The sequence below is a fragment of the Azospirillum sp. A1-3 genome (assembly GCF_023806445.1).
Classification (GTDB): domain Bacteria; phylum Pseudomonadota; class Alphaproteobacteria; order Azospirillales; family Azospirillaceae; genus Azospirillum.
In genome coordinates, this window is the sequence record NZ_JAMSLU010000007.1 from 115344 (window position 1) to 173014 (window position 57671).

At 64.3% G+C, this 57671-nt stretch carries 43 protein-coding genes and 1 tRNA gene (2 of these 44 cut by a window edge); 9 read left to right on the forward strand and 35 right to left on the reverse strand.

What is annotated here, in order from left to right; all coding sequences use genetic code 11:
* The 3 genes from M5E06_RS31160 to M5E06_RS31170 form a co-directional block, all read right to left on the reverse strand.
* Positions 1–13, reverse strand: a tRNA-OTHER gene (locus M5E06_RS31160); it reaches 71 nt to the left of the window's first position.
* A 134-nt stretch (positions 14–147) separates the two neighbouring features.
* Entirely contained in the window at positions 148–342 is a 195-nt protein-coding gene (locus M5E06_RS31165; RefSeq protein ID WP_252141562.1) for a hypothetical protein, read from the reverse strand.
* A gap of 188 nt (positions 343–530) precedes the next feature.
* Positions 531–1730 carry an IS256 family transposase gene (locus M5E06_RS31170; protein WP_252136941.1) on the reverse strand — a complete coding sequence of 400 codons (1200 nt, stop codon included), beginning with the start codon at positions 1728–1730 and terminating at the stop codon, positions 531–533.
* A 314-nt stretch (positions 1731–2044) separates the two neighbouring features.
* Between M5E06_RS31170 and M5E06_RS31175 the strand changes: the two genes are divergently transcribed.
* Both M5E06_RS31175 and M5E06_RS31180 read left to right on the forward strand, forming a co-directional pair.
* Complete coding sequence (locus M5E06_RS31175; RefSeq protein WP_252141563.1) at positions 2045–2221, forward strand: hypothetical protein; 177 nt, start codon at positions 2045–2047, stop codon at positions 2219–2221.
* A 106-nt stretch (positions 2222–2327) separates the two neighbouring features.
* On the forward strand, positions 2328–2861 hold the full coding sequence (locus M5E06_RS31180) for a hypothetical protein (protein WP_252141564.1): 534 nt from the start codon (positions 2328–2330) through the stop codon (positions 2859–2861).
* A 746-nt stretch (positions 2862–3607) separates the two neighbouring features.
* On the opposite strand, the gene M5E06_RS31185 is transcribed toward M5E06_RS31180, so the two are convergent.
* Together M5E06_RS31185 and M5E06_RS31190 are read right to left on the reverse strand one after the other, a co-directional pair.
* Positions 3608–4462, reverse strand: a complete 855-nt coding sequence (locus tag M5E06_RS31185; RefSeq protein ID WP_252141565.1) for a ParB/RepB/Spo0J family partition protein — start codon at positions 4460–4462, stop codon at positions 3608–3610.
* Positions 4452–5468 (reverse strand): AAA family ATPase, encoded by a 1017-nt coding sequence (locus M5E06_RS31190; protein ID WP_252141566.1) that lies wholly within the window; start codon positions 5466–5468, stop codon positions 4452–4454. The genes M5E06_RS31185 and M5E06_RS31190 overlap by 11 nt, the downstream gene beginning before the upstream one ends.
* A 309-nt stretch (positions 5469–5777) precedes the next feature.
* Between M5E06_RS31190 and M5E06_RS31195 the strand changes: the two genes are divergently transcribed.
* Positions 5778–6962 (forward strand): RNA-guided endonuclease InsQ/TnpB family protein, encoded by a 1185-nt coding sequence (locus tag M5E06_RS31195; RefSeq protein ID WP_252141567.1) that lies wholly within the window; start codon positions 5778–5780, stop codon positions 6960–6962.
* A 12-nt stretch (positions 6963–6974) separates the two neighbouring features.
* Here M5E06_RS31195 and M5E06_RS31200 read toward each other — a convergent pair whose 3' ends face one another.
* A complete protein-coding gene (locus M5E06_RS31200; RefSeq protein WP_252141568.1) occupies positions 6975–7394 on the reverse strand; it encodes a replication protein RepA in 420 nt (139 codons plus the stop codon).
* Positions 7395–7486: 92 nt separating this feature from the next.
* Here M5E06_RS31200 and M5E06_RS31205 point away from each other — a divergent pair, with 92 nt between their 5' ends.
* Both M5E06_RS31205 and M5E06_RS31210 read left to right on the forward strand, forming a co-directional pair.
* Positions 7487–8275 carry an RNA-guided endonuclease InsQ/TnpB family protein gene (locus M5E06_RS31205; RefSeq protein ID WP_252141569.1) on the forward strand — a complete coding sequence of 263 codons (789 nt, stop codon included), beginning with the start codon at positions 7487–7489 and terminating at the stop codon, positions 8273–8275.
* 98 nt (positions 8276–8373) lie between these two features.
* A complete protein-coding gene (locus M5E06_RS31210; protein WP_252141570.1) occupies positions 8374–8553 on the forward strand; it encodes a hypothetical protein in 180 nt (59 codons plus the stop codon).
* A gap of 72 nt (positions 8554–8625) precedes the next feature.
* Here the strand turns inward: M5E06_RS31210 and M5E06_RS31215 are convergent, their stop codons facing one another.
* Positions 8626–10014, reverse strand: coding sequence for an IS701 family transposase (locus tag M5E06_RS31215; protein ID WP_252141571.1), 1389 nt, complete (start codon positions 10012–10014; stop codon positions 8626–8628).
* Between the two features lie 62 nt (positions 10015–10076).
* Between M5E06_RS31215 and M5E06_RS31220 the strand changes: the two genes are divergently transcribed.
* The 3 genes from M5E06_RS31220 (at position 10077) to M5E06_RS31230 (ending at position 20392) form a co-directional block, all read left to right on the forward strand.
* Entirely contained in the window at positions 10077–10358 is a 282-nt protein-coding gene (locus M5E06_RS31220; protein WP_252141572.1) for a hypothetical protein, read from the forward strand.
* A gap of 419 nt (positions 10359–10777) precedes the next feature.
* Positions 10778–11893, forward strand: coding sequence for a TIGR03032 family protein (locus M5E06_RS31225; protein WP_252141573.1), 1116 nt, complete (start codon positions 10778–10780; stop codon positions 11891–11893).
* Between the two features lie 15 nt (positions 11894–11908).
* Complete coding sequence (locus M5E06_RS31230; protein WP_252141574.1) at positions 11909–20392, forward strand: DUF4347 domain-containing protein; 8484 nt, start codon at positions 11909–11911, stop codon at positions 20390–20392.
* A gap of 457 nt (positions 20393–20849) precedes the next feature.
* Here the strand turns inward: M5E06_RS31230 and M5E06_RS31235 are convergent, their stop codons facing one another.
* The 28 genes from M5E06_RS31235 to M5E06_RS31380 all read right to left on the reverse strand — a co-directional run bounded on the left by M5E06_RS31235 (position 20850) and on the right by M5E06_RS31380 (position 56469).
* Positions 20850–21737, reverse strand: a complete 888-nt coding sequence (locus tag M5E06_RS31235; RefSeq protein WP_252141575.1) for a glycosyltransferase family protein — start codon at positions 21735–21737, stop codon at positions 20850–20852.
* Positions 21734–22744 carry a glycosyltransferase family 2 protein gene (locus tag M5E06_RS31240; RefSeq protein ID WP_252141576.1) on the reverse strand — a complete coding sequence of 337 codons (1011 nt, stop codon included), beginning with the start codon at positions 22742–22744 and terminating at the stop codon, positions 21734–21736. Before M5E06_RS31240 ends, M5E06_RS31235 begins: the two co-directional genes overlap by 4 nt.
* A gap of 28 nt (positions 22745–22772) precedes the next feature.
* A complete protein-coding gene (locus tag M5E06_RS31245; RefSeq protein ID WP_252141577.1) occupies positions 22773–24467 on the reverse strand; it encodes a hypothetical protein in 1695 nt (564 codons plus the stop codon).
* 81 nt (positions 24468–24548) lie between these two features.
* Entirely contained in the window at positions 24549–24938 is a 390-nt protein-coding gene (locus M5E06_RS31250; protein ID WP_252141578.1) for a DMT family transporter, read from the reverse strand.
* Between the two features lie 73 nt (positions 24939–25011).
* Complete coding sequence (locus M5E06_RS31260; protein ID WP_252141902.1) at positions 25012–25311, reverse strand: LbetaH domain-containing protein; 300 nt, start codon at positions 25309–25311, stop codon at positions 25012–25014.
* Positions 25312–25420: 109 nt separating this feature from the next.
* Entirely contained in the window at positions 25421–26530 is a 1110-nt protein-coding gene (locus tag M5E06_RS31265) for a DegT/DnrJ/EryC1/StrS family aminotransferase (protein WP_252141579.1), read from the reverse strand.
* On the reverse strand, positions 26527–27555 hold the full coding sequence (locus M5E06_RS31270; RefSeq protein WP_252141580.1) for a Gfo/Idh/MocA family protein: 1029 nt from the start codon (positions 27553–27555) through the stop codon (positions 26527–26529). Before M5E06_RS31270 ends, M5E06_RS31265 begins: the two co-directional genes overlap by 4 nt.
* Positions 27556–28276: 721 nt before the next feature.
* Complete coding sequence (locus M5E06_RS31275) at positions 28277–29974, reverse strand: hypothetical protein (RefSeq protein WP_252141581.1); 1698 nt, start codon at positions 29972–29974, stop codon at positions 28277–28279.
* A gap of 144 nt (positions 29975–30118) precedes the next feature.
* Complete coding sequence (locus tag M5E06_RS31280) at positions 30119–30508, reverse strand: DMT family transporter (RefSeq protein WP_252141582.1); 390 nt, start codon at positions 30506–30508, stop codon at positions 30119–30121.
* A 9-nt stretch (positions 30509–30517) separates the two neighbouring features.
* A complete protein-coding gene (locus M5E06_RS35715; RefSeq protein WP_286209071.1) occupies positions 30518–31000 on the reverse strand; it encodes an acyltransferase in 483 nt (160 codons plus the stop codon).
* Between the two features lie 126 nt (positions 31001–31126).
* Positions 31127–32152, reverse strand: coding sequence for a glycosyltransferase family 2 protein (locus tag M5E06_RS31295; protein ID WP_252141583.1), 1026 nt, complete (start codon positions 32150–32152; stop codon positions 31127–31129).
* Complete coding sequence (locus tag M5E06_RS31300; protein WP_252141584.1) at positions 32143–33300, reverse strand: DegT/DnrJ/EryC1/StrS family aminotransferase; 1158 nt, start codon at positions 33298–33300, stop codon at positions 32143–32145. Before M5E06_RS31300 ends, M5E06_RS31295 begins: the two co-directional genes overlap by 10 nt.
* Positions 33297–34286 (reverse strand): NAD-dependent epimerase/dehydratase family protein, encoded by a 990-nt coding sequence (locus tag M5E06_RS31305; protein WP_252141585.1) that lies wholly within the window; start codon positions 34284–34286, stop codon positions 33297–33299. The genes M5E06_RS31300 and M5E06_RS31305 overlap by 4 nt, the downstream gene beginning before the upstream one ends.
* A 109-nt stretch (positions 34287–34395) precedes the next feature.
* Positions 34396–35505, reverse strand: a complete 1110-nt coding sequence (locus M5E06_RS31310; protein WP_252141586.1) for a DegT/DnrJ/EryC1/StrS family aminotransferase — start codon at positions 35503–35505, stop codon at positions 34396–34398.
* Positions 35502–36530 carry a Gfo/Idh/MocA family protein gene (locus M5E06_RS31315; protein ID WP_252141587.1) on the reverse strand — a complete coding sequence of 343 codons (1029 nt, stop codon included), beginning with the start codon at positions 36528–36530 and terminating at the stop codon, positions 35502–35504. The genes M5E06_RS31310 and M5E06_RS31315 overlap by 4 nt, the downstream gene beginning before the upstream one ends.
* 906 nt (positions 36531–37436) lie before the next feature.
* Entirely contained in the window at positions 37437–38942 is a 1506-nt protein-coding gene (locus M5E06_RS31320) for an oligosaccharide flippase family protein (RefSeq protein WP_252141588.1), read from the reverse strand.
* Between the two features lie 268 nt (positions 38943–39210).
* Positions 39211–40530, reverse strand: coding sequence for a putative O-glycosylation ligase, exosortase A system-associated (locus M5E06_RS31325; protein ID WP_252141589.1), 1320 nt, complete (start codon positions 40528–40530; stop codon positions 39211–39213).
* Positions 40531–40783: 253 nt separating this feature from the next.
* Positions 40784–43324, reverse strand: coding sequence for a hypothetical protein (locus M5E06_RS31330; protein ID WP_252141590.1), 2541 nt, complete (start codon positions 43322–43324; stop codon positions 40784–40786).
* 586 nt (positions 43325–43910) lie between these two features.
* Entirely contained in the window at positions 43911–45818 is a 1908-nt protein-coding gene (locus M5E06_RS31335; RefSeq protein WP_252141591.1) for an XrtA/PEP-CTERM system amidotransferase, read from the reverse strand.
* Between the two features lie 48 nt (positions 45819–45866).
* On the reverse strand, positions 45867–47414 hold the full coding sequence (gene xrtA, locus M5E06_RS31340) for an exosortase A (RefSeq protein ID WP_252141592.1): 1548 nt from the start codon (positions 47412–47414) through the stop codon (positions 45867–45869).
* The gene (locus M5E06_RS31345) at positions 47411–48667 is read right to left on the reverse strand and encodes a TIGR03087 family PEP-CTERM/XrtA system glycosyltransferase (protein WP_252141593.1); all 1257 of its coding nucleotides are present in this window, start codon (positions 48665–48667) and stop codon (positions 47411–47413) included. Before M5E06_RS31345 ends, xrtA begins: the two co-directional genes overlap by 4 nt.
* Before the next feature lie 8 nt (positions 48668–48675).
* Positions 48676–49731 (reverse strand): FemAB family XrtA/PEP-CTERM system-associated protein, encoded by a 1056-nt coding sequence (locus M5E06_RS31350; protein WP_252141594.1) that lies wholly within the window; start codon positions 49729–49731, stop codon positions 48676–48678.
* Positions 49732–49743: 12 nt separating this feature from the next.
* Positions 49744–50667, reverse strand: coding sequence for an XrtA system polysaccharide deacetylase (locus M5E06_RS31355; protein WP_252141595.1), 924 nt, complete (start codon positions 50665–50667; stop codon positions 49744–49746).
* A complete protein-coding gene (locus M5E06_RS31360) occupies positions 50660–51715 on the reverse strand; it encodes an XrtA/PEP-CTERM system-associated ATPase (RefSeq protein ID WP_252141596.1) in 1056 nt (351 codons plus the stop codon). Before M5E06_RS31360 ends, M5E06_RS31355 begins: the two co-directional genes overlap by 8 nt.
* The gene (locus M5E06_RS31365) at positions 51716–53191 is read right to left on the reverse strand and encodes a TIGR03016 family PEP-CTERM system-associated outer membrane protein (protein ID WP_252141597.1); all 1476 of its coding nucleotides are present in this window, start codon (positions 53189–53191) and stop codon (positions 51716–51718) included.
* A gap of 113 nt (positions 53192–53304) precedes the next feature.
* Positions 53305–54258, reverse strand: coding sequence for a nucleotide-binding protein (locus M5E06_RS31370; RefSeq protein WP_252141598.1), 954 nt, complete (start codon positions 54256–54258; stop codon positions 53305–53307).
* Positions 54259–54289: 31 nt separating this feature from the next.
* The gene (locus tag M5E06_RS31375) at positions 54290–55876 is read right to left on the reverse strand and encodes an XrtA system polysaccharide chain length determinant (RefSeq protein WP_252141599.1); all 1587 of its coding nucleotides are present in this window, start codon (positions 55874–55876) and stop codon (positions 54290–54292) included.
* A gap of 2 nt (positions 55877–55878) precedes the next feature.
* Positions 55879–56469 (reverse strand): XrtA/PEP-CTERM system exopolysaccharide export protein, encoded by a 591-nt coding sequence (locus M5E06_RS31380; RefSeq protein ID WP_252141600.1) that lies wholly within the window; start codon positions 56467–56469, stop codon positions 55879–55881.
* Positions 56470–56810: 341 nt separating this feature from the next.
* On the opposite strand from M5E06_RS31380, the gene M5E06_RS31385 reads away from it, so the two are divergent.
* A protein-coding gene (locus M5E06_RS31385) for a glycosyltransferase family 4 protein (protein WP_252141601.1) crosses the window boundary here: on the forward strand, positions 56811–57671 show its 5' portion. 366 nt of this gene lie beyond the right edge of the window; only the first 861 of its 1227 coding nucleotides appear in the window; its start codon is at positions 56811–56813; its stop codon lies off the right edge, out of view.

Sequence of the window (57671 nt, forward strand, 5' to 3'; positions counted from 1 at the left end):
TCACCACACCCGCATCCTCGCTGATCAAAGCCAGCAAGGCTGCTTGATATACTTGGGCGCCACAGAGGCGCTCAAGCAGAAACGACAGGAAATTGGTGGGGGCAAAGGGACTGCGGCCACCCAGCCCTTGGCTGATCAGCACGCGGCTCAGCTTGATAGAGTGTTACCCTGCCGACCGACTGCTTCCGATCTGGAAACGATCGCCCGCACTGCCTGGAGGGCCGCATCGTTGTCCTGGATGCCAGTGAACAGCCGGCGCAGTTCGGCAACGGCCGCCCACTCGCCACCCGTCTGGTAAGCAACAACGATAGCAGCGGCTTCGCTATCAGAAATCATGAACATGATGGGTCTATCAGTGGTGTCTGTGGCGTAACATAAACCGTTCGACCGCGACCAAGAGCAGATATTCGACGGGCATCACCTGTGGGACATGCGCTCTGACTACAGGGCCCGCCATCTAGATCGTGTCCCTGGCCGTGGTGTAGGAGCGGAGAGGCGCTCATGGTCTCCGGGTGGTCTGGCCGGGATTGTCAGGCGGCCACAGCGGGCAGGCTGACGAGGGGATCATCGCCGAGTGGGGCGATGGTTTCCAGCGTCATGTAGCGCGCCCTCTGGACAGCCCATTCGTCGTTCTGTTCCAAGAGGATGGCACCAATGAGGCGCGTAATCGCCTCCTCGTTCGGAAATATGCCGACAACCTCGGTGCGTCGCTTGATCTCGCCGTTGAGACGTTCAATCGGGTTTGTCGAGTGGAGCTTGGCCCGATGCTCCTTGGGAAAGGTCATGAAGGCCAGGACGTCTTCCTCCGCCTCGTCCATCAGGTCGGCTAGCTTCGGCAGCTTTGGACGGACCTGATCAGCCACTTGCCGCCACTGCGTTCGGGCGGATGCCGCATCGTCCTGTGCGAAAGCAGTGGCGATGAAGGCCGCCACGACGCGCCGGCCGCTTTTGCCGGCATGGGCAAGCGCCGTCCTGGAAAAATGCACCCGGCACCTTTGCCACGTCGCCTGGAAGACGCGGGTGACCGCCGCCTTGATGCCGCCATGGGCGTCGGAGATCACCAGCTTGACGCCGCTCAGCCCCCGGCGTTTTAGCTTGCGCAGGAACTCGATCCAGAAGGTCTCGGCCTCCGACGGGCCGATGTCCATGCCCAGGACCTCGCGGCGGCCGTCGGTGTTGACCGCCACCGCGATGGTGACGGCCACCGAGACGATGCGCCCGTTCTGGCGGACCTTCACGTAGGTGGCGTCCAGCCACAGGTAGGGCCAATCGCCTTCGATGGGACGGCCAAGAAAGGTCTTCACCCGTTCGTCGATCTCCTCGCACAGCCGGCTGACCTGGCTCTTGGAGATGCCCGACATCCCCATGGCCTGGACCAGATCGTCGACCGAGCGGGTCGAGATGCCCTGGATGTAGGCCTCCTGGATCACCGCGGTGAGCGCCTTCTCGGCCATCCGCCGCGGCTCCAAAAAGCCGGGGAAGTAAGACCCCTTGCGCAGCTTGGGAATGCGCAACTCAACAGTGCCGGCGCGGGTCTCCCAGTCGCGATCCCGGTAGCCGTTACGCTGGACGAGCCGCTCGGCAGACCGCTCGCCATGACCGGCCCCGGTCAGGCCCTGCACCTCCAGTTCCATCAGCCGTTCGGCGGCGAAGCCGATCATCTCACGCAGAACATCGGCATCCGCGCCCTTCTCAAGCATCGCGCGAAGCGCCATCATCTCGTCGGTCATCGTGGTCACCCTCGGTCGAGGTTGTGTTGTGGTGACCAGACTCTACCGAAGAACCACGATGACCGCCCGCTGTGGATAACCGGCCCGCCTACGCCAGCCATGGGAGGGCGCTGCGGCGGGCCGGTTCCCCACAGCTCCTACACCACCCCGTGGGGCACGACCGCCATCTACCACCGGCGGGCCTGCCCACTTTTCAAAACCGCACTTTTTATATCATCCTGCGGCTGCGCCAGGATCTCCAGAACACGGCTATGGGGGGCAATCCGGTCCCGGGTGTCGGGGTAAATCCACCCAGCCACCTCCAGGATGCTGGCATGGTCCGCCGCCAAGTGTCGGCCGAAAATCGGTTCGTGGTAGGCGATGCGGTTCCGGAACGTCCGGAGGTAGTCGAGCGGCCGGTGCACATCCTATACGACGCGGCTGGCCGGCCGGTGGCCCGTATCGCCACCGATCCGAAAGCGATCCGGAGGGACGGCCCCGTCGAGAAGTGAGTGTCGTTGTGGCCCGGCTCACAGGCGGAGCGAGCGGGCTTGGGTAGGGTCTGGTCATCGAGACACACCGGGGCCAGTGAGCCCCGCCAATCCAGGAGACCGCCCCATGTTCCGCACCCCCCTCTTCGCCGGCTTCGCCACCCTCGCCCTGCTGTCGGCTCCGGCCATGGCGCAGAACGTGTCGAACATCTCCAACACCGCTGCTGGTGTGGGCAACGTCGCGGTACAGGATGCCAGCACCTTCCAGCGCGGCGGCAGCGGTCCGAACTTCTCCAGCGTCTCCAACTTGGCCGCTGGCGTCGGCAACACCGCCAGCGAAGCTGCCACCGTAATGCAGAAGTCCCGCGGCCCCTTTGCAGGCCCGAACGTCGCCAGCGTGTCAAACACCGCAGCCGGGATCGGCAACATGGCCGACCAGAGCGCCCTGGTGCGCCAGCGGTCCGGCGGGCTGTTCTCCGGCGGCTCGTCCGCCACGGTCGGCAACACCGCGGCGGGCATTGGAAACACGGCGTCGCAGAGCGCGCTGGTGATGCAGCGGAGCAAGGGTCTGTTTGCCCCGGGCAACGCCGCCAATGTGCAGAACCTCTCCGCCGGCATCGGGAACTTCGCTGGTCAGGGGGCCCTCGTCCGTCAGCGCTGATCCTCAGACCGCCGCGGATCGCGATCTGAAGGAACACAACCCCGACCGGGTCTCTCGGTCGGGGTTGTTGCCGTTGCACTCCGGACGAGGCGGATGGCTACTTACTCGGGTAGCAACCTACCTAGCTCGGTAGGTTGTGAATCAGCACCCAATTCCCCCCTAGCCGACCTGCTCCAGCACATTGAAAAATTTCGGAAAACTCTGTTCAGGCGGGGTTCCAATCGGCGCCGACCCGGACCCCACCCAATGATAGAAAATAATGCATTTACAGAGAGCTACATTGCCTTTGAAGGGGGTTCCGCTCCCAAGCCAGTTAATATTCTAACCTTCGGCGCTAGCCAAAGGAGGGCGGGCCGGGCCGAATTAGAGGCGGAGACTGCCCGCCAGACCCTGAGCAACATGGAGGCGTGTCATGCGGTGAATGACGATGTGCGCCGGGCTTGCCCTGGCGCAACTGCTGACCGGCTGCGCGGCGCAGTGGTCCCTCGGCTGAGGGCAGCTGTGCAACCTTCCGTCCGATCTACGTGAGCCATGCCAATGCGCTTACCAACGGCACGGCGGAGCAGACCCTGGTGTACAACGAGACGGAGGCGCCGCTATGCCACTGGCGTCCGGCCCGCGAAAGGGGGACGGCGAACGCCGAATGGTCGGCACTTACGACGTCGTAAGTCAGTCGCTCCGACACCGACTTACGACGTCGTAAGTTGGAGCGTTGTCGCGGCCGAACTTACGACGTCGTAAGTCGCTCACTCGCCCAACAGGGCGTCGATGCGGGCGCGCAGGACGCGCAGGTGCTCCCGCTGCCCGTCGGCCAGCGATGGTCCCTCTTCGTGCAAGCGGGTCAGGTCGCTGGCCATCTTGCTTAAGCTCTTGTCAATGGCTTGCGGCGTCCAGGCGGTGGCGCGGGACGGCGCAGCCTGCAGCCGCTTCTTTTCGGCGCGGAGGTCGCGCACCGTTAGCCCGGCGAGCGCCTGAGCCCACAGGTCGCGAATACGCTCCTCGTCGTCCAACGTCGCTAGCTCCACCAGCACGGAGCGGCTAACCCGCTCCGGATCCTGACGGTAGGCGTCGAGCACGTCATCTGGCAGGCGCAGCACGGATAGGCGTCTGGACACCTCGGCCTCGGCACAGCCGATCATCGCGCCGACCTCGGCCATGCGATAGCCGTGTGTGTCCATCAGCCGGCGCAGTGTGCGGGCAAGGTCGACAGCGTCAAGGTCGACCCGCTGCACATTCTCAATGAGCGCGATTTCCTCCGACCGCCCCTCGGTGATGATGGCGGGGATGGTCGCACGGCCGAGCAGCTGGTGGGCCCGCCAGCGGCGTTCGCCTGCCACCAACTGGTAGCACCCGTGTATGCCGGTGGTCTTCACCAGGATGGGTTGCTGCAGGCCGATCTTGCCGATGCTGTCCGCGAGCGAGCGGAGCGCCGCATCTTCGAAGACCGTCCGGGGTTGGTCGGGGTTCGGTATGATGCCGGCGACATCGGCTTCGATAAGGCGGGGCAGGGTGCCGGATAGACCGAACAGCTTGTCAGTCTCCGCCGTCTCGGCTGGGACGGTGACGGGGGTGCGGGCAGCGCGCTGAAACTTAGGCGGCATGCTGCACCTCACGTAGGCCGGCGGTGACCATCAAGCTGTCTGCGATTGCGACAAACGTCTCCAGTCCAGGTGCGCCGGGGTCTCCCGCCAATGTGATCATATTGGCGGCCGAGGCCTGGGAGTAGACAGTGGAGCGGGGGATCGGCTCGAACAGCGGGATCTGTGCGCCCCATTGGCTGTGCAGTTCATCCAGCGAGGCGCGGTCCTGGGACTGGCGAGCGGTGTACATCGTCGGCACAATCCCCAGGAAGCGCAAGTCCGGGTTGGACCGGCGCCGAATCTTCGCCACAGTCTCCAGCAAATGCTCCAGCCCGAGGATGGCGTGAGCTTCCGTCTGGCAGGGGATCAACAGCAGCTGTGCCGCGGCGAGTGCATTGCTGGTGACCATGCCCAAGGCGGGCGCACAGTCGATGACGATGAAGTCATAGTCTGCCCGCACGCTGGAGAGCATGTCCGCCATGGCGCCGATACCGGTAGGCTCGTGGTAGAGGTCCGCCTCGGCCGCCGCCAAGGCGATGGAACTGGGCACCAGATCAAGGCCCGGCACATCGGTATGCAGGATGACATCGGCGAGCGGCGTCTTGCCGGTCAGCGCGTGATAGTGGGTGTGGCCTTGCTTTGTCAGCTCCACCACCTGCTCTTTCGTGACGCCAACATGCACCGTGGCGTTCCCCTGGCTGTCGGCATCGAGCAGCAGCACGCGGTTGCCGGCCCGCGCCAGCACGTAGCTCAAGTTGACGCTGGTCGCGGTTTTGGCGGTGCCGCCCTTCTGAAGCGCGACGGCTACGGTAATCGCTGGGCCATGCCGCTGGGGCCGGTCCAGGCCAAGGGCGGCGATGGCCAGGGCGCCGGCAACATCGCGTGGCACCTTCTCGCGGTCCGTCTCCCAGCGGCTTACCTTCTGTTTGTCGTAGCGCCGGCCGAGCAGATCATTCAGCCACACGGCAAACTCAGGCTGGGTTTTACCCAGCCGCTCGCGCAGCGCGCGCAGTTCCTCTCCAATCACCCGTGCCTCCATTTTTTGTATGGGCGCACGGTATGAAGTGGGTTCTACCCTGTCAATAGTATCTACTCACCGCTCGTCATCAACTCAGACGGCGAACGCCGTTCTCTGTGGACTCTGGTGACGCTCACCGGATGGCGGCGACGCGCTCACGGATTGGCGGCGGGGAAGGGTGGAGGGTGACGCCCTGGACATCCATCATGGAGGCCGAAGGGGACTGCTTGCTTCAGCTGGCAGGGGAATTCGGCTCGGTGACTTGCGGCCAGCATGGATTGCGTATACACTGGCACAAAACAGGAACGCTCGTAGCAAATGAAGCTGAGCTACAAATACCGGCTGTATCCCAACCGGCGCCAAAACGAGGCGCTGGGTGAGATGCTGTATTGGTTTTGCCAGCTCTACAACGCCGGCCTACAGCAGCGCATTGAGGCCTACCGGCGCCGGGCGGTGTCGCTGACCTATAAGACGCAGGCCGACGAACTCAAGCTGTTGCGCACTGAAGTGCCGGAGCTTGGTAATTATTCCTTCTCCGCCGAGCAGCAAGTATTGCGTCGGCTCAACAAGACCTTCACTGCCTTCTTTGGTCGCGTGAAGCGCGGCGCTAAGGCCGGGTTCCCCCGGTTTAAGGCCTCCGCCCGCTTCCACGCGGCCGACTTCCGGTTTGGCGATGGCTTGACGATGAAGTCGGGACACCGGCTGTCAATTCTCGGCGTTTCCGGCCTCGTGAAGGTCAAATGGCATCGGGATTGGCCGAAGGACGCGACGTGCGGCTCGGCGATCATCACCCGCCAAGCCGGCACGTGGTCTGTCGTTTTCCAGCTCGATGTGCCGGATGTGCATTCAGTCGTTGGCCCCGAGACCGTCGGCGTCGATGCCGGTCTATCGGCGCTGGTGGCGACGTCGGACGGCGCTCTGGTCGAACGGCCGAGATGGACCAAGACAGCCGCCAAGGGGCTCCGTAAGCGTCAGCGCGCCGTTTCCCATAGTCGTAAGCCAAATCTGCGGAGCAAGCGCCGGAAAAAGGCGAAGGAGCGCTTGGCAGCTTACAGTCGGAGGGTGGCAAACCGCCGCGCCGACTCTCTACACAAACTCGCCGCGAGCATCGTCGCCAGATACGATCGCATCGCCGTCGAAGAATTGAACATCCAAGGTCTCGCTCGGTCGATGTTGGCCAAGGACGTGTTGGACGCCGCGTGGGGGCAATTGATGTCGCTCATCGCTTACAAGGCTGAAAGAGCCGGTAAGCTGATGGTGAAAGTCGACCCGCGCGGAACATCGCAAGAGTGCCCGTGCTGTGGGGCGAGAGTCGAAAAGACCCTGGCCGACCGCGTGCATCGGTGCCCGGACTGCGGTCTGGTTGAAGACCGCGACGTGGCCGCTGCCAACGTCGTTGAGTTCCGGGCCTTCGGGCACAACAGAGTCAGGCCGGGATCAGGCCTTCGGACGCCAAGCCGGCGGGGTGCCGCGGAGCTTGTCCGAGAAGCCGTTGGCTTTTAGCCGACGGAGTGATCACATGAAGGTGAGGTTGCAGGCGGCGATGCGGTCTGCTTGGTCGCGCACTTCCTTGAGCGTCTTGCCGCCAACGCTGATGCCCATTCGGCCAAGCCAGTCGCGCATGCTCGCGCCCAGCTCCACCTCTGGGTTGTTGGTCTGCACCGCGCGGGTTTGCAGGTAGAGCATGATCATGCGGGCTCGGCTGCCATAGGGTACGCCGTGGACTCTGGTGACGCCGTCGGCGTTGGGCAGGCTGCCGGGGTCGATGGTCAGGGTCACATTGTGGCCATGCCGCTCCCACCACTCGGTATCGCCAAGCTTCTTATGTGGGAAGCTGGTCAGGCAAAAGCCCGAGTAAGTGAAGGACAGTGCAGGATCGTCTTCAGCCATAACGGCGGCAGCCATGTCGATGAGCTGCTTGCCCTCGGGCAGCAATCTTCGGCTTCACGGGGCACGGTGACGGTTGGCGCTTCACGCCCGGTGCGGAGTGGCGGCACGGCAAGCTGCGCGTGCAGGGCGTCGGCCTCGTGACGGCACGCGGACAGCCCCGCCAGGGCGGCACCATCAACTCCTGCGACCTGATGCACGAGGACGGCGTCTGGCACCTCTGGCTGACCCTGGACTGCCCGGTCATCCAGCGCCGCCATGGCGCGGCGTCCTGCGCCTTCGACTGGGGCAGCGAGACCGTCCTGACGCTGGCGGTGAAGACCGCGGACGCCGACGCCGATGAGACCGTCGCAAACCCGCGCTGGTTCCAGACGGCGCGTGACCGCCTGGGCGATCTGGCCCGCAGCGTCAATCGCAAGACGCGTGGCTCCAATCGGCGCCGCAAGGCAACCAAAACGCTCGCCCGCGAGAAGCGGAGGGTCGCCAACCGACGCAAGGACTGGCAGCACAAGACCTTGGCCGCAGTGATCGCCCGCTTCGGGGTGATCGCCGCCGAGACCCTGTCGATCCAGACCCTGACCCGCTCCGCTGCCGGCACGGTGGAAGAACCGGGGTCAAACGTGAAGCAGAAGTCCGGGCTGAACCGGGAGATCCTCGACACCGCTCCGGCCCAGTTCTATTCCATGGTGCGCCACAAAGCGGCAGATGCTGGTAGCCTGTTCCTGGAAGCGCCGACCCGCGCTCTCAAGCCGTCGCAACGGTGTCCGTGCTGCTGGTCGGTGGGGAAGAAGGCCCTCGGCGAGCGCACGCACACCTGCTCAGGATGCGGGCATACGGCACCGCGCGATTTCACCTCAGCTCGTGTCGTCCTGCGCTGGGCACACGACACCTTGACCAGCACCGGGCAGGACCTGTCCGAGGCGGCTTAACAGCCGCGAAACCCCCTCCAATCGCGAGATTGGTGGCGGTCGTTCATCTGATCCTCTCAGACACCACGTCCCGGGGCACGGCCCCGGATGCCCAGCCGATGTCGCAACGCCGCACCACCCTCGCCTGTTATGCAGGCAGGACAGACGGCGCAAAAGGCGTGCTCATGCGGCAATTCGACCCTGACTCCAACCCAATGACAGATGCCGATTACGGCATCGTGCTGGGCCTACTCATCGGAATTTATCTTGGTCTTCTGATGGTCTCGGCGCTGCCCTGAGGCCGACGGTCGCCGAGCCAGTTCTCGGCTTTGCGCATTGCAGGACACCCGTCCGTTCTGGGACGGTGGTCATCAGGCCAAGCGGAGTGCAGGATTGTCGCGCTCTACGGGGCGTAGCAGACGGATTCGATGAGGCGGCGCAGAAGCCGAGGGGCGGTTTTCATCATGTCGGTGTTTTCGGGCGACATGGCGAAGGCCTGTTCGAACCACAGGTGCTGGCGCAGGCGGGCCAACGCATCGGCGAAGGTGGGCGCGGGCTTGGGGTACCACAGGGCGCGCCGCGGCGACAGCGCCAGCCGGTCGGCATGTTGGTGCACGTACAACGTGATCAGTGAATACAGCCCGAACAGCAGCGGCGTCGTGCGGAAAATCGCCGCATCGGTCCATTGGCGCTGCGTCGCGATCCCGATGTGGGCGCGGCTTTCTTCGTAAATGGTTTCCATGGACCAGCGACGATTGAACCATTCCAGCACCGTGCGCGGGGGGCACCGTTGGATCGGTGCACAGGAAGGCCTCCGGCTCGCGCCGGCCGTCGGGATAGCGGACCAGCACCCACAGGATGGGCACGACCGGCTTGCCCGCGTGGTACCACAGCGCCGTGCCGCTGGCGTACTCGATCCAGCCACCGCTACGCCATTGGGTGCGGCTGGCCTGGACGGCGCGCCGCCACACCGTTGCCGGGTCGCTCAGCCGATCGCGCAAGCTCGGCTGCCGGGCTCCTTTGACCGCCGGACGGCCATAGTGTTGCTCGGCCGGCGGGGGATCGAACAGGCCGACGTCGAAGCGCAAGCGCGTGACGATGATCATCGACGGGCTCAGCGCATCGAGCAGGTCCAGCGCGGCGAACCCGCCGTCCATGACGGCGACCAGCAGCCGGTCCGGCAGCCAGCGGTGCAGCCGGCGCAGGACGGCGCGCGCCCAGTCGATGGCCGACCGGTAATGCCGCCCATGCTCCTGGCACCAGCAGCGGCTGGGCGTCAGCGCGGTGAGCACCGGCAGGCCCCAGATGCGGCCGGCGAACGGCACCTCGACCAGCAACATGGCGGTCAGCCAGCGCAGGCCGTGGCTGGTGACCCGTCTCTTCTTGGACGACCGTACCGGGTCGTAATACTGGCTGGCCGGGCGAATGCACGGGCCGCGCCGACGCTCCAGAGTGTGGTCGACGCCGATGACGACCGGTCCGTACGGCACGAAGGCGCCGACCAGAGCGTGCAGCAGCGTGCGCGCCAAGACCAGCCCTGACCAAGCGTTGCGGTTGAGCACGCGGTGAAACGTCGCGAATCCGGGCTCATCGGCCAGACCGAGGACGCGCAGCGCATTGGCGACCGTGCGCGGGCCAACCGTCAGGACGGCGCCGACGGCGAGTGCCGCAACCGTGGCGCGGGTGCGTCCGGAGACGGCCTTCAGGTACGGCCTCAGCCACGCGACGAAGCTTTTGGGAACAACGACGGGACGCACCATGGTACACCTCTGGGGGCGCCGGACGTTTGACCACTCAACAAACTTGCGCACGCGTGATCGCGATGCCCACGACCGACCCCGTCCTGGAGCGGATTGCCGCCTATCCCTGGCCGCGCGGCGGCCTCACCGTCCGCCGGATCAACCGCGGCTACTCACTGTTCAGTGCCCGCACCGGCGCGCCAGTTGCCCGCTTGTGGCCACTGGGCGAGACCAACCGGGTCGAAGTTCTGTGGTGGCGGCGCGAGGCCTGGGGACCGGCTGGCCCCTTCGGGGCGGTGTTCGACCTTGATGATGAAGCTCTCGCCTTCATCGCCGATGAGCCGGCCTTCTGGATCCGGGCATGAGGGAAGGAATGCCGTCCCAGATCGCGCAAAGCCGAGGCTATCAGAGATTGAGCACTGTCATTAAGGGGGACAAAGGAGCGCCTCGTCGCTCTCGTCGAGATTGCCTTCATCTCGGTTCTCTCCAGAAGATTGAAGCGGCTCACGCCTCAGGCCGTCGGCGCATGACGTCTACAAACATGTTTTTACCCCTTTTCTGAGGTAATGAAAATTTGTAGGTTCTACCACGAACTGTAGAGATGATTCGTTCGCATGCAACGACTGCATGACTATTCAGCTTTTGGTGCCGCTTAATCGGCGTTGAAGAAGAGGGCCGCGGGATGTCTTCGGAAGAGCGAGCGGGCAGTATCGCGGGGGAGTCGCAGGAGGGGACCGCACCATCGGCGCAGGGAGGGCTTCGCTCGGCCATCAAAGCGGAGCAGATGGCGAAGCCTGACCTGCTCCCTTCGCCGGGCTTCGGAACATGGCTGGCGGAGCGGGGCGGCAGCCTGGCCTTCACCACCTACCAGTCGTCGCGGGTGTTCCTGATTTCCGCCGACGGCTCCGGCGGAATCACGGTGCAGGAGCGGATCGTCGGCTCCGCTATGGGGTTGGCGGCGACACCGGACAGCCTGTGGATCGCCAACAAGGAGCAGGTCTGGCGGTTTTCCAACGTCGGGCCGCTGACCTACAAGGACCTGCCGTGGGACGCGGTCTACATGCCGCGCAAAGGCTATCTGCTGGGTGGCTGCGACGTCCATGACATCGCAGCCCTGGTCGGAGTCGGCAGCACCCGCCACGAGTTGGTCTTCGTCAACACCGCCTACAGTTGCCTGGCGTCCATCGACCGCCATTATGGTTTCCGGCCCCTGTGGAAACCCGATTTCATCTCCGCCCTGTCGCCGGAGGACCGCTGCCACCTGAACGGCCTGTGTGTCCGCGACGGCCGGGTGACGCACGTCACCCTGTGCGGCCGGTTCGACACGCCTTACGGCTGGCGGGCAACCAAAAACGGCGGTGGCTGCGTCATCGACGTCGAGACCAATCGCATCATCTGTGACGGCCTCTCGATGCCCCATTCGCCACGCTGGCACGCGGACAGGTTGTGGCTCCTGAACTCAGGGTGCGGTGATTTCGGCTTCGTCGAGGATGGGCGATTCGTGCCGGTGACGCTGTGCCCCGGCTTCGCCCGCGGCCTGTGTTTCGTCGATCGTTTCGCGGTGATCGGCCTGTCACGCCTGCGCGATAACACCTTCTCGTCGGGCATGACCATCAAGGAGCGGTTGGAGCATGCCCATATCCTCCAGCGCTGCGGACTGGTTGTCGTCGATCCCGACAATGGCCGGATCATCCATTGGCTGACCATCACCGGCGGCATCAGCGAGACCTTCGATGTCGCCTTTCTTCCCGGCATCACCCGACCCTACACGCCAGGATTCAGCGAACCGGAGTTCCATCGGCATTTCATGCATGTGACGCCCGGGATTTTTCCGATTTCCACCCCCCGCAGCACCCAGCCCGATCCTGCCCCCGAGGCTGGAGCAAACAACGAAATTTAAGCAGGGATCGACGCCATGACCACCAGCGCCTCCACCGTCTCGCTTCTTTCAGACGCTCAGTCCGCCACCCTCACCGACTTCGGGCCGGACATCGCGTTGAGCGCTGCGGCCGCCCAAAAAGCGCGGGTCGAGGCACTGGCCGCCACCACCCCATCGGAACTGGTGGTCGTCGACGGAACGGTGGCGGACTGGCAGACCCTGATCGCGGGGATCGATCCGTCGACCCCGGTCGTCGTTCTGCAGCCCGACAGCCAGGGCTTCGGTGAACTCGGGGCGCTGACCAATCTGCTGTCGAACTTCCAAGGGCTGAGCGCGATCCATCTCGTGACCGAAGGCGTTACCGGCGGCCTGCTGTTCGGGAAGGAGGCGCTGTGGAGCGGCGATCTCCACTATGCGGAGGCCCAGGTTGCGGCCATCCGCGACGCGCTCAAGCCCGGCGGCGACCTGATGCTCTACGGCTGCTCGGTTGCGGCCGGTGATGTGGGAAAGAATTTTGTCGACAGCCTGTCGGCGGCCCTTGGCGATGGAGTCGACATCGCCGCGTCGATCGACCGGACCGGTCCAACCCGTCTGCAGGGCGACTGGGACCTCGAATACCACACCGGCACCATCGATACGGTGCTGCCCTTCACGCTCCAGGGCATGCAGGATTTTTCGCACTGCCTGGGCTGTGTGACGACAAAAGGAGGGCCCTATGCAGACGTTGTCGGCTACACAGTAGATGGAAAGATCACGAGGACAGATGACAATAAGGTTATAGGATACTATTCTTCTTCTGGTAACGGCATCGGGTATCTTGGCGATAATGTTGCCATTCGTAACGCGTATGTACTCCCAGAGAACCAAAGCTCTGGGGGGGTATGGACGACATTTTCCTTCAAAACCTTACCCCTTATTGAAGAAGAATTCATTTTTAATAAGGTGATCTGTTCCCTCACCTCCGGCCCCGTCGCCCCTACGCTGACCGCCACGGGCGGCACGCCAACCTTCACCGAGGACGGCAGCCCGGTCAGCCTTTTCAGCGCCGCGGACGCCAAAACGAACGACAGCGGCCAGACCCTTGCCGGCATGGTGCTGACGGTCAGCAATGTTTCCAATTCGACGGAATACCTGACCATCAACGGCGTCGATGTCCTGCTCAGCACCACGACCACCGGCCTGTCCCTGGGCACGATCCACAGCACCGCGGCGGGTTCGGTGGCGGTGAACGGGTCAGGATCGACGAAGACGGTGACCATCACCGGCATGGCGCTGTCCGATGCCGACATGGACACGCTGATCAACGGCATCACCTACAAGAACACCAGCCAGAACCCGACCACCACCGGAAGCCGGGTGGTCACGATCACTGACGTCACGGACAGCGGAACCAGCAGCAACAGCGCATCCAGTCTCAGCCAGTCGGCAACGGTCACCGTGGTGGCGGTCAACGATGCGCCAGTCAACACGGTGGTGCCGGCGATTTCCGGCACGGCTACGGTGGGCAATGCGCTGTCCTCGACCACGGGCACCTGGTCGGACGCTGATGGCGACACGGTCACCTATACCTACCAGTGGTATCGCGCCGATAACGCCAGCGGCACCAACCGGGACGCCATCTCCGGAGCCACCAACGCCTCCTACACGACGGTCTCCGCGGACAGCGGCAAGTATCTGCAGATTGTTGTCACCGCGGACGACCAGCACGGCAGCTCGACCCAGACGGCCATCTCCGCTTACTCCCTGGTCACGTCATCCAACACGGCGCCGACCATCGACCTGAACGGCGCCGGCGCCGGCACCGGCAATACGGTGGCGCTGTCGGGCGCCACCACGCTGGCCGACGCCACCGCCACCGCCGCGGACACCGAGAACGACCCGTCCGGCGCCAACGGCAACTGGAACACCGGGACGCTGACGGTCAAGCGCTTCACCGGCGGCTCCGCCGACGCGAGCGCCAACGACATATTCAGCTTCGCCAGCGGCGGCGCCTTCACCGACACCGGCAGTTCGCTGACAGTCAACAGCGGTACCACGACGATCGCCACCTACACCAACAGCGGCGGCGTGCTGACCATCAGCTTCAACGCCAACTCCACCACGGCGCTGGTTCAGGACGTCATCCAGCACGTCGCCTACGCCAACAGCACGCCCTACGGCAACGCGACCATCCGCTTCAGCCTCTATGACGGCACCACGGCGACCACCGCCGACGTGTCGGTGACCAGCTCCAGCATCAATGTGACGAGCACATCGGACGATGCCGACGGCGACGCCGCCGACGGCTTCTCCCTGCGCGAGGCGCTCGCCCGCGGCGTAGCGCAGAGCGGCGCCGACAGCATCGCCCTCGGCACCCTCGCCAACAACGACACCATCACCCTCAGCGGCACCACCGCCACCGTCGGGGCCGGCGACACCATCGTAGGCGGCACCGGCAAGACGATCACGATCGCGGCAGACACCGACGGCGGGCTGGTGCTGGCGGGCGCCACCACGATCAACACGCCCGGCGCCAGTTCGACCTTGATCATTAGCGCCGCGCTGTCCGGCAGCGGTTCGCTGACCAAGGCGAATGGCGGATCGCTCACCCTGTCGGGCGCCAACAGCTACACCGGCGGCACCACGCTCAACAACGGCACCCTGATGCTGTCGGGCGGCAGCGCGCTCGCCGATGCCGGCGCGGTGAGCGTGGGTGGCGGCACGCTGGTGCTGTCCAACGATGAGACCATCGGCACGCTGACCAGCACCGGCGGCACGCTGACGCTGGCCGGTCACACGCTGACCGCCTCGGGTGTCACGCTCGACACCAGTGGCATGACCCGTAGCGCCAGCGACACCGGCCTGCTCACCACCAGCAACGCCACCGGCACGGCCATCACCGGCACCACGGGCGACGACAGCATCGACGGCGGCACCGGCTCCGACACGCTGACCGGCGGCGACGGCAACGACATCCTAAGCGGCGGCGGCAACACCACCGTGGACACGTTGATCGGCGGCAACGGCGATGACGTCTTCGTCTATACGTCCTACGGCACGCTGACGAACTCGGGCAATTCCTTCATCGACAGCATCGACGGCGGCGCCGGCACCGACACCCTGCTGTTCACCCCGACATCCACCTTCACCTTCGGGTCGGACCTCGACTGGTCGAGCCGGATCAGCGGCATTGAGAGGATCGCCGTCGGCGCCACCTCCGACACCTTGAACATGACGTTCAACGCCAACGCCTACGACGAGGGGCTGCGGACGATCGATCTGTCGGGCGACACCAACGCCAGCGGCATCGGCAACGTCGTTCTCTCGCGCATCGTCGGTGGCGGGATGACCGTCCTCGGCAGCGCCGGCACCGACAGCATCGTCGGCGGCAGCGGTAACGATACGCTCGACGGCGGCGCTGGCAACGACACCATCAACGGCGGCAGCGGCGACGACGCCATCACCAGCGGCGCCGGCACCGACAGCCTGACCGGCGGCAGCGGCAACGACACCTTCGCCGGCACCACGTCCGACCTGAACGACGACACCGTCAGCGATCTGGCGATCGGCGACGCCATCCAACTGACCGGCGTCAGCTCGCTGGGCGCGGACCACATCCGCCTGAGCGGCACCGGCGCCACCGCGAAGGTCGAGATCGACACCGACGACACCAGCTTCAGCAGCGTCGAGGTAACGCTCAACGCGCCCAATCTTGCCAACATCGCCTTCACCGCCGCCGCCAACGGTGGCGCCGACACGCTGTTCACCCTGGTCTCGCCGCCGACGGTAACGGGCGTCAGCTCCACGGCGGCCAACGGTTCTTACAAGGCCGGCTCTTCGATCGTCATCCAGGTCACCTTCTCCGAGGCCGTAACCGTCTCCGGAACGCCGCAGCTGACGCTGGAGACCGGCACCACCGACCAGACCCTGGACTATGTCACCGGCACGGGCACCGACACGTTGACCTTCATCTACACGGTGCAGGCCGGCGACACCTCGTCCGATCTCGACTATCTCAGCACGTCCGCACTTGCGCTGAACGGCGGCACCATCAAGAACGCCGGCGGCACCAACGCCGTCCTGACTCTGCCCTCGCCGGGCGCCACCAACTCGCTGGGCGCCAACAAGGCGATCGTCATCGACACCACCGCGCCGGGTGCACCGACCAGCGCCATCGCCGTGACGACGGCCAGCGACACGGGGTCGTCGAGCAGCGACAGCATCACCAAGACGACCGCCCCGACCCTGCGGGTCAGCCTGACCGGCACCAGCGCCATCGCCGGCGACAGCGTGGAACTGCTGTTGGACGGGTCATCACTGCCCCACGCCGTCACCGCGACCCTGACCTCGACCGACATCACCAACGGCTACGTCGACCTCACCGTGACCAACGGCGATTTGGGCGGCGACACCACCAAGACCTTCACCGCGCGGGTTACCGATGCGGTCGGCAACGTCGGCACCGCCGGCGGCAGCCTGTCGGTCACGCTCGACACGACCGCCCCGGCCACCACCGTCGCCACGGCGGCCTTCTCCGCCGACACGGCGGCCAATGGCGCCACCAACAGCGACTTCATCACCAGCACGGCGGCGCAGACGATCAGCGGCACGCTGTCGGCCAACCTCGCAGCTGGCGAGACGGTCTACGTCTCGCTCGACAACGGCACCAGCTGGACCGCCGCCACCGCGACTGTCGGCCAGAACAGCTGGTCGTTGGCCGGGCAGACGCTGTCCGGCTCCAACACGTTGAAGGTCAAGGTCGCCGACACCGCCGGCAATGACGGCACCGTCTACAGCCAGGCCTACGTCCTCGACAGCTCGGCGCCGGCCACCACCGTCGCCACGGCGGCCTTCTCCGCCGACACCGGCGCCAGCCCCACGGACTTCATCACCAAGACCGCCAGCCAGACGATCAGCGGCACGCTGTCGGCCAACCTCGCAGCTGGCGAGACGGTCTACGTCTCGCTCGACAACGGCACCAGCTGGACCGCCGCCACCGCGACTGTCGGCCAGAACAGCTGGTCGTTGGCCGGGCAGACGCTGTCCGGCTCCAGCACGTTGAAGGTCAAGGTCGCCGACACCGCCGGCAATGACGGCACCGTCTACAGCCAGGCCTACGTCCTCGACAGCTCGGCGCCGGCCACCACCGTCGCCACGGCGGCCTTCTCCGCCGACACCGGCGCCAGCCCCACGGACTTCATCACCAAGACCGCCAGCCAGACGATCAGCGGCACGCTGTCGGCCAACCTCGCAGCTGGTGAGACGGTCTACGTCTCGCTCGACAACGGCACCAGCTGGACCACCGCCACCGCCACGGTCGGCCAGAACAGCTGGTCGTTGGCCGGGCAGACGCTGTCCGGCTCCAACACGTTGAAGGTCAAGGTCGCCGACACCGCCGGCAATAACGGCACCGTCTATAGCCAAACCTACCAGCTGGATCAGACCGCCGCCGCACCCGCTCTGGCACTGGCAACCGACAGCGGCTCCAGCAGCAGCGATGGCATCAGCAACATTGGCACCGTCACCGTCAGTGGCCTGGAGAGCGGCTCGATCTGGGAGTACAGCACCAACAGCGGCTCGTCCTGGACTGCCGGCTCGGGCAGCAACTTCACCCTGACCACCGGAACCTATACCGCCGGTTATGTCCAGGTACGTCAGACCGACCTGGCCGGCAACACCAGCAGCGCCGGCCAGCTCAACGCCACGACAGTGGATGCATCGGCCACGACACCGACACCGGCACTCGCCACCGATAGCGGCACCAGTTCAACTGACGGCATCAGCAACGTCGGCACCGTTACCGTCAGTGGCCTGGAGGCGGGCGCCAGCTGGGAGTTCAGCACCGACAATGGCTCCAGCTGGACCGCCGGTTCGGGCAGCAACTTCACGCTGACCACCGGAACCTACACCACAGGTCAGGTGCAGGTGCGCCAGACCGACCTGGCCGGCAACACCAGCAGCGCCGGCCAGCTCAGCGCCACCACGGTGGACGCCAGCGGCCCGGGTTTCGCCGATGGCACCACCCGCGCCGTCACCACTGCCGAGCTGCGGACCATCGCCCTCGCCAACCTCGGTGCCACCGACCCGCTTGCCGTCACCTACACCATCGTCGGCGGCGCCGATCAGGCGAGGTTCACCATCGACGGCGCTGCGCTGACGTTCACCAGCGCACCCGCCTTCAGCAGCCCGCAGGATGTCGGCGCCAACAACGTCTATGACGTCACGGTGCGCGCCACCGACCTGGCCGGCAACTCGACCGACCAGGCTCTCGCCGTCACCGTCGCCTCCGATCTCGACCGCGACGGCACGATCGATGCCGAGGACGAGGACATCGACAATGACGGCCGGCCCAACTCCGAGGAGGACCTGGTCCGCAATCCGTTTGGCGGTCCGACGGGCGATGGCGATGGCAATGGCGACGGCATCCCCGATCGCGAGCAGCTCCATGTCGCCTCGATGCCCACCGTCGCCACCTCGGGCGGCAGCCCGCGCTTTGCCACGCTGGAGGCCGGCTCCAGCTACACCCTGACCGGCGTCAGCAACGCCGCCTCGCCGGCCCAGGGCGATCTGCCGCGCGGCACCAAGATGCCGCTGGGCCAGTTCGCGTTCACCATCGGCGGCGTCACGCCCGGCGGCTCCACCCAGCTCAGCATGCTGGTGGACGCGGACCTGAAGCTGAAGAGCTACCTGATGTACAACTACACCACCAGCAGCTGGCAGACCCTGCCCACCACGGTGAGCAGCGTGGGCGACAAGACCAAGCTCACCGTCACGCTCACCGACGGCGGTGCCTTCGACGCCGACCACAGCGTCAACGGCATCATCGTCGATGATGGCAGCGCTGTGCGCTTCTCGCCCGTGATCACCAGCAACGGCGCCACCGCCACCATCGACGTGGCAGAGAACGGCACCGCCGTGACCACGGTGGTCGCCACCGCCGACGGCCCGCTCAGCTATGACATCAGCGGCGGCGCCGATCAGGCCCGCTTCGCCATCGATCCCAATGGCGTGCTGCGCTTCGTGAGTGCTCCCGACTTCGAGCGGGCGGCCGACAGCAACGCCGACAACGTCTATCTGGTCGAGGTGCGGGCGACCGACGAGGTTGGCGATACCACCACCCAGCAGCTCTCGGTGCGGGTCACCGACGTCGACGAAACCCCGCCACCGGCTCCCCCGCCGACCAAGACGGAGACGGTGGATGGTGTGACGGTCGGCACAGGCACGGTGACGAACAGCGACGGCACCAGTTCGACCACCGTCACCATCCCGGTGGTCACCAACACGCGCGCCGAGCAGGTTGGCAACAACGCTGTGGCCGACATCCCGCTGGTGAGCAGCGGCGGCGCCAGCCTGTTGAGCGCCCAGCTGCCGACCGGCTATGGTCTGCAGGCCTCCGGCACCGCCACACCCAAGGCGGCCGGCAGCTCGCTGACCGATCTGATCCGCGAGATCAAGGCCCACACCACCGCCGGCTCGAGCGACCAGAACCAGCTCACCGGCGGCGGCTCCGGCTTCCTCGGCGGGCTGTCGGCCAGCACGCCGTTGTTGGTGCAGACCCTCGTGCCAAGCGTCGCCCCCGGCAGCACCAGTGCCCCCACCTCACCGCTGGTCATCACCGGCACCCCGGCTGCCGCCGGCGGGCCGCAGACCGCCCTGGTGATCGACACCCGCGGCCTGCCCACGGGCAGTGCCATCCAGCTGCAGAACGTCAATTTCGCCGCGGTGATCGGTGCGGTCACCGTCACCGGCGGTGACGGCTCGCAGATGGTGTGGGGCGACAGCGCCAACCAGACCATCATCCTCGGTGCCGATGACGACACCTTGCATGGCGGCGGCGGCGATGACTTCGTCGGGTCCAAGACCGGCAACGACGTGCTCTATGGCGACGACGGCAACGACACCGTGCAAGGCGGCGAGGAGAACGACCAGCTCTATGGCAACACCGGCACTGATGTGCTGTTCGGCAACACCGGCGCCGACACGCTGTTCGGCGGCCAGGGCGAGGACCTGCTCCATGGCGGACGCGACGACGACCGGCTGTCGGGCGATCTGGGGGCGGACACGCTGAACGGCGACCAGGGCAACGATGTGCTCACCGGTGGGCTGTCCGACGGCAGCATGGCCGACGCCAGCGGCGATCAGCTGTTCGGCAACGCCGGGGCGGACGTGTTGTTCGGCAATGCCGGGGCCGACACACTGCATGGTGGCCAGGAGGCCGATACGCTCTATGGCGGGCGGGACGACGACCGGCTGTTCGGCGATCTCGGTGACGATGTGCTGATCGGTGATTTGGGCAACGACACGCTGAGCGGCGGGGCCGGGGCTGACCTGTTCCGCTTCTCCGCCGGCAGCGGCCGGGACGAGATCGCTGACTTCAGCGCCGGCGAGGGTGACCGCATCCAGCTCGCTGCCGGCCAGGCCTACAGCTTGCGCAGCGACGCCGCCGGCAATGCGGTGATCGTCTTTTCCAGCGACGATGAGGTGGTCTTGCGCGGCATCCGCCGCGAGGATGTTCAGACCGGATGGTTCGTCACCGGCTGAGCCCCGCCACCTCCAGGGCAGCCTCGCCACCAGGCTGCCCTGGAGCCATGCCGCACCGCGCGGCTTCGGTCCGCATGGGCCTTATTCAGGCTGCAGCCCCCTCACCGTGCCCACAACAGGCCGGTCTGCGCTCCTGCGCTGGAGGCAGCGTCGCCCTCCGGGCCCAACCATCGGGTTGGGCCGGACGAGAAGCACCGGCATACCATCGGCGATCTCGGCTATCGCGGTGAGCGCCTGGCCACAGCCGCCGCGGCACTCGGCGTCACGGTCCGGCCGACTGCCCGCGGTCGCGACGGCGTGTTCATCCCCACCGAAATCACACGGGTCGTGGAGTGCTCGTTTGGTTGGCTGTCACGCTACCGGCGATTGAACACCATCATTGAGCGGACAAAGGAGCACCTCGTCGCTTTCGTCGAGATTGCCTTCATCCCGGTTCGCCCCAGACGCTCGAAGCGGCTCACGCCTCAGGCCGTCGGCGCATGACGTCTACAAACATGCTCTGAGGCCCGGCTGGACTGAGGTCGCGCTGCAGTGTTTGCACCAAGCGGCGGTAGAGGCCGTGTGGTCGCAGCCCAATAAAGTGGACGACCATCGGCGAATGCCAGACCCAGCCCGTCGGAACGCGACCAAACAGAAACCGGTTGAACTTGCGCAGCGAAAAGCTGGCCGCCTCGGCATCGTAGCGGAAGCCGCATGCCCGCCAGGTCGTCACCATCCACGACCGATCACCAACGCGGTATAGCGGCTGCAGCCCCATCAACCCCATAGCAACGCCCAAAATGGGCTCGTCGGCATATTGTCCGGCGGCCCCTTTGTGAATGTAGGACAAGCTGTCGCGATCATGAAGGTACAGCTCATTGACACGATCGAAAAACTCCGCCGCTGTCGGGCTTTTTTTGAAAAAGAATGTACCGCTGTTCATTTGAACGATGTAGTCGATGCCAAACCGTGCACAGGAAGCCGCGATGTCGAGGTCGTTCCAGAAGCCATCACGTCGGCATCCACCAGCAACGGTAAAATCGTACCCCTGCAGCGCAGTCCAATAGACGTCAATATCCTGGCTGAGCAACAGGCAGTCAGCGTCCAGGAACATGGTCTGGTCATACGGACTCAAGGAATAGACACGCAGCTTGTGAGCGCAGCCGGTGTAGCGATCATCCTCAGCCAACTCCACGCAATCATCAAAGAGTGCGCGCGCTTGTGCCGTTGGTGTGGTGCCACGATCATGCACAAGGCAGATCGATCTTTTGGGATCGAAGCGACGCAAAGAGATCGCCAAGTTTACAGCCATCTCCAGATATTTCGGGTGACCGGTCGCAACGGTCAGATATCCTTGCGTGGTCATCGCCCAGTCCCTCCCATATGACGTTTCCCCTCCAGGGCAGCCTTGTCGCGATCAACGTCCCACTGCGGAGAGGGAGGGAGGGCTCCACCGCCGCGTTTCCCGTCAAGACCAGGTGGGGACGAGGTGCCTTTTGGCTCGTCCAGTCGCTCCCACAGCGCATTCACAGCCTCCAGCCTGCCGGCCTCGGTGCCAAGAGAGCAGCAACGCTGATCGATCATGCTGTCGGCCGGCGTTGAGAAGTCATGTTTCAGCTTGAGATATTTCAGATAGACCGTATCGCGGGCATATTTGCACAAGATCCGCCCAGCTTCACCGTCCTTCCAGGCGCCGTTTACAAGGAACCATCTGGCCCACAACAGCCATGGATACAGGTTGACCTTCAGCCACGACGATCGAACGCCGTTGGCGTTCATGTCAGCGGCGGCCAAGCGGGTGTAAAGATCCATTTTTCCATAAAGCTCATCAATGCTGTCACAACTGTAGTGAAATATAGGATCATGGATGTTGAAAATCATAACGCCCTCACATTGAATGGATTCATGAATGATACGGCTTCCGCGATGCCCCATTTTGCTGCGTTGGAACAGCTTGATGGTGTAATCCGGGGCTTTGACCGGATAGAAGGTGCGCACCTGCTTTCCAAGAAAGAACCAGTCCCGGCGAATGCTGTAGCCGTCGGGCAGGCGATTGCCGATCTGGAATCCTGCCGCTTTGTGCCGTCGTAGGGTCTCCTGCAACGCTGGCGACAAAACCTCATCGGAATCCAGCGCCAGCACCCAAGGATGAGCACAGCTTTCCTCAGCGAAAACGCGTTGGTTGCAGAAGTTGTCGAAGCTGCGAACCAAAACTCGCGCACCAAAGGCGTGGGAAATTTCGTGTGTCCGGTCGCTGCTGCCAGAATCCACGACGACAATTTCATCGGCCAAGGTCTGAACAGAGTCCAGAACTTGCGCCAAGCGGCGTTCGCTGTTGAGTGTAAGTATGTACACGGAAAGCAAAGCAGTCATAACATTGCCCTCACAGCATTCAGGAGCGTCAGCGGAACGCCGACATGCAGCAGAAGGGGCCGGTTTGCACCGCACGATGCCGCATAGCAGCGGGCAGAGTGTGACAGCCGGCGATCACCCCATCGGACTGGTAGTCCTTGAGAAGCCTGATGACTTTATCGGCGGATTGAGATTTCCAAATCGACGCTCCTCCGACCTGCGAGATAAAGAAGATATGAAACGGCTGCACCGAATTCTGGAATACGGGATAGGTGAAGTCGTCGATGACAAGGTGTTTTGTCGGCGTTTCCGGTCTGATGCCGCAGGCCGATGCCGCCGTCACAATGTCCGGCCGCACCGTATCATACCCGAGGAACGACACAGACTTCTCCTGCGCGGCCAGATAGCCTGGAGAGGCGGCTTTGGCCGCTGTTGGAGCCAAACTCCACCAAAGAACGCATTGGCTGACAAAAGACACCGTCAGCAATGAGACAGCAAAAAATCTCCATGACCTTGGGGACACCGGGCCTGCCTTATCAACATTTACGATCATGATCAGCCCAATCAGCGGAATGATCATCCCGGACTCGTAGAAATGTTTGAAGCCTTGGACAGTGCCCAATGCAGCGATGGACAGCAGACAAGCCATGGTGATGAGGGGGCGCCGCAGGTCGCCCCGCTGGCCTTGCATGCCCCGCATCAGTGTCACACAAGCAACGACCACTGTTACCAGCAGGAAGATCAAGAGCATGGCCAAGATCACAAAGATGGCGATGTTCACAGCCAGGAGCACCCCGCCAGGCACATCATTGGCCGGCAGCCACCGCTCTCCCCCGTATATATTCTGATGACGGATATTCCAAAAATAAGCTGACGTTTTGATTGCGTTGTGGGCATACACCGCAAGGGTGTGCAGCGGGTTTGTAAACAGATCCGACAGTGGCACCAATTGAAGCCGGCTGGCCTGCTCAAAAGCCGCATCACTTGGACAGGTGTTGCGTGCCATCCAATAGGAATAACCGGATGTCACAAAATACAAGAGCGCTGAACCGCCGACCAGTCGCAGCGCCGATGACCGGATGGTGAGAAACAAACTCGTCACGATCAAAGGAAAGAAGAGAAAGCTCTTGGGATGCTGCGTGATGGCCACCGCTGCAATCACCACAAGCCCGGCGGTCAGTGCCCCCTGGCGGAGCAGGCTCTGCTGACGACCAACGCACAAGGGGATGAGAATCAGGAGCGAAAAACACCACAGCAGCGTCATCTCTGGACGGCTGAGACTGACAATGTACGGCAGCACCCCGAGACCGAGATAGCCAAAGACCAAAGCGGCCAGAAGAAGGCGAGGCATGTGCAGGGCCATGCAGCGTGGCAACACCGCAAGCATGACCGCGCACCAGGCGAGAAAGCTGCCGGTACCGAAGATGCGCAGCTTCATTGGCGCGCTGAGGTCCTGGAACAGGGCGGCGTCAAGCAGCCTGTCCGGGATCATGAAATAGGGTACGTCGGTGAGGAATGATCCTCCGCACTGCGGCAGCAGGGTGATGTTCACCAACCCATCAATCAGATAGCGTGATTGGAGCAGTTTCCATGTCACTTCATCCGTGTACACCGGAACAAAGTATCCAACCGCCATGGTTGTGGCGAACGCCGCCAACACAGCCGACAAAGCGATCCTGCGCCAAATCCCTTTGGACAGCGCTGACTGTGACGCATGATCGCAAGTCGGCACAGTGTCAGACATGAGGGGATTGCCCGTGGCGTTGGTGATGGCGCTTGCGGCGGCCTGTGGCGACGCCGGCGGTGATGCGGGCCGATTTCGGCGTCATTGGCTTGCTGGTGCGGTGGAGACGGCGATGATGCCGCCAAGGATGAAGACCAGCCCCACGCCTTTGCGCAGGGTGAACGGTTCACCGAGCAGCAGCGAGGCGGCGACGGACACCAAGATGAAGGTTGCACTGACCAGGATGGGGTAGGCCACGCTGAGCGGTTCGGAGGCGACCACCCGGAACCAGGCCAAGGCGGCGGCAAAGTAGGTCACGAAGCCGATGGCGAAGAGCGGCTGGATCAGCAGCGTGGCAAAATCGAGGAGCACGGCTTGCATCGATGTTGGATGAAAGCCGCCGCCGCGCTCAATGCCAAGGCGCATCAGGAGATTGGCGCACAAGGTGAAGACCGCTGTCAGGCCGATCAGGTACAATCCGGTCACGGACATCAGGCTTGCTCACGGTTTGGTGTGGCGGACATCGCCGACAACCCGGGCTGGAACACCGGCGACGATGGCAAAATCAGGCACGTCGCGGGTCGCCACAGCGCCCGCCCCGACCAGCGCCGACCTCCCGATGGTCGGAGCCGGCGATGATGGTCGCGTTTGATCCAATCGATGCCCGCGCCTTGATGTGCCTCTGCTCCAGCGTCCAATCCTGCTCGCTCTGCGGGCTGCCGTCAGCGTTGGTGGCCTGGGGGTAGCGATCATTGGTGAACATGACCCCATGGCCGATGACCACCTCGTCATCACCCCGACGAAGCTGGCGCCCCCGGTGACGAGGATGGATTTGCCCTCGAGATTTGCCCTCGAGATTTGCCATGTGCCCTTTTCCTTTGTTGACGCCGGCCATCCGCCTGATGGCGCTTGGCCCCAAAGCCGCAGCCTTGGGAGGCAGGCGCCGGCGGACAGCGACGGCCGGACGATCCGGGTCAGGCCGGCTGGCCGACGCAGACCTCCAGAAGTGCCTCACACACCCGCTCGCTCTGATCGCCGCTCAGTTCCGGATACAACGGCAAGGACAGGGTCTGCGCCGCAAACCGCTCGGTGACCGGCAGCGCTCCCACCACCCTGACGGCATCGGCATAGGCCGGCTGGCGATGCACCGGAACCGGGTAATGAACCCCGGTGCTGATCCCGGCCTTGAGGAGGTGCTCGCGGACCGCATCGCGCTCGGCGACGCGGACGGCATAGACGTAATACACATGATGCCGGCCAGGCGCTTCTTGCGGAATGTCCAGCCCGGCGGCCCCGAGCCTGGCGTCATACGCGGCGGCATGCTGGCGGCGGGCGTCGTTCCAGCGATCCAGATGCGGGAGTTTGACGCGCAGCACCGCCCCCTGGATGCCTTCCATCCGGTAATTGTAGCCCTGCAGAACATGGTTGTAGCGTCCAGCCTGCCCCCAATCGCGCAGCATCCTGACCGTGTCGGCGAGCGCGCTGTCGCTTGTCACGATGGCGCCGGCCTCACCGCACGCGCCAAGATTCTTGCTCGGGTAGAAGCTGAAGCAGGCGATGTCCCCAAGGCTGCCGGCGCGGGCGCCGTGATACGCCGCCCCTTGGGCCTGGGCCGCGTCCTCGATGACCAAAAGGCCGTGCGCGCGGGCGATCTCGCAAATGGCGTCCATCTCGGCGGTCTGGCCATGCAAATGGACGGGCAGGATCGCGCGGGTGCGCGGCGTGATGGCGGCTTCGATCAGCCCCGGGTCCAAGGTGCCGGTGCGTGGATCGACATCGATGAGAACCGGTGTGGCGCCGGTATAAAGAATGGCCGCGACGGTTGCCACGAACGTCATCGACACCGTGATCACCTCGGTTCCCGGCCCGACGCCGGCGGCGAGCAAAGCCAGATGCAAGGCCGAGGTTCCGGAATTCACCGCGATGGCGTGCTGGGCCCCGCAATAGGCGGCAAACTCACCTTCAAAGGCCGTCACCTCATCGCCCAGGGTGTATTGGGTGCTCGCCAGAACCCTCAAAACCGCTTGGTCGATGTCGCTCTTGATCGAGCGGTACTGGGCGGCGAGATCGATCAGGGGGATCATGATGCAATCCTGGTGAGTTGAAGATCAATGGGCTGGCCGCGCTGCGCCATCGACCAGGAGGCGGCCTCGAGCAGGCGCACGATCCTCAGTCCGGTGAACCCATCCGTGATGGGCGCGCGTCGCGTTTCAATGCAGTCGATGAAATGCTGGGCCTCGATGCGCAGCGCCTCTTGCGCCGGCAGTTGCGGGGCCCACATGTCGCCGCTTCGGTAGCCGATCAGAAGCTGGTGCAGCTGATCGGTGTCTTCGGCGACAATGACGCCCTTGTCGTACACCTTCACCTTTTCGCTGATCTGCAGATCATCGTAGACGATCATTTTCTTGCTGCCGCCGATGTGCAGTTGGCGGACCTTCACCGGCGCCAGCCAGTTCACATTGACGTGGGCGATCGTCCCTTGATCAAAGAACAAGGTCAGGGTGGCCATGCTTTCGGGGCTGCCACTGACATGCGAGGCGCCGCTTGCGGACAGGGCGGTGACCGACTCTCCCAGCAAATGATCGATGATGGTGAGGTCATGAACGGCCAAATCCCAGATGACATTCACATCACGCTGGAACAGGCCCAAATTGATCCGGAGGGAGTCATAATAGTGAACATGCCCAATCTCACCGTCGGTGATGAGTTGTTTGATTTTCCGGATGGCTGGGGTGTAGATGAACGTGTGATCGACCATCAAGGTCACATTGCGCCTGGCGGCCTCGTTGATCAGCCGTTCAGCCTGTTCCGAGGTCTCGGTCATCGGCTTTTCGACCAGGACATGCTTGCCGTTTTGCAAAGCGGCCAGGGCAATGGGATAGTGGGAGGACACCGGCGTCGCGACGACAACCGCATCGATCTTAGGGTTGCGCACCAGCTCCCAATAGTCTGTGGTCGTTTCCACAGTGGGCATGCGGCGGCTTATGGTGGAGAGCCGGTCTTGCGACAGGTCGCAGACGGCGGCGACCCGTGCCCCGTCCACATCAGAAAAGTTTCTGATGAGGTTGGGCCCCCAATAGCCGCAGCCGACAATTCCCACATTGATCATGATGAGACCAATCCTCATGGCAAGAGTGAATGATCACTGTTCCGCTGTCCGGCGCCCTCTCCTGGCCAGAAGCAATCCTCATGGCATGGACCCGCAATCGTCAGAAAATCCGTTTGTATGCACAATGTTTAAAAACGCGTCGAAAACACCCCATGGAGATGACGAAGACATCTTCAATAAAAGCCCAGTTATCCCACTAAGAAATCTTCAGACTTCCTGTTGCTTGAGGTGATAATCGACCCACCGGACGGGGCGTTTAAGCCTCATCCAGACAAGGATCATGCTGAGGAGGCATGGGAGGAAGTCTTGCAAAATTGTTCCCACGCAGCCACCGCTTATTCGGGGGTAGCTCATGCTGACTCTGTTTTGAAGCGGAGGGCGGTTTGTCCGGCGCTTCTGTTAAAGCGGGAGAGCTGGGCCAGCAACGATGACGGGGCAAGTCTTTCCGGGTCACCGCACACAAACAGAGAGCAGCATGCTGTCCGGATGAGAGGCGGTCCACCGCCTGGGGTAAGATGCCAGGTGCTGGGCCGCCAGCCGGCTGCGCGACACTGGCAGCTCCAGCACCGGTCCCCGACTGTCGAGACCATGACCGGTGTCGCCGCCGCCGAGCTCGCCATCACACCACGTCCCTCAGCAAAGGCGGCCCGACCGACGACGCTCCTGACCACCTTCCAATTTCCACCACCTTGATGGACGTGACCTCTTCACGCGCAGAGGGTCAGCGTTCGATTCCATTGCCAGATATGCAGCAGAATTCACCACTCTGCGTGGCGCGCCGCCGCATGTCAGCGGGAAGAGATTGGCATCCAACAATAACCCCGTCCGATCGATAGGTTTTGAGGAGTTCAAAAATTTTCCCAGACGCATGCGCCTTCCAATCGGGCCCGCCAACTTTTGATAGGTAAGTGATATGAAATGGCTGGAACGACTGCTGGAATACCGGATATGTCAAGTCATCGATGACCAAATGCTTTAGGGTGTCTTTCGGAGCGATGTTGCAAGCGGATGCTGCGCGGACAATAACCGGCTTGAGGGTCTCATAGCCGCTGAACGACACGGCCCATTGATCCTCACCTTGGTATCCGGCCGGCGCCGATCTTGCGACCGGAACAAAGCTCACCCAGAGTGTGAATTGGCTCACCATCGACACGAGCACGACTGCGCCGGCGAAACCCTTCCACATGATCTGCTGCACGCTGCCCGCAAATCTCGCATTGAGAATTAAGAGCAATCCAATTAGCGGAATAACCAGCCCTGCTTCATAAAAGTTTTTTACCCCTTGCGTGGTCCCCAGCGCTGCCAGAGAGACCAGACAAGCTGTTGTAACGGCAAAACGTCGAACGCTCAGCTGGTCCTCCCCCTTGCGGCGCAATGCGGCAATCAGGGAACTGATCACGGCCACGACCAGCGCCAAGACCAATGCCTTAAACAGGGTGAAGATTGCGACGTTGACAATGGAGAGCAACCAATCCGGCGCATCATTGGGAGGCAACCAGCCGACATGCCCATACACGTTTCCCAGGCGCAGGTGCCAGAAGTATTGAGCGGATCCCACCGCATTGCTGAGGTAAGCAAGAACTGTGTGGATGGGGTCCGTGAGCAAATTGGACAGCGGGATTAACTGCATCCGGCTGATTTGCTCATATTCAGCATCGTTGGGACAAATTGTGCGGCTTATCCAATAAGAATAACCCGCTCCGGCAAAATACAGCATGCACCCGCAGATGATGGCTTTCAGTTTGTACGGCTTGATCAAGAAGAAGGCGCTGGTCATCAGAAGAGGCATAAAGAGAAGACTTTTGGGATGAACCGCCACCACTTCAGCCGATATAAAAACGAAGAATGCTGAGAAGGCATACTGCGCGCCACGGCTCCTTGCGTTCTGAAAATATAGAGGAGCGATGATCGCAAGAGAAAAACACCAAAGCAACACACTTTCCGGCCGGTTGTACATCACAACATATGGCAGTGCCCCAATCCCAAGAAAGCAAACAATCAAAGCAATGAGAAACTTCCGATCAAGCTGCGTGGCCATGCATCTTGGCAAAAGGGCCAGAAGGGCCACGCACCATATCAGCACATTGCCAATGCCGATCACACGCAGCTTCATTGGATTGCTGAGATCCTCATAAAGCCATGCGTCCATCATTCTCGCTGGAATCATGAAGAACGGCACAGTCGCGGTGAAAGACGGCCCACACTGCGGGAGCAACGTGATGTTGACAAACCCGTCTATGAAGTAACGTGCCTGTATTATTTTGTAGGTGATTTCGTCTGTGTATATTGGGAGAAAATACCCTATGGTCATTGTTATCAAGAAACACAAAACTGCAGCCAGTGCAAATTTCGAAGCCACTTTCTGCGTGGCAGCTGTCCACCAAAATCGAGGAGAAGAATAAATCCTTACGACAGACATGCCCTCAGTCCTTGTGCCGGTTTGGCGCTTACGCCTGTTGTGCGCAAGCGCCTGTTGGTCTGCCCAGTGGAGCAGGCGTCCTAACCCGCCGTCCTGACCTGCGATGACGGACAGTGATCGCCACGCCCAATCGGCGCCTGACGCTCACTGGCTTGCTGGCGCGGTGGACACGACGATGATGCCGCCAAGGATGAAGACCAGCCCCACGCCTTTGCGCAGGGTGAACGGTTCACCGAGCAGCAGCGAGGCGGCGACGGACACCAAGATGAAGGTTGCACTGACCAGGATGGGGTAGGCCACGCTGAGCGGTTCGGAGGCGACCACCCGGAACCAGACCAAAGCGGCGGCAAAGTAGGTCACGAAGCCGATGGCGAAGAGCGGCTGGATCAGCAGCGTGGCAAAATCGAGGAGGACGGCTTGCATCGATGTTGGATGAAAGCCGCCGCCGCGCTCAATGCCAAGGCGCATCAGGAGATTGGCGCACAAGGTGAAGACCGCTGTCAGGCCGATCAGGTACAATCCGGTCACGGACATCAGGCTTGCTCACGGTTTGGTGTGGCGGACATCGCCGACAACCCGGGCTGGAACACCGGCGACGATGGCAAAATCAGGCACGTCGCGGGTCACCACAGCGCCCGCCCCGACCAGCGCCGACCTCCCGATGGTCACGCCGGCGATGATGGTCGCGTTTGATCCAATCGACGCCCGCGCCTTGATGTGCGTGCGCTCCAGCGTCCAATCCTGCTCGCTTTGCGGGCTGCCGTCAGCGTTGGTGGCCTGGGGGTAGCGATCATTGGTGAACATGACCCCATGGCCGATGAACACCTCGTCATCAATCACAACGCCTTCGCAGATGAAGCTGTGCGATGAAATCTTGCAGCGCTGTCCAATCGAGGCGTTTTTCTGAACCTCGACGAACGCGCCCACTTTTGTCTCGGCGCCAACCGTGCAGCCGTAGAGGTTCACCAGGGCCGGATGGAAGATTTTCACGTTGTCGCCAAGAAGAACATCATCATTGATTGGCATAACAACCTCATGTGTCAGGGCAGGACATCGCACCCGGATGCCTGCCCGCCGGGCAGGTGCGGCGCCATTGCGGCACAGGGGGCGCGGCGCAGGGGCGGCAATGGCGGCAGCGGGACGCGGCCGGCGTCATCGCGTGTAAAGGACCGCCTGTGTGGGCATCACGGGCCGCGCCGCCTCGCCCTCGCCTTTGCGTTCCGTCTCGATGAGGTAGCGCGGGCGCTGGCGGACCTCATCCAGGGCACGCCACACATATTCGCCGAGCAGCCCCAGCATCAGCATCTGGACGCCGCCGATCACCAAAACGATGACCATCAGCGAGGACCAGCCCTCGGCGGGATGGCCGAACAGGGCGTTCATGATGATGACCACGGCATAGATCAGGCCGAGCAGGGCCGTGACAACCCCGACCGACAGCATCAGGCGGATGGGCAGGAAGCTGAAGGCCGCCACGGAATCGACGACGAGCTTGAGCTTTTTCCCCAAGCTCCAGCCAGACCGCCCATACAAGCGGGCGTCCTTGTCATAGCGGATTTGGCTCTGCCGGAAGCCCATCCAGCTGATCAGCGCCAGCAAACTGGTGTTCCGTTCGTTGAAGTGGCGCAGAGCATCGGCGACAACGCGGTCGAGCAGGACAAAGTCAGCGCCATTGGGCGGCATGTCGGCCAACCCAACGACCCGACGCATGAGCCAATAATACAGGCGCGAGAACGCCAGCGTCGACCGGCTCTCGCCCTTGCGCTGGCTGCGGACCGCCCACACAACCTGCGCACCGGCACGCCAGCGATCGATCAGCTCTGGGATGGTCTCGGGAGGATCTTGCAGATCGGCGGCCATGATGATGACGCAGCGCCCGCGGGCCTGATCCAGCCCGCAGGCGATTGCGGTGTGCGATCCGAAATTGCGCGAGAGGCGGAGGGCATGAACATTGCCACACCGCTCGGCAATGTCCGCGGCCACTTGGAAGGTGTCGTCGCTGGAGTGATCATCGACAACGATCAGCTCCCACCGCAAGCCGGTCGGTGCGAAGGCGTCAGACAGCCGCTGATAGGCAATGGGGAGATTTTGCCGTTCGTTGTAGGCCGGCATGACGACCGACAGCATGGGCGGCCCGGCGCCGGGCTCTCCAGCGCTGCCAGACAGGCTCATATCCATGGCAGCACCTCTCTCTTGCAGACCGCCGCCAACGCCTCCACCACGCGCTGCTGGTCACTGGCCTCCAGTTGCGCGTAGAGCGGCAGCAGGATGCAGCGGTCCTGCGCACGCTCCGACTCCGTCAAGCCCAAGCGCTGCGGCGTCTGCGCGTAAGGGGCTTCACGGTGCGCGCAGACGATGCCGCGCCGTGTGGCGATGCCTTGGTCGAGCAGCGTCTGCATGACCTCCCGTTGGTCAAGGCCATCGGGCAGGCGGACACAGTAGCTTTGCCAGTTGGAGCGGGCCCAGGCGGGCTCGGTTGGCACGACCAGCCCAGGCACCTCGGCCAACATCCGGTGGTAGGCGGCCGCAAGCGCCCGGCGTTGCCGCACAATCTCGGCCAGGCGCTCGAGCTGCTTACGGCCGATGGCCGCCTGCACATCCGTCATCCGGTAATTGTAGCCGAGCACCGGGTAGCTTTCGAAGACGACCTCCGGCGCGCCATGCCGCGCCACATCGGAAATGCTCATGCCATGTTGGCGCCAGAGGCGGAAGCGCTGGTCCCAATCAGGATTGTTGGTGACGATCATCCCACCGTCGCCGGTCGTGATCACCTTGCGGGGATGGAAGGAAAAGCAGGCGATGTCGCCGTGCGGCCGCCCAATCCGTTGCCAGTCGCCGCCGATCTGGATTTCCGATCCGGCCGCACAGGCGGCGTCCTCAATGAGAGCGATGCCGCGCTCACGCGCCAGCGCCCCCAGACGCGGCAGATCGCAGGGCATGCCCATCTGATGCACGCACAAAATGGCGCGGGTGCGCGGGCCGATGCTGTCGGCAACCAGATCGGGATCGAGGTTGAAGCTGTCCGGCTCGATGTCGACAAAGACCGGCTCCGCGCCGCAATAGCGCACGGCATTGGCCGTTGCCACGAACGAGTGGCTCGGCACGATGACCTCATCGCCCGCACCGACACCGACAGCCAGAAGGGCGAGATGAAGCGCCGTCGTGCAGTTGGACACGGCACAGGCATGCGCGGCTCCCGTCGCCGCGGCAAAGGCCTGCTCGAAGGCGGCCACCTGTGGGCCTTGGGTGAGCCAGCCGGACAGCACCACCTCGCAGGCCGCATCGGCCTCGGCGTCGCCCAGGACTGGCTTTGCGATCGGGATCATGGTGCGACCTCAGCCAGCATCGTCAGCCGCTCGCGGCCCCACCACTCCACCAGCGCCCGCAGACCGTCGGTGAGCTCGATCCCGGCCTCAAATCCAAGCAGCTGTTTGGCCTTGTGCGTTCCCGCCTGCCGCCGCGCCACCGGATTGATCTTGCGCTCAGCGGCAAACTCCACCCCAAGCTCCGGCTTGCCCATCACAACGGCGAGGCTGTGGGCAAGCTGGGCAAGGCTGACCTCTGTGCCGCTGCCCACATTGACCACATCGTCACACGCGGCGCTTTTGGCGGCCAGAATGTTGGCCCGAGCGACGTCGACGACATGGATGAGATCCATGGTCTGGCTGCCATCACCGAAAATGATGGGGGATTGTCCGGCGGCAATGCGCTCCATCCAGCGGATCAGCACTTCTGTGTACTTGCCATGGATGTCCATGCGCGGACCGTAAACATTGAAGTAGCGCAAGGCCACATAGGGGAGGCCATACATGTCGTTGAAGGATCGCAACAGACCCTCATTGAACAGCTTCGCTGCCCCATAGAGGGTGCGATTGTCATAGGGATGGTGGCTTTCCTCGGTCGGGAAGCGCTCTGCCATGCCATAGATCGACGCCGAGGATGCCGCCACGACCTTTTCAACGCCATGATCAACGCACAAGCTGAGGAGGTCGAAGGGCGCCTCGGCCATGACCTCAAAGGCAAGGCGCGGTTCGGCCGCACAATGGGTGATCCGCAAAGCCGCTTGATGAAACACAATGTCGGCGTCGACAACCAGCCGCTCCATCGTCGCCCGGTCCCGAATATCGCCCTCGATGAGGGTGACCGGCCCCTGCGCCATGGCGCGGGCCAAATTTTGCGGGCGGCCGCGCACCATATTGTCGATGACTGTGATCTTGCGGCAGCGCTCTTCAACCAGCAGGTCGACGATGTGCGACCCGACGAAGCCGGCGCCCCCGGTGACGAGGATGGATTTGCCCTCGAGATTTGCCATGTGCCCTTTTCCTTTGTTGACGCCGGCCATCCGCCTGATGGCGCTTGGCCCCAAAGCCGCAGCCTTGGGAGGCAGGCGCCGGCGGACAGCGACGGCCGGACGATCCGGGTCAGGCCGGCTGGCCGACGCAGACCTCCAGAAGTGCCTCACACACCCGCTCGCGCTGATCGCCGCTCAGTTCCGGATACAACGGCAAGGACAGGGTCTGCGCGGCAAACCGCTCGGTGACCGGCAGCGCTCCCACCACCCTGACGGCATCGGCATAGGCCGGCTGGCGATGCACCGGAACCGGGTAATGAACCCCGGTGCTGATCCCGGCCTTGAGGAGGTGCTCACGGACCGCATCACGCTCGGCGACGCGGACGGCATAGACGTAATACACATGATGCCGGCCAGGCGCTTCTTGCGGAATGTCCAGCCCGGCGGCCCCGAGCCTGGCGTCATACGCGGCGGCATGCTGGCGGCGGGCGTCGTTCCAGCGATCCAGATGCGGGAGTTTGACGCGCAGCACCGCCCCCTGGATGCCTTCCATCCGGTAATTGTAGCCCTGCAGAACATGGTTGTAGCGTCCAGCCTGCCCCCAATCGCGCAGCATCCTGACCGTGTCGGCGAGCGCGCTGTCGCTTGTCACGATGGCGCCGGCCTCACCGCACGCGCCAAGATTCTTGCTCGGGTAGAAGCTGAAGCAGGCGATGTCCCCAAGGCTGCCGGCGCGGGCGCCGTGATACGCCGCCCCTTGGGCCTGGGCCGCGTCCTCGATGACCAAAAGGCCGTGCGCGCGGGCGATCTCGCAAATGGCGTCCATCTCGGCGGTCTGGCCATGCAAATGGACGGGCAGGATCGCGCGGGTGCGCGGCGTGATGGCGGCTTCGATCAGCCCCGGGTCCAAGGTGCCGGTGCGTGGATCGACATCGATGAGAACCGGTGTGGCGCCGGTATAAAGAATGGCCGCGACGGTTGCCACGAACGTCATCGACACCGTGATCACCTCGGTTCCCGGCCCGACGCCGGCGGCGAGCAAAGCCAGATGCAAGGCCGAGGTTCCGGAATTCACCGCGATGGCGTGCTGGGCCCCGCAATAGGCGGCAAACTCACCTTCAAAGGCCGTCACCTCATCGCCCAGGGTGTATTGGGTGCTCGCCAGAACCCTCAAAACCGCTTGGTCGATGTCGCTCTTGATCGAGCGGTACTGGGCGGCGAGATCGATCAGGGGGATCATGATGCAATCCTGGTGAGTTGAAGATCAATGGGCTGGCCGCGCTGCGCCATCGACCAGGAGGCGGCCTCGAGCAGGCGCACGATCCTCAGTCCGGTGAACCCATCCGTGATGGGCGCGCGTCGCGTTTCAATGCAGTCGATGAAATGCTGGGCCTCGATGCGCAGCGCCTCTTGCGCCGGCAGTTGCGGGGCCCACATGTCGCCGCTTCGGTAGCCGATCAGAAGCTGGTGCAGCTGATCGGTGTCTTCGGCGACAATGACGCCCTTGTCGTACACCTTCACCTTTTCGCTGATCTGCAGATCATCGTAGACGATCATTTTCTTGCTGCCGCCGATGTGCAGTTGGCGGACCTTCACCGGCGCCAGCCAGTTCACATTGACGTGGGCGATCGTCCCTTGATCAAAGAACAAGGTCAGGGTGGCCATGCTTTCGGGGCTGCCACTGACATGCGAGGCGCCGCTTGCGGACAGGGCGGTGACCGACTCTCCCAGCAAATGATCGATGATGGTGAGGTCATGAACGGCCAAATCCCAGATGACATTCACATCACGCTGGAACAGGCCCAAATTGATCCGGAGGGAGTCATAATAGTGAACATGCCCAATCTCACCGTCGGTGATGAGTTGTTTGATTTTCCGGATGGCTGGGGTGTAGATAAACGTGTGATCGACCATCAAGGTCACATTGCGCCTGGCGGCCTCGTTGATCAGCCGTTCAGCCTGTTCCGAGGTCTCGGTCATCGGCTTTTCGACCAGGACATGCTTGCCGTTTTGCAAGGCGGCCAGGGCAATGGGATAGTGGGAGGACACCGGCGTCGCGACGACAACCGCATCGATCTTAGGGTTGCGCACCAGCTCCCAATAGTCTGTGGTCGTTTCCACAGTGGGCATGCGGCGGCTTATGGCGGAGAGCCGGTCTTGCGACAGGTCGCAGACGGCGGCGACCCGTGCCCCGTCCACATCAGAAAAGTTTCTGATGAGGTTGGGCCCCCAATAGCCGCAGCCGACAATTCCCACATTGATCATGATGAGACCAATCCTCATGGCAAGAGTGAATGATCACTGTTCCGCTGTCCGGCGCCCTCTCCTGGCCAGAAGCAATCCTCATGGCATGGACCCGCAATCGTTAGAAAATCCGTTTGTACGCATAATGTTTCAAAACGCGTCGAAAGCACCCCATAGAGATGACGAAGATATCTTCAATAAATGTCTGATTATCCCACTAAGAAATCTTCAGACTTCCTGTTGCTTGAGGTGATAATCGACCCACCGGACGGGGCGTTTAAGCCTCATCCAGACAAGGATCATGCTGAGGAGGCATGGGAGGAAGTCTTGCAAAATTGTTCCCACGCAGCCACCGCATATTCGGGGGTAGCTCATGCTGACTCTGTTTTGAAGCGGAGGGCGGTTTGTCCGGCGCTTCTGTTAAAGCGGGAGAGCTGGGCCAGCAACGATGACGGGGCAAGTCTTTCCGGGTCACCGCACACAAACAGAGAGCAGCATGCTGTCCGGATGAGAGGCGGCCCACCGTCTGGGGTAAGATGCCAGGCGCTGGGCCGCCAGCCGGCTGCGCGACCGTGTCGCTTTCACCGTTGTCGCGACCGCTGTCGCCAGGCTTCGCTCAGACGTTTGCTGGCCCCCTCTCCGCCTTGACGGGCGGGGGGCCGGTAAGCCGCATCCTGCGGCCTTCCGGCTGGGTCCCGCGTCATTGGGCCGCTTGGGCGCGGTGTTCCTCCACAGGGCTTTGACGCGCCGTCCGCGCGCCGTCGGATGGCGATCGCCGCGGTGGTGTCGGCGTTGGCCCTGTGGCCGCAGCACCCGCACGCGACGACGGCTTGGCTCAGCCGGGTGGCCGCATCGACATGGCCGCAACATCCTAAGGAGCTTACGGGTGCTCTTGGACATCTTCCGGCTTTCGCCGTGGGGAAGATGTTAAGACAGCGTGTTCTCCAGCCGGCGCGGTGCCAACCGCGCGCGCACCGCTCGAATGAGGATTGCCTCCGGCCCAGCCGGTCGGCCGGCGAGAAGCCACAGCGCCACCAGCACGATGGCAAACACCACGGCCCCGAACAGGGCGTTGCCGAACACCAGGGCAGCCGAGGCCAGCGCGTCAGCACCGGCGAAAATGGGGCCGCCATTGGCAGCCAGCAACGCCCCGGCCATCGCCAGGCTGGCCACCGTGGTGCGCCCAACCGGAGCGGCCATGCCGATGAGGACGCCTGGCAGATACCGTTCCATTTGGAGAAGGAAGACCAGCCCCTCGAGCCCCGCGCTCACCCCAAGCGCCCATGCCCCCCCGGTGAGGCCAAAATACCCGACCCCCCCCATCAGACAGAGCAGCCGAACCGGCGTGGCGGCCACCACGATCCAGGCGTTGACATCCGGGCGACCGAGGGTGAGCAACGCCACCGTGCCGATCTCGCTCGCCACATGGAAGATGACGAACATCCCGAGGATGCGAATGACCGGCACGGCGTCCGACCAGTTCGGGCCCAGCGCCAAATGCACGAGGGGAGCGGCAATCAAGCTCAGCCCGAGGGCGGCCGGCAGCACGAGCAGGCAAACCGCGGAAAACGATTCAACCACGCTCTCCAACACACTGCGGCCGGTATTGTGCATTGCTGAAAAGCCAGGCAGCAATGCACGGCATATCGGCTGGACCAGCTCGCTGGTGGTCAGGCTGGAGATTTCTGTGCCAAGCCGGAAGACGCCAACCTGTGTGATCCCCAGGCACCGGCTGATGACAAAGGCATCGGCCTGATCCCGCAAGAAGCCGGCAACGCTGGCAATCCAGATCCACACGGAAAAGCTGATCAGCTTTCGCCATTCCGCCAGAGTGAAGCCGGGCCGATAGGGGTGCATCGTGTAGCTCATGACCACGCGGATCACGCGGGACGCGCAAATGCCCGCGACCAGTGCCCAGTAGCTGTCGGTCACCAGAGCCCAGGCAAAGGTGACCACCGAGGTCGTCACACGGGCCGTCATGAACAGCACAAACTCCCGGTCGAACGCCAAATCCTTGCGAAAGGCAACGGTGCCGATGTTCTCAAAGCCCTGCAGCACCGCGACCGCGCCGATCACATAGAGGACAGCCTCCAACCGGTCATCTGCGAAGAAATCGGCGACGATCGGCGCACTCAGCGCAACGATCAGACCGGTCAACACGCCGCGGATCACCGTCATGGTGAAGGCTGTGTCGTAGAGCTTGCGGTCCACCCCGCTTTCCCGGATGAGCGCAAGCTGAAGCCCCATCATTCCCAGCGCCTCGACCGCACCGGCGATGGTCGTCGCAAGAGCGACCAAGCCGAAATCATCTGGCAGCAGCAATCGCGCCATCACGAGCATGCTGACGATGCCAACGCCGCGGGTTGCCAGACGCAGGAAAATCATCCAGCCAGCACCAACCGCGACCTTTTTCTTCAAAGTGGCGTCGGACACGGGAGAAGACCTTTCAAGAGTGTGCAAATATTGCACGCGTCACGTGGTGCGGCATCCAGGCGGCAGCGGTGTGCCGGCAGGGTGCTGCGGCTGACACGGCCTCGGGCGTGGCCGGGACTTCGTCCTCTGCCCTCCTTGGCTGAGCGTGCGCATCGACACCGCGTCGCCAAGCCCGCTGACTGTGACACTGACAAATGCATTGCGATCATGTCCTGGGTTTTGGGAGGGAAGGGCCTGCACAAGACCAAGGCGGCTGGCGCTGTCGCCATCACGCCCTGACCGGCACCGCCACAAATGGCTTGCTCCTGCTCCGGGCGGTGCCTGGCACAGGCATGACGATGTGCCGCAGCGATGCCGCCGCTGCACACAGCACATAAAACAGCTCGAAATAGGCAAGGCTGAGGGCGGTTCCGGTGACGGCATAGACAACCACGCTCAACCGCAATGCACCGGCCAGGTGAAATGCCCACTCCAGCCCGGGCTTTCTTCGGCAAAATGCCCGCACTTTGGACAGGCTGCCCAGTGTGGTGATGATCACGCCCAAGAAAACCCCAAGCCCGACAAATCCCAAATCGCCCAGCATCTCGAAATAGATGCTGTGAGCGGCCGTTGGCGTCGACAATGGCTCTGGCGTTGAAATAAAGCTAAGAAGTTGGAATTTTTGACTGTACAGATGCCAGAAATGAGCGGTTTGGACCGCACGAAAGCCTCCCCCGAGCAGGGGGTGGTCGAGGGCAATCAATGTGCTGATCTTCCATGCGACCACCCGCCCCATGAAGGAGGCGTCCTCGCCGGCATTGTCGATCGTGTTCATGCGCTCGAACCAGGTATCTGGGGTGAGCAGCAGCAACAGCCCGGCGAGCACGCCCAGGAGGATCAGATTGACGATTTTTCGCCGGGTCATCATGATGTAGCTGACGGCAATGACCAGCAGACCGATGAAGCCGCCGCGTGAATAGGTCCCGATCACAGACACGGTGCACAGCAGCAAGCTGCCAAGAAGTGCCAGCTTGACGATTTTCTCTTCGGTCTGGCTGTAGAGGTAGCCGAGCACCGGAATCACCATCAAAATCGCACCAGCGAAATGATTGTTGTCGCCGAGAAGCGGAATTTCAGGCTTGTGCCGTCCACCTGACAGGATGACTTTCAACCCCTCATTCAATCCATTGTAGCCCATGCTGAGCACCACGATCAAAAGCAGCGCATGCAAGCGCAGCCGCGTGTTGGTGAGCGCGGTCAGCACCAAGAACAGCACCACCATCTTGATCAGCCGGTCATAAATTTCCCATCCGGCCTCCGGCACCACGCTGCCACTGACCATCGAAACACCGCCGAGCAGGACCAGCCCGATCAGCAGGTAGGCTGTGCTGTTGAGGCGAAGGGTGGCGCCTTGCCGGTTGAGCAGCAGGGCGACCAGGGTGATGCCGGCGACAAGCTTGTTGAGCGGAATGCTCCCCATGAAGCCATACAGGTAGGTGGTGGGCGTCAGCAGGGCGACCCACACCCACAGCAGGCTCCCGATATAGGCGTGCATGATCGCCCAGGGCAGAGTGGCAACCATGCAGCACATAAAGAGGATGTCGCGCATCGGCGTGATCCATTCCAGGCGCGGGAGATGGCGAACAGACGCTCACGCACGGCCGGGTCGAGGCGGCGGGCGGCGGGCGTGACGCCGGGGGGACGGTGCTGGCTGCCGGCCGGACGGGGGAGCGGACGGGGGACCGTCGGACGGAGGGCTGGCTGTTGCGACGGTGAAACGGAACAGCCCCACCGTGCCACCTGCCGTGCCGCGACGGTCATTGCCACGAAACCAGTGGATGCAAACGACAAGAGCAACGAAGTTAGCGATCAGCGGCATCCATTCCATAAGGGCCTCCCAGGACAGGGGTCTGGCGTGGCACGATCGCCCAGGTCGGATCGGTGGCAAAGTCGATGGCGGTGTCGCGGCGCAGCCGGTCATAGGCCGCGGCGGCACCGTCCACGCCCAAATCGGCGGCGACGGCCAGCATCGCCAAGGACACAGCGACATAGCCCCCGGGCGAGTTCGGGTAGCCATCGGTGATGGTGGCTGGGCAGCGTGTGATCTCGGGCCAGTTCAGCCGGTGCAGGTCCCGCCAATTGGCAATGAACCGATTGTCGGGGTCGCGGATTTTGATGTAGTAGGCCGGGGCCTGAGCCCGGCAATATCCCTGGGCCTCATGCGTCCAGCGGCCGACTGTGGCGCGGCTCAGCCAGTGAAAATACTGCTCCGCCAGTGGCTCGCCCGATTGGGCCAGCCAGCCGATCACGAGCGCCAGGAAATCATTTTGCCACGGCCCGGTGAGACCAACCGCATCCCCCTTTTCCACCCAGCCAAGGGGAGAAATCGCCCCCTGGTCCGGGTTGCGCGGATAATGCGTGACGTACCAGTCGAGATTGTTGGCCAGCTTGCGCGTGAAATACGCCTTCATGGGATGCTGGTCGGGCAGGATGTGCGCGGCTTCGCCCAGCACACGCATGCCCCAGGCTTGCCCGCGGACCTGCTCATCGGACAGCAGCGCCAAGCTGCCGCCGCGGTAGTCCGACGGGTGCATGCCGATCGACCAGTTGGCCCAGAACATCAGCTCGTCAAGATAGTAGCGCTCCCCCGTCACCAGATAGGGGACATAGGCGAGCGATGGCTGGTGTGACACGTCGACGGTCCAAGGCGTGTCGGCGTTGTCCATCGCCGGCATCGCGTCTGGTCCTTGCTGGTTCGGGATCAACCGCAGGTCGGGATGATCGTCCAAGCTGACCGGCTGGTCGGTCTTGCGGTCACGGTAATGGATGGGCGCGCTGCCACCGGCGTCGGCATTGGCCAGCATCAATGCCTTTGCCCGCGGGTCTTGGCTCAAAAGATACAGCACCGTCCAACGCGGCAGCGGGCCGATGTCGCTGCGCCCGCCGGTGGTTGGCATGTAAGGGGTGAGCGTCGCGGTGCCCATTGGCCTGGTGCCGGCCCGCGCCAAGGCCTGCCCCTCGGCCTGCAGGGTGGCCTCTGGAATTTTCAGCCTGGTGTCGTAATTCCAAACGGCCCGGCTTTTGAGCAGATAGGACAGATTGTGGCGGACATGGACGCTTGGCGTCTGCCCTGTCCAGCGCACGGTGTGCCAGCGGGCATGGTGGTGATGCGTCAGGTCCTGGACGCCGAACGCCTCACTGCCGTTCAGCAGAAGCTGCAGGTTGTAGGTGAGATTGCCAGCGCCAGGTTCGTAGGTCCAGGCATTCTCGACCGCCGCATCGACGCGCACCGTCTCCACGCCAGCGTATGACCGGACGGCAAAGCGCGCGGTGAGCTGGGGGTGGGGCGTGCCGCTGACCTCCTCGACAAACGCAACGGTCTGCGTGGTTTCCGACACAACCGGACCAGCCAGCCACGCGTTCGCAAGGCGTCCACCCGAGGCTGAGGCGACAAACCGGCGCGACGGCTGCCAAGCCTGCACCACCGTTGCCCGTAGGCTCGCTTGACCGCCATAGAGGAACTGCACGGCGAAGGACCGTCCGGGCCGTTCACGGCTGGTGACCCACAGATGCTCGTAACCGCCGCCCTCTCCGACCTTGTAAGCACGGAAATTGCGGCCTTGGTTGATGAGCGCCATGAAGGCTTCGGCAATCCGGCTGAGCGTCGGATAAGCTCCGCCCTCCAGCTCGCGTGAGATCGTCAGGGTATAGCGGTCCTCCGGGGCCTCACCAAGGGCAATGGTCACGGTTTCTCCGGCCAGGAACGGGCGTCCTGGGTTGTACCCAGTCCGGTCGCCGAAGGTGATCATGCTCAGCTGTGCGGCATAGATCATGGCCACGGCTTTGATCGTGATGTCGGGCGGCGGGACCATGACCTCCGCTCGTCCAGCTGGCATGCCCAGGAAAAAATCGATGCGGTCGCGGTTATGGGCTGCCAGGGATGGCAGCACGGTGGAGAGCACGGCAAAGCGCAAGGAGCCATCGGCAAAGGTTGCGGGCTGATCGATCTGGAGCGGCAGCGCTCCACCGCGGCCATCCCGGGCGAGAAGGGTCGCTCCTTTGGGAACATCGCCCGCAAGAAAGGGCTGTCCAATCGTGAGCGGGACATGACGCTGCGCCTGGGCGCCACCCTCCACCTCGATGCAGGTCAAAGCCTTCGGTGCGCAGACGAGAGGCGGAGCATGGCTTCGGGCCGGCTCGGCCGTCGGCAGAGCGGGAGGCCGCGTTTTCGCTTGAAGCGGCGCCGCAGCCTTGGGCGCCGGCAAAACCATGATTTCGCCGGCCGGGGTCCGATGCACCGCTGGCGGCTTCCCCGGGGCGGGTGGCAACTGCTGCGCCGACACCGCGCCCGCCATCAACAAGGCGAGGGCAACAGCAAGCGCCAGCAAAGGCGGCAGAGCCAAGAGCACGCGCTCACCGGGTGAAAGCGCCTTGTCATCCGGGACGACGGCCGCGCCCGATCGGGCAGGAGAGGCGTCAGGTGGTCGGGGGAAGACCCGGCCCTGCCGCGCGGCCGATGGCCCGGCACGACACGCTTCGTGATGGTGGTCGGCAGCATCCATTGCACAGCGATGCCTTTTTTTGCGTTATCCCCGCTCCGCCTGGATGTGGGAGCGCAGCAGATGTTCAGCGCTGACAAGCATGCTGCTGCACACCAGCCGTGATCACCCGATCATGCGGTCAGACGTGATGCGATTTGGTGTTAGGGCAGCCTCCTGAAATTCCCTCAACCCCAGCTTTCCGAGTCACAGACAGAGAAGGGTGCAGAGCTCCCCCGAGCACAGCGGCGTCACTGTCCCCCCCACCTCTCCTCCAAAAGACATTTTTTGCCAAGGCCTGCCGCAGCAGGGCCAAAGCGGCAGGATCAGGAGGGCGAGCGGGCTTTTGCGTTTGAGGCAGGCAGAGGACGGTCGGCTTGCCCGCCTCCCGTCTTGGGGCGGAGCAATCTGCTGAATGGGGAGATCGGTGGTCCTTGCCTCGGTCAGGGCGTCACGAGGCAGGGGCGCGGGCTGTTTGGAGAAACGCATCGAACATCATGACCGACCACAGGATCCGGCTGTGATCGGCCACGCCGCGCTTGTGGTCGGCGATCATTTGCTCCAGCCCGCGCCGGTTGATGAGGTGGGTGCCGCTGAGGGCCGGGCTGGTGGCGAGCCCGTCCAGCCGGGTTGCCAACGCCCCGCGCATCCAGCGGGCGATCGGGATGGAAAAGCCCTTCTTGGCGCGATAGAGCACCGGGTGCGGCAGGTAGGGCTCCAAGGATTTCTTCAAGATGAGCTTGCCGTCCAGCCCGCGAACCTTCAACGCCGACGGCAGGCTGGCGGCCCAGCTGACCAGTTCATGGTCGAGGAAGGGGGCGCGCACCTCCAGCCCGCTGGCCATGCTGGCGCGGTCCACCTTGGTCAGCATGCCGCCCGGCAACCAGGTCTTCAGGTCGATGTAAAGCACGCGGGCCAGCGGGTCGTCGACACCGGCGCGGGCGGCGTGACCGCGCAGCACCTCCACGGCACGGTAGCCGCCGAGCGCCTGGGTGAAGTCACGGGTCAGCAGCTGTGTGCGCTGCGCCTCAGGCAGCAGAGTGACGGCGCGGAAGTAGCCGCCGACGGCATCCGTCGCCAGGCTCTCGAAGGTTGCCTTGGCGCGCAGCCAGCGGGGGGCGCGGTCCAAGCGGGGATAAATGCGCCCCAATGTGCCGAACAGCGGGGCGCGCAGACCAGCCGGCACTGTCGCTTTCACCGCCTCTTCCTTCACATGGAAGGCGTGACGGCGGTAGCCGCCGAACACCTCATCGCCGCCATCGCCCGACAGCGCCACGGTGACATGACGGCGGGCCAGCTGGCTGACCAGATAGGTGGGCAGGGCCGAGCTGTCGGCGAACGGTTCTGAATAGAGGCTGGCAAGGCGGTCGATCAGGCTCGTGGCGTCCAGGCAGACGACCTCCTCATGGTGGTCGGTGGCGTAGCGGCGGGCCACCTGCAGCGCAAACTCGCGCTCATCAAAGCTCGGGTCGGCGGAGCCCATCGAGCAGGTGCGCACCGGGCTGTGAGAGTTCTGCGCCATGAAGGCGACCACGCCGCTGGAATCCACCCCGCCCGACAAAAAGGCACCGATCGGCACGTCAGACACCATGCGCATGCGGGTGGCGTCGGCCAGCCGCTGCGCCAGCTCCTCCGCCACGCGGCGCTCATCGGTGGCTTGGAGACTTGGGCTGGCGAGCGCGACATCCCAGTAGCATACCGGCTCTCCCGCTGGTTCGCCCCGGCGCAGGCTCAAATGATGTGCGGGCGGCAGCTTGCGGATGCCGGCATAGATCGATTTTGGATCGGGCACATAGCCGAAGGCGAAATACTCCTCCACCGCCTCCAGATCGAGTGCCGGAGGGGCGCTCAGGCCGGCGGTCAGCGCGCCCAGCTCGGACGCAAAAAGGAACAGCCCGTCGGGCGTGTGCGTATAATAGACCGGCTTCTCCCCCAGCCGGTCACGGGCGAGGAACAGGGTTTGCCGGGTCTCGTCCCAAAGGGCAAAGGCGAACATGCCGCGGAAGCGATGGACACACGCCTCCTGCCACTCCTCCCAGGCGTGGACGATGACCTCTGTGTCCGAGCGGGTGGCAAAGTGGTGGCCCCGCCGGATCAGCTCGTCGCGCAGAGCGGCGAAGTTGTAGAGCTCGCCATTGTAGACGACGACCACATCGCCCGTCTCGTTGTAGAGCGGCTGTTTGCCGCCTTCGAGGTCAATGATGGCAAGCCGCCGGTGCCCCAACCCGATGCCGGCCGCAAGATGACGTCCCTCGCCATCCGGCCCGCGGTGAGCAAGCCGCCCGTTGATGCGGGCAAGCCGGTCCGGATCGATGCTGCGCCGGGCGACGATGTCGACAATCCCGCTGATTCCACACATGTCCATTCCTCATCAACGGTGCATGACCTGGCACGGGGGCTGGTCACGTCACGGGGCAGCGGCTCCGGCAAAGGAGCCGACGATGGCGGCAGGGGCGGTGGGCAGCCCGGCGGCGAAGGCATCCAGCGTGGCAAGCGCCGCGTCAGGGGGATCGGCCTCGGTCGACAGCGCGATCACGGCTGCCGGGCGCGGTCCGCCGCCGAGTGTCGCGACGATGCGCCTGAGCTTGGCTTCGAGGGCGGAGCTGACCAGGCGGCCGTCCACCCAATACCAATAAAGCACCGTGCGCTGCCCTGCGGGACCGGCCAGCCGCTCATAAATGGCGGGGACGTCGGTCCCTGGCAGGCTGTGATGATCGAGACCGACGCGCATCCAAGGGTCGTCATCGAAGCGGTTCTCATAGCGGACCAGCTTGGCCTGCGGCCGCTCATGGCTGTAGTAGGCGACGAACAGCTCGACCTGACGTCCGTCTTTTTGAAAGACGGTGAGGCGACGGGCATCGGCGTCGGCAAAGCCGGGCCGCCAGGGGCTGGGGTGGCGCGATGCATCGGCCGTCCTCTCCTGCCACCCCACCGGCGCCAGAGGGGCCGGCAGAGCGGACAGGCCGGCCCCCGGCGACACGCGGTCGAGCGACAGGGCATAGACCGGCCCGACGGCGATGGCGAGCACAGGGGCGACGGCCATACCCCACACCCACCGCGCCGGAGCAGACGGTGCACTCAGCGGTGCCGCCGTCTCACCCGGCGGGGCGGCATCGGCGAACCGGTTTCCGATGGCCAGAAGCAACAGCATGATGACGACGAAGAAGCCCCAGCCATAAATCACATGGTCGGCCTCAACCGCCGCTTGGTTGCCGCTCAGATGGGCAATCATGATGATGCCGAAGGCCCGCAAGCCATTGGCGATGATCGGCACGACACCGCCAAGCGCCACGAACAGCACGCTCTTCCACCAGCGGCGGAAGGCGAGATGCGCAAACAAGACCGCCATCACCACATTGGCAATCATGAAGCGCAAGCCGGCACAGGCCTCGGCCACATGGAAGCGCCCGCTCGGCAATTCGATGATCACCCCATCGAGAAAGACGGGGATGTGCAAGAGGCGCAGCAACGCCACCGCAAAGCCCGCCGTAACCGCCTGCAGCTGGGGCACCAGCACATCGCCAAATGGCACCATGGTGAAGAGGAACAGCAGCGGAAAGCGGATGCACCAGGCCACCCGCGCTCCCAGCGTCGCCACCGTCACGGCAATCAGCATGCCGACAAAACCAAGCTGCATCGCCAGTTTGGCCTCGGCAACTGAGCCGAGCAACCAGCCGAGCGAGCCGAGCGCCAGAGGCAGAAGGGCCCAAGGCTCCGGCTGCGGACGCAAGGCTGCCAACGCCAGGCGGCGGCGCCAGATGAGCACCAGCGCAATCGGCAGGATCAAGACGCCGTGGTTGAAGGCTGTGCTGTCGAGCCAGGTGCGCACCATGTCAAACACGGTGGCGTGAAACAGCACAAGGCACAGCCCGACATAAAGCGCAAGCCACCCGAGCGCCCGCGGCCACCCCCGGCTGCTCACACCAACACCGACAGCGAGATTGGCCTGGCTCATGCAGCCCTCCCCGCCGGACAGGCTCTGGCGTGGGGCGGCGGGACGGCGTCCAAACCAAGCAGACGGTCAAGAGCGGCCAGGCTGTTTGCCCAGTCATAGCCCGCTTCCATCCGGGCCCGGGCCCGGCGCCCAAGCCCCTCGCGCAAGCCCGGCTCCTCGATCAGGCGGGACAGCATGCCCAGCATCTCGCCCTCGCTTGCCGCCAGCAGCAGATCTGTGCCGGGTTCGGCGTCCACCCCCTCGAAGGCAGCCGGATGGGCAACCACCGGCATGCCCATCGCCATCGCCTCCAACACTTTGTTTTGAATCCCCCGCGCGATGCGCAGCGGCGCCACCGCCGCGATGGCGTGCGACAGGTAGGGGCGCACATCCGGCACGCGGCCGGTGACCGTCACGCCGGCGATGCCGCCCAGAGCCTGGACTTGCGGTGTGGGGTTGCTGCCGACGATGCAAAAGCGCAGCCCCGGATGGCGGGCCCGCAGGCCAGGCCACACCCGCTCGACGAACCAGCACACGCCGTCGATGTTGGGCCAGTAATCCATCGCCCCGACAAAGACGATCACCGGCCCGCCCGACTGATACGGCGACGGGGCATCCGCCGGGGCGCCGGGGTGAAAATGGGCAAGATCGACCCCATTCGCCACGGCATGGATTTTGTGCAGGCTGGCCGGCGCCATCTGGCCGAACAGCGCCGCCTCGGCGGCGGAAACGAAGAGGCTGGCATCGGCGGCGGCGGCGGCGGCGCGCTCGAGCGCGCTCAGACGCCGAGCCTCGCGCGCGTAAACCCAGGAGCGGGGCCACGGGCTGGTGCGGCCATACGCCGCCCATTTGGCAGAATCGACATCAACGAAATCGAAGACCTGCCGGCCGGTGAAGCCGGCGTTCAGCACATAAGGGAACATCTGCGAGGAAAAGGCGAAGACCGCATCGATGGGGCGGGTGCGCAGTGTGTCGTCTACCCAGCGCCGCATCGCCCGATGCTGGAAATAGCGCACCGACAAGGCCTCGCCCGTCAACAGGCCGGCAAGGCTGCCCAGCAGCGCCTGACGCCGGTCAAGCGGCACGACCGTCACGCTGGCGGCAACACGCTCCAGCACCGGCAGGTGCCGGCGGTCGGCGGGATCGTCAAGAAAGCAGCCCACATGCACCGGCAGGCGCTCTGCCAGATGCTTGAGGATGTGCCAGGAGCGGATTTTGTCGCCCTTGTCGGGTGGATAGGGAGTGCGGTGGGCCAGGAACAGCAGCTCTCGCATGGCAGGCCTCATCCCAATTGGCGGGCGATGTGGGGACCGAGCGCGTTGGCCAGCGACAGCGGCAGGCGCTTCCAGCTTTCCACCATCAGCCGGTATTTCGGGTTCAGCGGGTTGATGTTGGGCAGGTCGTGGCGGCGCACCAGATGGTACTGGTAATGCAGCGCCTCCGGCTCAAAGCCCCAATAGGTCTTGTAATCGAAGGCTCCGGTGCCGCGCTTGCTGCGGCCGAAGTCGAAGAGCGTGCAGCCCCGCTCCGCCGCTCTGCACATCAGCATCCAGTACATATGATCATAGGCGTGCAGCCCGCGCGCGGCGGGCAGCGCGCCGCCGTAATAGGGCAGCACCTCGTTGCGGAAAAAGAAGCTGATCAGCGCCGACACCGGGCCGTCCGGGCCGTGGACGGCGGAGATTTCAACGGCCGGACCGAACTCCTGCTGGAGCTGGGTGAAGAAGCGGCGGGGAAAGACCGGGGTGCCGAGGGCGTGGACGCTGTGGGCGTAGATGCGATGGAAAACCGCCACGTCGGCGGCGCTGTCCACGCGCAATGCGCCCTCCAGCCCCTTGCGCACGTCGGCGCGCTTCTTGCGCGGAATGGCTTTCAGGTTGGCCGCGGCGTCGGGCAGCAGCGGGCGGCGGAAGGTGGCATAAAGGTCGGCCTTGTCGGTCCACCCGAGCCCCTCCCCTCCCAGCTCGGGACGCGGCCTGCGGTGGCGCAGCTCAACATGGCCGACGCCCAGATCCGCACCGAGCCGGGAGGCTCGGCCGGCCAGCTCCTGCGCCACCTCCGCATCATCGGCAGCGATGCCGCCATAGGCGAAGAAGGCGGTGGAGATCAGCCCGTCGCCGAACAGCCGGCTTTTCACATGGATCAGTGGCAGCACCCCCACCACCTCACCGCCACGCTGGGCCATCAGATAATGCGAGCGGTGGCCATAGGCCTGCTGGATGACCCGGCGCCACCCGGCGCGATGGAAGAAGGTCGCGTCCGCACTGCGGCTGACAAAGGCATCCCATGCCGCCTCGCCGCTCTGCTCCAGAAGCTGGATGTCGATCCTTTCAGACATGAGCACGGCTCCTCAGGGTTCGAGCGGGTAGACCTCATCGATCCGGCGCCAGGAGAAATCCATCAGCAGGCGGGACAGCTTGGCCTCCATGACGCCGAGATTGACGTAATGGCGAAAGCGCGAGCGCAGCGACGGCACCGGCAGGCGGGGTTGGTCGGGGTCGATTTCCCAGGGATGGAAGTAAAAGACCACCGGCTTACCCTCCCGCCGGTTGACGGTGCGAATGGCCCGGCGCGACAGCGCATAGGGCAGCAGCCGGAAATAGCCGCCGCCGCCGCAAGGCAGCCGCTGACCGCACAGCTCCACCGTGCCCACCGGGATCTCGCGCATCCCGGCAATCGGGTCGAAGGGAAAGCGCGGGGCGTCGGGAACGCCATAATGGTCATGGCGGATCGGGTTGAGCGAGGAGCTGTAGCGGTAGCCGGCCGCGGCCAGCTCCTGGAAGGCCCACCAGGTGGCGCGGTTGATGGAGAAGCTGGGGGCGCGGTAGCCCAGAACCGCCACCCCGGCCATATCCTCCAGCCGCTTGCGGGTGTCGGCCACGTCGCGGCGAAAGACGGCCGGCGTCTGCTCGCCAACGCGGAAATGCAAGGCGCCGTGGCTGGCAAGCTCATGGCCTCTGGCGACGATCGCCCGCACCAGCTCCGGGTGACGGGCGGCGACACAGCCCAGCACGAAGAAGGTTCCGCGGGCGCCCGCCGCCTCCAGCAGGTCGAGGATGCGCCAGGTCATCCCATCGACGCGCGCCGGCAGCGCGTCCCACCGCGTGCGCGGGGCGGCCGGGGCCAGGGCGGAGGCATGGTAATAATCCTCCACATCCACCGACAAGGCGTTGACCAGCAGGGCAGCCCCGGTGTCGGCTGTCCCAGCGGCGGCCGCGCTGGTGGGGAGCGGCGGCGGGGACAGCGGCTGGCGAGGCGAGGCGGCATCAGTCATGGCCCCCCTCCTGGCCTGCGGCCGGCAGGGGGGCGGCGTCGTGATCAGCCGGCGGCAGGATCTCCAGCGTTGCCTGCATCAGCTCGCGCAGCACCCGCTCCTGGCGGAGGAGGCGCTCTTCCATCAAACTCAGGCGGTTTTCTGCACCAGCCGGCGCGCTCACGGGCGACGCCGGCTTTGGCGGGCGCGAGATCGCAAACAGCACGGGAGCCGGCGCCCCAGGGCGCGAGGCCCCGGTCATCTCGCTGCGCATGTCCTTGAGCACCTCGCGCACCGCGGCGCCGTCCAGCCTGTGCAGGTCCTCCAACGCCCCGAACAGCAGCAGCCGGTTGCACAGCAGGTTGATCAAGCGCGGCACGCCCCCGGTCTCCTGATGGATGAGGGCGTGGGCCTCCTCGGTGATGGCCGGATCGTTGCGCCAACCGACCAAAGAGAGCCGGTGTTCGATATACTGCTGCGTCTCGGCCGAGGACATCGGTTCAAGATGGTAGGAGGCGAGCACCCGCTGGCGCAGCTGCTCCAGGTCGGGGGCGTTCATGATGTCGACGAACTGCGGCTGGCCCAGCAAGAAGCACTGAAACAGCGCCTGTCCGTTGATCGTGAAGTTCGACAGCATGCGCAGCTCCTCCAGCGTGCGCCGGGGCAGATTTTGCGCCTCATCCACCATCATCAAGACGCGCCGCTGGGCCCGGTGCTGCTGGCGCAGGAAGTCTTGAAACGCACTGATTGCTGCGGCCTTGTCGGCGCCGGCCGGCTGGATGTGAAAGGCCGACAAAATCAGACGGATGGCGTCATCAGCCTCGATGTGGGTGGTGACGATCTGAGCTGCGACGAAGCGCGTGCTGTCGAGCTGGGAGGCCAGCTGCCCCATCAGCGTCGATTTGCCGGCCCCGACCGGGCCGGTGATGACGATGAAGCCTTCCCCCTGCTCCAGACCGAAGGTCAGGTAGGCGATCGCCTTGTTGTGGCTCCGGCTTTTGAAAAAGAACCGGTGATCGGGGCTGAGCCGAAACGCGTTCCCGGTCAGGCCATAGAAGTCTTCATACATCTAGAACCTCGCCGTTAAGCCGAAGACGATGGCGTTTTCCGTGTAACGGTCTTCAGGCCGCGAGGAAAAACGCTGCGAGCGTGACAGCGAGACGCTGCCGGTGAGTGTGTCGGAAAGCGCATAGGTCAGGTTGACCCCACCGGTCAGCGTGCTGGCGTCGCGCTCGGCGGTGTCGCTTGCCGCCTGGCGGAGCTGAGCTTGCGCGATCAGGGTCAGGCGCGGTGACAGGCGGTGGTGCCAGCGGGCGCCGGCGGTGAGCAGCTGGTCGTCGGGACCGGTGTCGTAATCACGCGTCTCACGGGTGACTGACAGATAGACATCATCCACCTGGTAGTGGCCGACCATATCAAAGCGCAGCGTGCCGACCTTGGCGACGGCGCGTTGGATGCCCAGGTCGCGCGCATCGGCAATCACCAGCGCGCCGGTCTGCGGATCAAGCGCAATGCGGCCGACCGGCCGCCCCAGACGCGTCTGCGGCGTTTCCATGCTTTCGCTGTAGCTGGCGGTCGCCGACCAGCGGCTGGTGATGGCATAGGTCAGGGTGCCCTCATAGGTCGGCCCGCCATAACGGTGACCGGCGCTGAGCGCCAGGTCCAGCCGCGGGCTCGGCCGGTAGCGCAGGCCAACAGAGCCAATCATCCCGCGGCGGGTGTCGCTCAGTCCGGGGCTGGCGATCCGCTCCCAGCCGGCGGAGCCGAGCAGGAAAACCTGGCGCGTCACCGCATAGTCTGCTGACACGATCGCCGTTTGACGCTCCAGGTCATTCTCGTCGACCTCGGCACGGGTGTTGCTGTATTCGATGTTGCTTGTCAGCCGCAGCCGCGACAGCGCCCGGCCGCTCGTGACCTGCCAGGATAAGGCGTTGGTCATCGCGTTCCCGACACGGTTTTCGCCAGCGCCGGCCCCGTCGCCGTCGCGCGTGTCCACCAGCGTGTCCCGGTGGAGATAGCGCAGCTCGGTGTCGGCATAGGGGCCGATATGGCCGGTCAGGTAGGGGGAGAGCTCAAGGGTGGTGACGTTGGCCTGGTTGCTGCGGCCAATGACCGAGGAGGAGCCAACCCGGCCTTGCGCATTGATCAGCTCACGCTGGCTGAGCAGCCGCCCCTCCACATACAGATGCCCCTCAACCAGCTCGATCCGGCCGGTCCCGGTCACATCCGGGCGCAGGGCGACATCGGTCCCGTGCCCCACCGTGGTGTCCAGGTACAAGCGGCCATCCAGGGCATAGCGAAGGCGCCGACCGGCCTCGCGCAGGGTCAGACCAGCAAATTCGGAAAAGACCACCGCACTTTGCCGCTGCCCATTCGGCACCAGATCGATGTTGTCGGTCACCGTCACCTCGGCGCCCATGGTGGGCTCCAGATGCGGTTTGGCCAAAGCCGGTGCGCTCAGCCCACCAACCGCAAGTCCAGCGGTGAGGGCCATCCAGCGGCTGACCGGCTGGCGGGGCAGGGGCGGATCGGAACGGCGCGTCATGGTCATGCACCCACAGCGGGGCTGGAGACCGGAAGGCTGGCGCATCGACAACGCGCAAAGAACGGCCCTGGGCTGATCGCGTGGTGCATGCTGTCCTCAGAGCGGCGTCAGGCTCAATAGGTCATGTCGGTTGCAGACAGGTACGCCGGCCGCCGGTTCAAGACGAGGCTGATGCGCTCGTCCATGTCGAGCTGGTCGAGCGCACTGCCGATGGACGAGCGCGCGGTCCGTCCGGCCGCCACCACCATCAGCACCCGCCCGACCTGATGCGCCAGGGCCAGGGCTTCCGATGTGGCCAGGACCGGTGGCGCATCGATGAGGACCACCCCGTCGTCGCCGGCGATGGCGGCGGCCCGGCGGACCAGCGCGGCCATGCGCGCACCGCCGAACAGGTCGGCGGCGCTGCTCTGGACGCTCTGGCCGCGTCCCGCCGGCAGCAGGACCAGCTTGTGGTCCTCACATGCCAGCAGAGGATCGCGGGAAGCGGGGTCGCGCAGCACATCGATCAGGCCAGGCCGGTCGGCAAGGCCGAGCAGGATGGACAAGGAGCGCTTGATCGGATCCCCGTCGATCAGCACCACCTTGCGCCGCTCGCCGATGGCGATGGCGATGGCGAGGTTGAGGGCGAGGAAGGTCTTGCCCTCTCCAGCCGATGGGCTGGTCACCACGATGGCGTTGTCCGGCCGCTCGACCGCCCCCGCCGTCTCCCGGGCGCTGTCCTGACTGGCGGCGATTTGGGTGAGCAGCCGCCGCTTGATCAGGCGCAGCTCTTCGGCAAGACGCGACTTGGGGCCTTCGGGATCGACGATGTTCGCCCTGTGCAACGCACTGCGGTCCAAGAGGATGGTCTGCATCGGCTGGCTGTCGCCGGCGGCGGTGGCGGCGATGTCCTGACCCTCAAGCCGACGGCTGGTCTCTGGAGAGAGCACCTCCTGGGGACCCGGCCCGTCCACCTTGGGCGGAGCGGACGTCCGCTCCGTCCGCGCCCCCGGAGGGTCTGGCACTGGGCCGGCGCCGGGAGCGGGGAGCGGGCGCAACTGCTGCGTGGCTCTGAGGATGATGGACATGGGGCGTGGGTCCGTCTTGGGGAAGGCCGGTTCAAAGGAGCTGTGCCTGGACGGCCCCGCCGAACTGTTTCAAGCTGCCGAGCAGATCAGGGCGACGGTCAGGGGCGGCATAGAGGTAGACCAGCGTCAAGAAGGTCGCGAGCAAGCAGAGGCCGACGCTGGCGATGCTGGACAGGCTGGCAATCACCTGGGGCCGGCGGCGCTGGACGGGCAGTTCGCTGACAGCCCCCAGCACGCGGATGCCATAGGCCTCAGCGAGGCCGGCTTCGTCGGAAAGCGGGTTGCGCAACAGGTAAAGCAGCAGCACCAGTCCGACGCCGGCGCCGATGCCGGCGACCAGCACCAGGCTGAACAGGGCGGTGCGTGGCGGTCCTTCCGGGATGCGGGCCAACACCGGCGGCTCGATGACGCGGAACTGCACGGCTTTGGTCTGGTCCTCCAGGTTCCGTGCCAAGCGTGCCGATTCCCGCCGGGACAGCAGCTCGACATAGTTGGTCTTCACGACATCATAGTCACGCTGGAGCTGCTGCAGCTGCGTCTCCGCCCCCGGCACCTCATCGACCCGCTTGCGCAGCTCGCCAATGAGGGTGGTGCTGTCCTGGATGCGGCGCTCAAGCGCGGCCACCGAGCCGTCCAGCTTGCGCAGTTCGGCCGACAGCTGGTGCCAAGCCGGGTTGGCGACGCCGGTGCGGGTGACGCGCTCGCCGCTGTATTGGCTGCCATCGGCTCTGGCGGCGGCGATTTGCCGGCGCAGATTGACCACATCGGGATGATCCTCCGTGCGCGTCGCCCGCAGCAGAGCCAGCTGACGCTCCATCTCGGCGATGCGGGTGCCGGCCGGGGTGCCGGCGGGGCCGGCGAACGCGCTTCCACCGCCGAGCTGCTGCGGGGTGCGCGCCAGTTCCAGGCGGAGCTGGTCACGGTTCCAAATGGCGGCATCCAGCTCCTGCTGAAGCTGGCGGAGCTGGATCAAGGCCTGGTCCAGCATCGCCTGGAGGTTCTGCCGCCCCCCCAGCTCGTCGGCGTGGGTGCGGCGGAACTCAGCCACCTGCTCTTCGGTTTCGCGCAAGCGCCTCTCGAAGGCGCTGATCTGGTTGTCGAGGAAGCGCTGGGCGTTGTCCATGTCGGCGCGGCTCTTGCCGACATTTTGTTCGACAAACTGGGTCAGCATGGTCTGCACGACCTTCTGTGCCAGGGCCGGGCTGGCGTCCCAGTAGGTGATCTGGAACAGGCTTTTGCCGTCGGAGACCACCCTCACTTTGCGCTGAAGCGTCTCAATCAGCCGCTCCAGATCGGTGGCTGTGCGGACCTGCAGGTCCAAGTCGGTCCGGCGAATGACCTGCTCCAGGTTTGGCCGGGTCAGGAGGGATTTGCGCATGATCTCGATCTGGCGGTCTGGATCGGTTTGCACCGTCAGGCCACGCATCAGCGGGGTGATCAGCGTGTCGGTGTCCACATAAATGCGTGCGTTGGACTCATAGCGATCCGGCATCAGCATCACCGCGACCCAGCCGACCAGACAGACCGTCCAGGCCACCAGCAGCACCAGCCAACGCCGGCGCCACAGCTCGGCCAGATGGACACGCAAGAGGAGCTGGATTTTAGCCGTGTCTATCATGGTCAAAACCATGTTTCTGGGATGATCAGGACGTCACCGGGCTGAACCGGGACGTTGGCGCGGATGTTGCCACTCTTCAGCAAACTGTCGATGTGCACGCTGTAGCTTTTCTCGCCCGCGGTCGTGCGGCGCACCAAAATGGCGCGGTCGCCGTCGGCAAACTCGGTCAGCCCGCCCACTTCGATCATCAGATCGAGGACCGTCATGTCGGCGCGATAGGGGATGGCGCGCGGCTTGACCGCCTGTCCAACAACACGCACCTGCTGGGCATTGCCGACAAAGCTGTTGACCATCACCGTGGCGACAGGATTTTCAATGTATTTCTTCAGATGGTCCTCAATGACGCGACCAAGCTCTGTGGGTGTTTTCCCCGCGGCCTGGATGTCCTCGATGAGCGGCATTGAAATCTTGCCGTCGGGACGAACGGGCATCGAGACGGAGAATTCAGGCGCCTGCCACACCGCGATTTGGATCGTGTCGAGCGGGCCGATCCGGTAGGCCGCAGGGTCGCTGCCGGAGCCATCGCTGCTGACCTCGACCGGTGCGTTTGGCAAGGAGGTGCCGCAGCCGGCAAGGGGCAGGGCGACCGCCATGGCAGCGAGGACGGCCAAATGCTGAATGCGACGGTCAGTCCATGGGCGCAACACGGCTCCCCTCCCGAGGCTTGATTGGCAATATCTTAAAATCCTGCTTACCCAAGCAACCGAATTCAGGGTAGATGAGCCATATTGTTAGCCCAAAATAAGAAGAGGAGAGTTACGCATATCCGCCAAGGGCACGACCGTCGTGCGGAAAGCCTAGGACGGGGTATGGACTGTCATTTTGGAAGGGCTTGCCTCTATCCTCCCGATAAGGATTATCACTTAAGGAATGTCTAATCCTCAAAGATTGTGGTCCATGCGAGTGTTCGACAGAGGATGCGGGCTGGGCGCTAATGGCAGACCGTTCCCTTGCATGGGCGCTTTCGACGGTCATGAAGATCCTCTTTCACCACCGCATCGCTTCGCGTGATGGACAGTCCGTGCACATGGATGAGCTGATTGCAGCCCTCCAACGCCAAGGCCATGACACCATCGTTGTCGGCCCTGCACGCATCGCCAGCGAACGCTTCGGCTGCGAAGCCGGCATGGTCGGACGGCTCAAGCGGTGGCTGCCGCGCTGGACTTATGAGCTTTTGGAGGTTGGCTACAATCTGGTCGCCTGGCGCCGTCTGGCGCAGGCGGTGCGGGAGCACCGACCCGACGCCATCTACGAGCGCTACAATCTGTTCCTTTTGTGCGGTCCAGCGGTTGCCAGACGGGCTGGCCTGCCGTTTTTGCTGGAGGTGAATGCCCCGCTGTGCGAGGAGCGCGCCCGCCACAGCGGCTTGTCCTTGCACGCCTTCGCCCATTTTTGCGAGGGGTGGGTCTGGCGCGCCGCCGATCGGGTCTTGCCGGTCACCCAGGTGCTGGGCGCCGAGGTGGCGGCGCGGGGGGTCCCCCCTGACCGGATCGCTGTCATCCCCAACGGGGTCAACCGGCACCGCTTTGCCGCCGTGGTGGACGGCGAGGCGGCCAAACGCAAGCTGGGGCTGGAGGGCCGGCTGGTGCTGGGCTTTACCGGTTTTGTGCGGGCGTGGCACGGCCTGGAGGACATCGTGGCCGTGTTGGGCGAGCTGGGCGACGGGGACAACGCCCACCTCCTGGTCGTTGGTGACGGGCCGGCGCGCGCCTCGTTGGAGCGGCGGGCGGAGGCCCTCGGGCTGCGGCATCGGCTCACCGTGACGGGCGTGATCGACCGCGATGCGGTGACGGAC

What these genes read in the sequence shown, in the direction of transcription:
- M5E06_RS31165 (WP_252141562.1), bottom strand. Translation starts at nt 342, where the DNA reads ATGTTCATGATTTCTGATAGCGAAGCCGCTGCTATCGTTGTTGCTTAC.
- M5E06_RS31170 (WP_252136941.1), bottom strand. Translation starts at nt 1,730, where the DNA reads ATGACCGACGAGATGATGGCGCTTCGCGCGATGCTTGAGAAGGGCGCG.
- M5E06_RS31175 (WP_252141563.1), top strand. Translation starts at nt 2,045, where the DNA reads ATGGTCCGCCGCCAAGTGTCGGCCGAAAATCGGTTCGTGGTAGGCGAT.
- M5E06_RS31180 (WP_252141564.1), top strand. Translation starts at nt 2,328, where the DNA reads ATGTTCCGCACCCCCCTCTTCGCCGGCTTCGCCACCCTCGCCCTGCTG.
- M5E06_RS31185 (WP_252141565.1), bottom strand. Translation starts at nt 4,462, where the DNA reads ATGCCGCCTAAGTTTCAGCGCGCTGCCCGCACCCCCGTCACCGTCCCA.
- M5E06_RS31195 (WP_252141567.1), top strand. Translation starts at nt 5,778, where the DNA reads ATGAAGCTGAGCTACAAATACCGGCTGTATCCCAACCGGCGCCAAAAC.
- M5E06_RS31210 (WP_252141570.1), top strand. Translation starts at nt 8,374, where the DNA reads ATGTCGCAACGCCGCACCACCCTCGCCTGTTATGCAGGCAGGACAGAC.
- M5E06_RS31215 (WP_252141571.1), bottom strand. Translation starts at nt 10,014, where the DNA reads ATGGTGCGTCCCGTCGTTGTTCCCAAAAGCTTCGTCGCGTGGCTGAGG.
- M5E06_RS31220 (WP_252141572.1), top strand. Translation starts at nt 10,077, where the DNA reads ATGCCCACGACCGACCCCGTCCTGGAGCGGATTGCCGCCTATCCCTGG.
- M5E06_RS31225 (WP_252141573.1), top strand. Translation starts at nt 10,778, where the DNA reads ATGGCGAAGCCTGACCTGCTCCCTTCGCCGGGCTTCGGAACATGGCTG.
- M5E06_RS31230 (WP_252141574.1), top strand. Translation starts at nt 11,909, where the DNA reads ATGACCACCAGCGCCTCCACCGTCTCGCTTCTTTCAGACGCTCAGTCC.
- M5E06_RS31235 (WP_252141575.1), bottom strand. Translation starts at nt 21,737, where the DNA reads ATGACCACGCAAGGATATCTGACCGTTGCGACCGGTCACCCGAAATAT.
- M5E06_RS31240 (WP_252141576.1), bottom strand. Translation starts at nt 22,744, where the DNA reads ATGACTGCTTTGCTTTCCGTGTACATACTTACACTCAACAGCGAACGC.
- M5E06_RS31245 (WP_252141577.1), bottom strand. Translation starts at nt 24,467, where the DNA reads ATGTCTGACACTGTGCCGACTTGCGATCATGCGTCACAGTCAGCGCTG.
- M5E06_RS31250 (WP_252141578.1), bottom strand. Translation starts at nt 24,938, where the DNA reads ATGTCCGTGACCGGATTGTACCTGATCGGCCTGACAGCGGTCTTCACC.
- M5E06_RS31260 (WP_252141902.1), bottom strand. Translation starts at nt 25,311, where the DNA reads ATGGCAAATCTCGAGGGCAAATCTCGAGGGCAAATCCATCCTCGTCAC.
- M5E06_RS31265 (WP_252141579.1), bottom strand. Translation starts at nt 26,530, where the DNA reads ATGATCCCCCTGATCGATCTCGCCGCCCAGTACCGCTCGATCAAGAGC.
- M5E06_RS31270 (WP_252141580.1), bottom strand. Translation starts at nt 27,555, where the DNA reads ATGATCAATGTGGGAATTGTCGGCTGCGGCTATTGGGGGCCCAACCTC.
- M5E06_RS31275 (WP_252141581.1), bottom strand. Translation starts at nt 29,974, where the DNA reads ATGTCTGTCGTAAGGATTTATTCTTCTCCTCGATTTTGGTGGACAGCT.
- M5E06_RS31280 (WP_252141582.1), bottom strand. Translation starts at nt 30,508, where the DNA reads ATGTCCGTGACCGGATTGTACCTGATCGGCCTGACAGCGGTCTTCACC.
- M5E06_RS35715 (WP_286209071.1), bottom strand. Translation starts at nt 31,000, where the DNA reads ATGCCAATCAATGATGATGTTCTTCTTGGCGACAACGTGAAAATCTTC.
- M5E06_RS31295 (WP_252141583.1), bottom strand. Translation starts at nt 32,152, where the DNA reads ATGGATATGAGCCTGTCTGGCAGCGCTGGAGAGCCCGGCGCCGGGCCG.
- M5E06_RS31300 (WP_252141584.1), bottom strand. Translation starts at nt 33,300, where the DNA reads ATGATCCCGATCGCAAAGCCAGTCCTGGGCGACGCCGAGGCCGATGCG.
- M5E06_RS31305 (WP_252141585.1), bottom strand. Translation starts at nt 34,286, where the DNA reads ATGGCAAATCTCGAGGGCAAATCCATCCTCGTCACCGGGGGCGCCGGC.
- M5E06_RS31310 (WP_252141586.1), bottom strand. Translation starts at nt 35,505, where the DNA reads ATGATCCCCCTGATCGATCTCGCCGCCCAGTACCGCTCGATCAAGAGC.
- M5E06_RS31315 (WP_252141587.1), bottom strand. Translation starts at nt 36,530, where the DNA reads ATGATCAATGTGGGAATTGTCGGCTGCGGCTATTGGGGGCCCAACCTC.
- M5E06_RS31325 (WP_252141589.1), bottom strand. Translation starts at nt 40,530, where the DNA reads ATGCGCGACATCCTCTTTATGTGCTGCATGGTTGCCACTCTGCCCTGG.
- M5E06_RS31335 (WP_252141591.1), bottom strand. Translation starts at nt 45,818, where the DNA reads ATGTGTGGAATCAGCGGGATTGTCGACATCGTCGCCCGGCGCAGCATC.
- xrtA (WP_252141592.1), bottom strand. Translation starts at nt 47,414, where the DNA reads ATGAGCCAGGCCAATCTCGCTGTCGGTGTTGGTGTGAGCAGCCGGGGG.
- M5E06_RS31345 (WP_252141593.1), bottom strand. Translation starts at nt 48,667, where the DNA reads ATGCGAGAGCTGCTGTTCCTGGCCCACCGCACTCCCTATCCACCCGAC.
- M5E06_RS31350 (WP_252141594.1), bottom strand. Translation starts at nt 49,731, where the DNA reads ATGTCTGAAAGGATCGACATCCAGCTTCTGGAGCAGAGCGGCGAGGCG.
- M5E06_RS31355 (WP_252141595.1), bottom strand. Translation starts at nt 50,667, where the DNA reads ATGACTGATGCCGCCTCGCCTCGCCAGCCGCTGTCCCCGCCGCCGCTC.
- M5E06_RS31360 (WP_252141596.1), bottom strand. Translation starts at nt 51,715, where the DNA reads ATGTATGAAGACTTCTATGGCCTGACCGGGAACGCGTTTCGGCTCAGC.
- M5E06_RS31365 (WP_252141597.1), bottom strand. Translation starts at nt 53,191, where the DNA reads ATGACGCGCCGTTCCGATCCGCCCCTGCCCCGCCAGCCGGTCAGCCGC.
- M5E06_RS31370 (WP_252141598.1), bottom strand. Translation starts at nt 54,258, where the DNA reads ATGTCCATCATCCTCAGAGCCACGCAGCAGTTGCGCCCGCTCCCCGCT.
- M5E06_RS31375 (WP_252141599.1), bottom strand. Translation starts at nt 55,876, where the DNA reads ATGATAGACACGGCTAAAATCCAGCTCCTCTTGCGTGTCCATCTGGCC.
- M5E06_RS31380 (WP_252141600.1), bottom strand. Translation starts at nt 56,469, where the DNA reads ATGGCGGTCGCCCTGCCCCTTGCCGGCTGCGGCACCTCCTTGCCAAAC.